General features: G+C 66.5%; 49 protein-coding genes, 1 tRNA gene and 1 pseudogene (1 of these 51 running past the window's edge). 35 read left to right on the top strand and 16 right to left on the bottom strand.

All coding sequences use genetic code 11. The annotated features are described in order from the left end of the window. Positions 1-915, bottom strand: partial view of a LysR substrate-binding domain-containing protein gene (locus ACL03I_RS31945; protein WP_412807695.1) — the 5' portion only. Its footprint begins 30 nt before the window's first position; 915 of the gene's 945 nt are visible here — the first part of the coding sequence; its start codon is at positions 913-915; its stop codon lies beyond the left edge, outside the window. A gap of 82 nt (positions 916-997) precedes the next feature. On the opposite strand from ACL03I_RS31945, the gene ACL03I_RS31940 reads away from it, so the two are divergent. From ACL03I_RS31940 to ACL03I_RS31915, 6 genes and pseudogenes are all read left to right on the top strand, one after another. Then, a complete protein-coding gene (locus ACL03I_RS31940) occupies positions 998-2188 on the top strand; it encodes a thiolase family protein (protein WP_412807694.1) in 1191 nt (396 codons plus the stop codon). After that, the gene (locus ACL03I_RS31935; RefSeq protein ID WP_412807693.1) at positions 2188-2844 is read left to right on the top strand and encodes a 3-oxoacid CoA-transferase subunit A; all 657 of its coding nucleotides are present in this window, start codon (positions 2188-2190) and stop codon (positions 2842-2844) included. The genes ACL03I_RS31940 and ACL03I_RS31935 overlap by 1 nt, the downstream gene beginning before the upstream one ends. Continuing rightward, on the top strand, positions 2841-3494 hold the full coding sequence (locus tag ACL03I_RS31930; RefSeq protein WP_412807692.1) for a 3-oxoacid CoA-transferase subunit B: 654 nt from the start codon (positions 2841-2843) through the stop codon (positions 3492-3494). Before ACL03I_RS31935 ends, ACL03I_RS31930 begins: the two co-directional genes overlap by 4 nt. A 206-nt stretch (positions 3495-3700) precedes the next feature. Beyond that, a pseudogene (locus ACL03I_RS31925) lies at positions 3701-3907 on the top strand (response regulator transcription factor); the annotation flags it as partial. Between the two features lie 740 nt (positions 3908-4647). Then, positions 4648-6207 (top strand): RNA-directed DNA polymerase, encoded by a 1560-nt coding sequence (locus ACL03I_RS31920; RefSeq protein WP_412807691.1) that lies wholly within the window; start codon positions 4648-4650, stop codon positions 6205-6207. Then, positions 6204-6803, top strand: coding sequence for a hypothetical protein (locus ACL03I_RS31915; RefSeq protein ID WP_412807690.1), 600 nt, complete (start codon positions 6204-6206; stop codon positions 6801-6803). The genes ACL03I_RS31920 and ACL03I_RS31915 overlap by 4 nt, the downstream gene beginning before the upstream one ends. Positions 6804-7303: 500 nt before the next feature. Here the strand turns inward: ACL03I_RS31915 and ssb are convergent, their stop codons facing one another. Next, positions 7304-7714 carry a single-stranded DNA-binding protein gene (ssb, locus tag ACL03I_RS31910; protein WP_412807689.1) on the bottom strand — a complete coding sequence of 137 codons (411 nt, stop codon included), beginning with the start codon at positions 7712-7714 and terminating at the stop codon, positions 7304-7306. 202 nt (positions 7715-7916) lie between these two features. On the opposite strand from ssb, the gene trpS reads away from it, so the two are divergent. Next, positions 7917-8951: a tryptophan--tRNA ligase gene (gene trpS / locus ACL03I_RS31905; RefSeq protein ID WP_412807688.1), complete on the top strand. Its 1035-nt coding sequence runs from the start codon at positions 7917-7919 to the stop codon at positions 8949-8951. A gap of 733 nt (positions 8952-9684) precedes the next feature. Continuing rightward, complete coding sequence (locus ACL03I_RS31900; protein ID WP_412807687.1) at positions 9685-10089, top strand: DUF488 domain-containing protein; 405 nt, start codon at positions 9685-9687, stop codon at positions 10087-10089. Here the strand turns inward: ACL03I_RS31900 and ACL03I_RS31895 are convergent. Beyond that, positions 10070-11479, bottom strand: a complete 1410-nt coding sequence (locus ACL03I_RS31895) for an outer membrane protein assembly factor BamB family protein (protein WP_412807686.1) — start codon at positions 11477-11479, stop codon at positions 10070-10072. The two genes, ACL03I_RS31900 and ACL03I_RS31895, sit on opposite strands and share 20 nt — an antisense overlap. Positions 11480-12025: 546 nt before the next feature. Further along, entirely contained in the window at positions 12026-12202 is a 177-nt protein-coding gene (locus ACL03I_RS31890; RefSeq protein ID WP_412807720.1) for a Tn3 family transposase, read from the bottom strand. On the opposite strand from ACL03I_RS31890, the gene ACL03I_RS31885 reads away from it, so the two are divergent. Then, the gene (locus ACL03I_RS31885; protein ID WP_412807719.1) at positions 12153-12833 is read left to right on the top strand and encodes a tyrosine-type recombinase/integrase; all 681 of its coding nucleotides are present in this window, start codon (positions 12153-12155) and stop codon (positions 12831-12833) included. The genes ACL03I_RS31890 and ACL03I_RS31885 overlap by 50 nt on opposite strands. Positions 12834-12875: 42 nt before the next feature. Here ACL03I_RS31885 and ACL03I_RS31880 read toward each other — a convergent pair. The 6 genes from ACL03I_RS31880 to ACL03I_RS31855 all read right to left on the bottom strand — a co-directional run bounded on the left by ACL03I_RS31880 (position 12876) and on the right by ACL03I_RS31855 (position 18631). Further along, positions 12876-12949 (bottom strand) — tRNA-Pro (locus ACL03I_RS31880). 128 nt (positions 12950-13077) lie between these two features. Next, positions 13078-13881, bottom strand: a complete 804-nt coding sequence (locus tag ACL03I_RS31875) for an SDR family oxidoreductase (protein ID WP_412807685.1) — start codon at positions 13879-13881, stop codon at positions 13078-13080. Beyond that, a complete protein-coding gene (locus ACL03I_RS31870; protein WP_355076658.1) occupies positions 13878-14498 on the bottom strand; it encodes a TetR/AcrR family transcriptional regulator in 621 nt (206 codons plus the stop codon). The genes ACL03I_RS31875 and ACL03I_RS31870 overlap by 4 nt, the downstream gene beginning before the upstream one ends. A 101-nt stretch (positions 14499-14599) precedes the next feature. Next, complete coding sequence (locus ACL03I_RS31865) at positions 14600-15784, bottom strand: cytochrome P450 family protein (RefSeq protein ID WP_355076656.1); 1185 nt, start codon at positions 15782-15784, stop codon at positions 14600-14602. 533 nt (positions 15785-16317) lie between these two features. Continuing rightward, positions 16318-17055: a GNAT family N-acetyltransferase gene (locus tag ACL03I_RS31860; protein ID WP_412807684.1), complete on the bottom strand. Its 738-nt coding sequence runs from the start codon at positions 17053-17055 to the stop codon at positions 16318-16320. Between the two features lie 118 nt (positions 17056-17173). Then, on the bottom strand, positions 17174-18631 hold the full coding sequence (locus tag ACL03I_RS31855) for an MFS transporter (protein WP_412807683.1): 1458 nt from the start codon (positions 18629-18631) through the stop codon (positions 17174-17176). Positions 18632-18837: 206 nt separating this feature from the next. Here ACL03I_RS31855 and ACL03I_RS31850 point away from each other — a divergent pair, with 206 nt between their 5' ends. From ACL03I_RS31850 to ACL03I_RS31840, 3 genes are all read left to right on the top strand, one after another. Next, positions 18838-19413 (top strand): TetR/AcrR family transcriptional regulator, encoded by a 576-nt coding sequence (locus ACL03I_RS31850; RefSeq protein ID WP_412807682.1) that lies wholly within the window; start codon positions 18838-18840, stop codon positions 19411-19413. A 74-nt stretch (positions 19414-19487) separates the two neighbouring features. Then, entirely contained in the window at positions 19488-20276 is a 789-nt protein-coding gene (locus tag ACL03I_RS31845) for an oxidoreductase (protein WP_412807681.1), read from the top strand. Positions 20277-20435: 159 nt separating this feature from the next. Beyond that, positions 20436-21260, top strand: a complete 825-nt coding sequence (locus ACL03I_RS31840) for an MBL fold metallo-hydrolase (protein ID WP_355076647.1) — start codon at positions 20436-20438, stop codon at positions 21258-21260. A gap of 78 nt (positions 21261-21338) precedes the next feature. On the opposite strand, the gene ACL03I_RS31835 is transcribed toward ACL03I_RS31840, so the two are convergent. Beyond that, the gene (locus tag ACL03I_RS31835) at positions 21339-22370 is read right to left on the bottom strand and encodes an amidohydrolase family protein (protein WP_355076645.1); all 1032 of its coding nucleotides are present in this window, start codon (positions 22368-22370) and stop codon (positions 21339-21341) included. A 174-nt stretch (positions 22371-22544) separates the two neighbouring features. On the opposite strand from ACL03I_RS31835, the gene ACL03I_RS31830 reads away from it, so the two are divergent. From ACL03I_RS31830 to ACL03I_RS31815, 4 genes are all read left to right on the top strand, one after another. Further along, positions 22545-23408 (top strand): alpha/beta hydrolase, encoded by an 864-nt coding sequence (locus ACL03I_RS31830; RefSeq protein WP_355076643.1) that lies wholly within the window; start codon positions 22545-22547, stop codon positions 23406-23408. Further along, positions 23408-24436, top strand: coding sequence for a VOC family protein (locus ACL03I_RS31825; RefSeq protein WP_412807680.1), 1029 nt, complete (start codon positions 23408-23410; stop codon positions 24434-24436). Before ACL03I_RS31830 ends, ACL03I_RS31825 begins: the two co-directional genes overlap by 1 nt. After that, on the top strand, positions 24433-26151 hold the full coding sequence (gene mhpA / locus ACL03I_RS31820; RefSeq protein WP_412807679.1) for a bifunctional 3-(3-hydroxy-phenyl)propionate/3-hydroxycinnamic acid hydroxylase MhpA: 1719 nt from the start codon (positions 24433-24435) through the stop codon (positions 26149-26151). Before ACL03I_RS31825 ends, mhpA begins: the two co-directional genes overlap by 4 nt. 360 nt (positions 26152-26511) lie before the next feature. After that, positions 26512-27417 carry a class I SAM-dependent methyltransferase gene (locus tag ACL03I_RS31815; protein ID WP_355076637.1) on the top strand — a complete coding sequence of 302 codons (906 nt, stop codon included), beginning with the start codon at positions 26512-26514 and terminating at the stop codon, positions 27415-27417. A 33-nt stretch (positions 27418-27450) separates the two neighbouring features. Here ACL03I_RS31815 and ACL03I_RS31810 read toward each other — a convergent pair whose 3' ends face one another. Together ACL03I_RS31810 and ACL03I_RS31805 are read right to left on the bottom strand one after the other, a co-directional pair. Further along, on the bottom strand, positions 27451-28698 hold the full coding sequence (locus ACL03I_RS31810) for an alkane 1-monooxygenase (protein WP_412807678.1): 1248 nt from the start codon (positions 28696-28698) through the stop codon (positions 27451-27453). A gap of 738 nt (positions 28699-29436) precedes the next feature. Next, positions 29437-30759: a lipase family protein gene (locus ACL03I_RS31805; RefSeq protein WP_412807677.1), complete on the bottom strand. Its 1323-nt coding sequence runs from the start codon at positions 30757-30759 to the stop codon at positions 29437-29439. Positions 30760-30928: 169 nt separating this feature from the next. Between ACL03I_RS31805 and ACL03I_RS31800 the strand changes: the two genes are divergently transcribed. The 3 genes from ACL03I_RS31800 to ACL03I_RS31790 all read left to right on the top strand — a co-directional run bounded on the left by ACL03I_RS31800 (position 30929) and on the right by ACL03I_RS31790 (position 32627). Continuing rightward, positions 30929-31468 (top strand): TetR/AcrR family transcriptional regulator, encoded by a 540-nt coding sequence (locus ACL03I_RS31800; RefSeq protein WP_412807676.1) that lies wholly within the window; start codon positions 30929-30931, stop codon positions 31466-31468. Positions 31469-31569: 101 nt separating this feature from the next. Further along, positions 31570-32226 (top strand): SRPBCC family protein, encoded by a 657-nt coding sequence (locus ACL03I_RS31795; protein WP_412807675.1) that lies wholly within the window; start codon positions 31570-31572, stop codon positions 32224-32226. Next, complete coding sequence (locus ACL03I_RS31790; RefSeq protein WP_412807674.1) at positions 32226-32627, top strand: ArsR/SmtB family transcription factor; 402 nt, start codon at positions 32226-32228, stop codon at positions 32625-32627. The genes ACL03I_RS31795 and ACL03I_RS31790 overlap by 1 nt, the downstream gene beginning before the upstream one ends. Positions 32628-32655: 28 nt before the next feature. Here the strand turns inward: ACL03I_RS31790 and ACL03I_RS31785 are convergent, their stop codons facing one another. Further along, the gene (locus ACL03I_RS31785) at positions 32656-33915 is read right to left on the bottom strand and encodes a KasA/KasB family beta-ketoacyl-ACP synthase (RefSeq protein ID WP_355076626.1); all 1260 of its coding nucleotides are present in this window, start codon (positions 33913-33915) and stop codon (positions 32656-32658) included. Positions 33916-34021: 106 nt separating this feature from the next. On the opposite strand from ACL03I_RS31785, the gene ACL03I_RS31780 reads away from it, so the two are divergent. Continuing rightward, a complete protein-coding gene (locus tag ACL03I_RS31780; RefSeq protein ID WP_412807673.1) occupies positions 34022-34990 on the top strand; it encodes a GlxA family transcriptional regulator in 969 nt (322 codons plus the stop codon). Here the strand turns inward: ACL03I_RS31780 and ACL03I_RS31775 are convergent. Continuing rightward, a complete protein-coding gene (locus ACL03I_RS31775; protein WP_412807672.1) occupies positions 34987-35685 on the bottom strand; it encodes an HAD family hydrolase in 699 nt (232 codons plus the stop codon). The two genes, ACL03I_RS31780 and ACL03I_RS31775, sit on opposite strands and share 4 nt — an antisense overlap. Next, positions 35682-36953 carry a cation:proton antiporter gene (locus ACL03I_RS31770; RefSeq protein WP_355076621.1) on the bottom strand — a complete coding sequence of 424 codons (1272 nt, stop codon included), beginning with the start codon at positions 36951-36953 and terminating at the stop codon, positions 35682-35684. Before ACL03I_RS31770 ends, ACL03I_RS31775 begins: the two co-directional genes overlap by 4 nt. Positions 36954-37260: 307 nt before the next feature. Here ACL03I_RS31770 and ACL03I_RS31765 point away from each other — a divergent pair, with 307 nt between their 5' ends. The 15 genes from ACL03I_RS31765 to ACL03I_RS31695 all read left to right on the top strand — a co-directional run bounded on the left by ACL03I_RS31765 (position 37261) and on the right by ACL03I_RS31695 (position 57437). Then, on the top strand, positions 37261-38076 hold the full coding sequence (locus tag ACL03I_RS31765) for an SDR family oxidoreductase (RefSeq protein WP_364435732.1): 816 nt from the start codon (positions 37261-37263) through the stop codon (positions 38074-38076). Positions 38077-38086: 10 nt separating this feature from the next. Then, positions 38087-39265, top strand: a complete 1179-nt coding sequence (locus ACL03I_RS31760) for an acyl-CoA dehydrogenase family protein (RefSeq protein WP_412807671.1) — start codon at positions 38087-38089, stop codon at positions 39263-39265. A gap of 5 nt (positions 39266-39270) precedes the next feature. Then, positions 39271-40416 carry an acyltransferase family protein gene (locus tag ACL03I_RS31755; RefSeq protein WP_356965413.1) on the top strand — a complete coding sequence of 382 codons (1146 nt, stop codon included), beginning with the start codon at positions 39271-39273 and terminating at the stop codon, positions 40414-40416. Between the two features lie 382 nt (positions 40417-40798). After that, entirely contained in the window at positions 40799-41827 is a 1029-nt protein-coding gene (locus ACL03I_RS31750; RefSeq protein ID WP_412807670.1) for an L-tyrosine/L-tryptophan isonitrile synthase family protein, read from the top strand. A gap of 14 nt (positions 41828-41841) precedes the next feature. Further along, entirely contained in the window at positions 41842-42645 is an 804-nt protein-coding gene (locus tag ACL03I_RS31745) for a TauD/TfdA dioxygenase family protein (protein ID WP_355076612.1), read from the top strand. A 27-nt stretch (positions 42646-42672) separates the two neighbouring features. Then, complete coding sequence (locus ACL03I_RS31740; RefSeq protein ID WP_412807669.1) at positions 42673-44469, top strand: NAD(P)/FAD-dependent oxidoreductase; 1797 nt, start codon at positions 42673-42675, stop codon at positions 44467-44469. Between the two features lie 9 nt (positions 44470-44478). Beyond that, complete coding sequence (locus tag ACL03I_RS31735; RefSeq protein ID WP_355076609.1) at positions 44479-45420, top strand: GlxA family transcriptional regulator; 942 nt, start codon at positions 44479-44481, stop codon at positions 45418-45420. Between the two features lie 222 nt (positions 45421-45642). Further along, entirely contained in the window at positions 45643-47319 is a 1677-nt protein-coding gene (locus ACL03I_RS31730; protein ID WP_412807668.1) for a S8 family peptidase, read from the top strand. A gap of 4 nt (positions 47320-47323) precedes the next feature. Next, a complete protein-coding gene (locus ACL03I_RS31725; RefSeq protein ID WP_355076605.1) occupies positions 47324-47731 on the top strand; it encodes a PIN domain-containing protein in 408 nt (135 codons plus the stop codon). A gap of 89 nt (positions 47732-47820) precedes the next feature. Continuing rightward, a complete protein-coding gene (locus tag ACL03I_RS31720) occupies positions 47821-48171 on the top strand; it encodes a hypothetical protein (RefSeq protein ID WP_355076603.1) in 351 nt (116 codons plus the stop codon). A 521-nt stretch (positions 48172-48692) separates the two neighbouring features. Then, complete coding sequence (locus ACL03I_RS31715) at positions 48693-50336, top strand: fatty acyl-AMP ligase (protein ID WP_412807667.1); 1644 nt, start codon at positions 48693-48695, stop codon at positions 50334-50336. 30 nt (positions 50337-50366) lie between these two features. Continuing rightward, entirely contained in the window at positions 50367-50633 is a 267-nt protein-coding gene (locus tag ACL03I_RS31710; protein WP_356965404.1) for an acyl carrier protein, read from the top strand. Beyond that, the gene (locus ACL03I_RS31705; RefSeq protein WP_412807666.1) at positions 50630-54916 is read left to right on the top strand and encodes a type I polyketide synthase; all 4287 of its coding nucleotides are present in this window, start codon (positions 50630-50632) and stop codon (positions 54914-54916) included. Before ACL03I_RS31710 ends, ACL03I_RS31705 begins: the two co-directional genes overlap by 4 nt. A gap of 430 nt (positions 54917-55346) precedes the next feature. Further along, positions 55347-56954 carry a carboxylesterase/lipase family protein gene (locus ACL03I_RS31700; RefSeq protein WP_412807665.1) on the top strand — a complete coding sequence of 536 codons (1608 nt, stop codon included), beginning with the start codon at positions 55347-55349 and terminating at the stop codon, positions 56952-56954. A 231-nt stretch (positions 56955-57185) separates the two neighbouring features. Then, positions 57186-57437 (top strand): S1 RNA-binding domain-containing protein, encoded by a 252-nt coding sequence (locus ACL03I_RS31695; protein ID WP_355076594.1) that lies wholly within the window; start codon positions 57186-57188, stop codon positions 57435-57437. Positions 57438-57671: the final 234 nt, after the last annotated feature.

Below are 57671 nucleotides of genomic sequence, written 5' to 3'. Positions count from 1 at the left end.
CGCCGCGACAGTTGCCACGCCGGGCGAGTTTTCCGATTCCCGTCGGGCCAGTATGAGGTCGACGGTTTCCGGCTGCCGGAGTGGTCGGTAGGTGACGCCGTCGAGTCCTAGGCTGCGGACGGGTTCGGGGGCGAGGGCGACGCCGAGGCCGGCGGCTACGGAGACGGCGAGGGTGGCGGTTTCGCTGACTTCCAGGACGGGGGGCCGGAATCCGGCGCGGGCGCATGCGTCGAGTACCAGGTGGTGCATGGTGGATCGGTCGCCGGAGGGGTGGGTGATGAAGGTTTCGCCGTCCAGGGCGGCGAGATCGACCGGATCGGTGTGGGCGAGTGGGTGGTTGACGGGGAGGACGGCGAGAAGGTGTTCGGTGCGCAGTGTTTCGAGCACGATGTTCGGCGCGTCGAGGCTCGGTGCGAGGAGGCGGTGGAGTCCTCGGGCTGATCCCGGTTCAGAGCCTGGTTGCGGCCGGACCAGTGCCAGGTCGTATTCGCCGGTGGCCAGGCCGTCGAGCAGTTGCGGGGACAGCAGTTCGCCGCGCACTCGCAGGTCGATGTCGGGGAGTTCGGTGCGGACCATCCGGGTCAGGCGGGGAAGGACGTCGTAGGTGGCGGTGCCGATGAAGCCGACCGAGACGCGGCCTGCGCTGCCGCGGGCGAATGCCGCCATGTCGTCGGTGGCGCGTGCGCATGCCGCCTCGATCCGCCGGGCGTGTTCGGTGAAGCGTTCGCCCGCGGGGGTGATCTCGACGCGGCGGGTCGAGCGGTCGAACAGCTGAACCCCGAGTTGGGTTTCGAGCTGTTTGATCTGCTGGGACAGGGCGGGTTGGGCGATGTGGACGCGAGCTGCGGCTCGGCCGAAATGACGCTCGTCGGCGAGGGCGAGGAAATAGCGCAGGGTCCGCAGGTCGAAGTCCACACAGCCATCCTATCGCCGCTACTTATCAATGCGCGTTAAATGAGTATTGGACTGCATCAATCGTGGTGTTTAGCGTCGAGGCGTGACCGATTCCTTCGTCTATGCCGCGGCGCGTACGCCGTTCGGGCGTTTCGGGGGTGCGCTGGCCGATCAGCGCTCCGATGATTTGGCCGCTGCGGCCCTGTCCGGTGTGCTCGCCAAAGCACCGCACCTGTCTCCTGATGCGGTGGGGGATGTGATCTGGGGGTGTGCGAATCAGGCCGGTGAGGACAATCGCAACGTCGGCCGGATGGCGGTGCTGCTGGCCGGGCTGCCGACCGGGGTGCCGGCGACCACGATGAACCGGCTGTGCGGCTCATCGCTGGATGCGGTGATGAGCGCCTCGCGGATCATCGAGGCCGGTGACGCGGAGGTGGTGGTGGCCGGGGGTGTGGAGTCGATGACGCGGGCACCGTGGGTGCTGCCGAAGCCTGTGCGGGCCTTTCCCGCCGGACACGTCACCGCAGTCTCGACCACGCTGGGCTGGCGGCTGGTCAACGACAAGATGCCCGCGGAGTGGACGGTCTCGCTGGGTGAGTGCAACGAACAACTCGCGCAGCGGTTCGGGGTATCCCGTGACCGCCAGGACGAGTTCGCCGCTCGCTCACACCGGTTGGCGGACGCGGCATGGGAGGCGGGCTTCTACGACGACCTCGTGGTCGCGTTCGGTGGCCTGACCCGCGACGAGGGCATCCGTCCCGACTCCACCGCCGAGAAGCTGGCCGGATTGAAACCGGCGTTCCGGACCGACGGGTCGATCACTGCCGGGAACGCTTCCCCGCTCAACGACGGCGCGGCCGCAGTCCTGCTCGCAAGCGAGACAGCCGATTTGGGTGTCGATCCGCTGGCTCGCATCGCGGGCCGGGGGACCTACGCGCTGGATCCGCAGGACTTCGGCTACGCACCGGTGGAGGCAGCCAACCGGGCGCTGGCTCGCGCGGGGATCGGCTGGGCTGATGTGTCCGCGGTGGAACTCAACGAGGCTTTCGCGGTGCAGTCGCTGGCTTGTGTCGATGCCTGGCTCGCGCAGGGACTGGCCGATCCGGAGATCGTCAATGCCAAGGGCGGCGCCATCGCGATCGGCCATCCTCTGGGTGCTTCGGGCGCGCGGATCGTGGGGACTTTGGCGCACCGTCTCGTCGAGTCCGGGCAGCGGTGGGGTGTCGCCGCGATCTGCATCGGCGTCGGTCAGGGACTGGCGGTCGTGCTCGAGAACATGCGGGAGGTGTGGTGATGGTGGACATCTGCGAGACCACCGCGGCGGCGGTCGCCGGGATCACCGACGGCAGCACCGTTCTGATCGGCGGTTTCGGCATGGCGGGCATGCCCGTGCAGCTCATCGAAGCTCTCATCGACCAGGGCGCCACCGATCTGACGGTGGTGTCGAACAACGCGGGCAACGGCGACACCGGCCTTGCCGCCCTGCTGGCCGCCAAACGGGTTCGCAAGGTGATCTGCTCGTTTCCGCGCCAGTCCGACTCGTGGGTCTTCGACCGCCTCTACCGGGCTGGACAGATCGAGCTCGAGGTGGTGCCGCAGGGTAACCTCGCCGAACGCATTCGTGCGGCGGGCGCGGGGATCGGCGCGTTCTTCTGCCCCACCGGCGTCGGCACCCAACTCGCCGCAGGTAAGGAGACCCGCGAGATCGACGGCCGCACTTACGTTCTGGAGTATCCCCTGAGCGGGGACGTCGCTCTCATCGGCGCCTACCGATCGGATCGAATGGGCAACCTGGTCTACCGCAAGACCGCTCGTAACTTCGGCCCGGTCATGGCGACCGCCGCCACCACAACCATCGTCCAAGTCCAAGAGATCGTCGAAACCGGCGCCCTGGATCCCGAAGCGGTCGTCACCCCCAGCATCTACGTCGACAAGGTGGTCGCGGTATGAACACCGGCCCGCTCAGCAAACATCAGATCGCGGCCCTGATCGCCGAGGACATCCCGCCCGGCGCGTATGTCAACCTCGGCATCGGCCAACCCACCACCGTCGCCGACCATCTCTCAGCAGGCTCCAGGGTGGTACTGCACACCGAGAACGGCATGCTGAACATGGGCCCCGCAGCGGTGGGTGACGAGATCGATCCCGACCTCACCAACGCGGGCAAGATCCCCGTCACCGAGCTCCCCGGAAGCGCCTACTTCCACCACGCCGACTCCTTCGCCATGATGCGCGGCGGGCATTTGGATGTGTGCGTGCTCGGCGCCTTCCAGGTCTCCGCGACCGGTGATCTGGCGAACTGGCACACCGGCGCACCCGACGCCATCCCCGCGGTGGGCGGCGCGATGGATCTGGCCATCGGAGCCAAACAGATCTTCGTGATGATGACGCTGTTCACCAAAGACGGCACCCCGAAACTGGTTCCGGCCTGCACCTACCCCCTCACCGGAGTCTGCTGCGTATCCCGGGTCTACACCGACCTCGCGGTCTTCGACATCGAACCCGACGCAGTCGTCGTGCGCGACACCTTCGGCATCACACTCGAGGAGCTGGCGCGCCGCTTGGACGTGCCCCTGCGAGGCCGACGAGTAACGGCCTGACCGGAGTCACGTCCGGTCTTCCGGCTTCCCGAGTTGTGACCGCCGCAAGACAGCGTGTCACCGGTCGCCGGCCGACCACGCGCGCGGTCCTGGAACGAACGGTCGCATCAGCGTTCACCAGGCACCAGCTTCCGGTGGACCGTTCAGCACCGGGAAAGAGGTCAAGTCCGAATGCGTGGTTTAGCGGATGGTGGTCCGCGTCAGGGCCAGGCGTGGCACTGACCAGACGTGAACGCCAGGTCGCAGAGCTTATCGCCCAAGGCGGCACCAACAAACAGATCGCCGCCGAACTGGTGATCTCTCAACGCACCGCCCAGGGCCACGTCGAGCACATCCTCACCAAGCTCGGATTCACCTCCCGCGCTCAGATCGCGGCGTGGATCGCAGAAGGCACCGATCGACAAAATCAGTGAGCGCCTCGACCAGTTGTCGGTGTGCCGTACCTAAAGCAAGGTCGATACTCGGACACGCCCCACGCTAGGGACGTGTTGAGCGCTAGTGTTCCGCGCCTGAAATCCGTTGATTGATTCTAGGATTGCCGCGATCGCGGTCCGCCACGGCGAACACCTCGTGCGGGTGCATGCCGGTGCCGGTCCATCGGGACGTCCTGGAACGCTGGGCCCGCGGCGACGAGGGCGAAAGTATGAGATTTTGACTGGCTCGGGTCGAATCCGGCCCCATGCCGATGAACGAGAAAACCCCTTCCGACGCTGGTCGAAAGGGGTTTCCTGTGTCGGGCTGACAGGATTTGAACCTGCGACCACTTGACCCCCAGGAATGGCGATCCGTCATCTGTGCACGGCGTGCACGTCGTACACGTGCGCTAAACCCACTTGGTTCCCGTGGATTCGGCCCGCATGTAGGGCGTGTGGTCCCCAGTTGGTCCCCACCCTGCCAAGCACAGGCGAGATGCGTGTCCAGCGCGAATCCAAGGATGGTTCGGTGTGGCTCGTCGCTGCTGCGGACTAGTTGCGGAGTGCGAGCCTTCATACTGATCCAGATCACCTCGCGTCGGCGTGACCATCGGACCTCCCAGAGATCTGTACGAGGACGCGGGCTACGTCCTAGGCGGGCGAGATGCAGCTAGATCGTGGGCTGATGTTATGGACGCAAAGCTTTGTGCAATTGAGCGATGCACGATAGATTTCCAACCGTGCGTCCAATCACAACTGAGGTGCTGAACAAGCTGCAAATCGCGGAGTCGCTTGTGCGTGTCGCGCATACCCAACGCAACCTTGTTCCCTCGGAACCCGGCTGGGAACAGCTGACAGCCAACAATGCCACGATTACGCGTGTCGAACGGTACATCAAATCCCTTTGTCGCGGCGGCATGGAAGTTGCAACAGAGCGTGAACTAACCGCGCGAAAACCAGGTCATGGAGTGCGGCCAGTGGCCTTCTGGGGGATCAAGGAACAGGTACTATATGATGCGCTCACCGCTGCCGCGTTGCACACTCTTCCTGTCGTAGACCGAAGTGTGGCTAAATATATCGAGTTCATTGAATCGCCAGTTTCGTACGCTCAAGAAATTCAGCCCGACAAGGAGACTCCCGATGTAGAAAAGGTGCTGTTCTTTGTATTCCAGTCCAAGGTAAAGTATGTCGTCAAGTCCGATCTGACGTCTTTTTATCAGTTCATAGATCACTCAATACTTGCCGATGAACTCATATCTCAGGGTGCCGATTTTGATATAGTCTCCCACCTTATCGAGCTGATTTCTGAAGTCACTGGGCGACCACTGGGACTGCCACAGCTGTATCATGCATCTGACCGACTTTCGGAGGTCTATATCGACCAAGTTGAGCGAGCCCTTCTCCGTAAAGGCTTCGCCGTTTGGCGCTTTAATGACGACTTCAGAATCGCATGTAAGAGCTTTTCTGAAGCGATCGCAGCAATCGAGGCACTCGACAGTGCGGCCAGATCGGTGGGCCTCGCAATAAACGAGTTAAAAACTTTCACTTATCAATTCTCAACATACCTCTTGAGTACCTACGATATGGATAAGTTGCCCGAGGGTGGGATCATCTCACTGGATGATGTTGAGGCTGCCGCTGGTGACTACACTGACGATTTCAGTCAAGATCCGGACTCTGCTCTCGATTTCATTCAATCGACCAACGTTACCGGAAAAAATGACGGCCTAGATCTGAAGAGCGCGGATCGCGACGACGTTCGCCGCATCCGGCGTGCTCTGGATTCATTGGCGAAGGACCAGAACGCAGCGGCGTTCGACTCCATTGAACTTCTGATCAGCTTCGTTCCCTCGCTAACTCCAGATCTGATCAAGTACATGATGGCCGCTGGCTCTGGAGATCATCGAATACGGGCGGGTGAGATTCTTGATTCGATAATTGAATCAGTATCACTAAATAGTTGGCAACAGGTGTGGCTGATCGAGGCATTTCGGGCTCTTGACCTTCTGTCTGACGCGGCCCCGAGTTCTATAGCGAGTCGTCTGGCATGGGTTCAGAAGTGTTTCGCTACTGGTAAAGAGCCATTGAGGGGGGCCGCGTTCTGGGCATTGGCGGCCTCCTCACACCTGGAAGTAGTAGAAACAGTGGAAGAAGCTATGGACGCCCCCGAAGCCGTGAAGTCTTTATACCTGGCCGGTGTACGGGACCGTTTACCAATAAACCCAACGATGCAAGAAGGGAAATCAGTTTCAGGGCTGCGCGGCACTGATGAAATTACCCGGGCTCTCCTGGCTTTATGACATCATTACGCAAAGTTCCTTGGGATGTTACCGAGGAAGCGATGAGACTCCTGAACCTTACGGTCGCTGACTTTGCGTCTCTTCCGCCTGTCAAGAGCGGCCGCTGGTACGGCGCATCAGGTGCGGCGAAGTGGGCGAGATTTGATCCGCGTCAGATTCGATTTCAGAGTCAGTATCTGCGTATGGTTAGTATCGTCGAAGCCTACGTCGATACAGTGTCCGAGGCATTGTTCGATCGTCAGGTTGAATCTCTTGACTCATTCTTCAAGAACTTGACTGCGGCCATCCAGGATATATCGTCAGCCAGCTGGAATGAGCGTAAGAATTGCTTTAAGGCTCATCACGGATTCAGCCTCCAGAATTGCTCTGGATGGAGCGAGTTCGATCGATCCATCGACGTTCGAAACTCTATTGCACACGGCCTTGGTGTGGTAACAAAGAAGCAATTGGCCTCGAATAAGGATAAAAAGATACGTTTGGCAAAAGTTAAGATCGTAGACGGGAGAATTGAAGTGACTAAAGATTCGTTACAAGTATGTTCAACTGCTTGCGCAATGCTAATAAAATCCATTGACGACAATCTGCCACACCCATGAGCGGGCAGGATCAAAACGCAACCATAGCCAGGGTCCCCGCCCCAAAACTGCGTGGCGTCGTGTGATTATGCTGCGGGAGGTAGGTCGGGTACGGCACACGGCGTGCCCAGCACTGTTCGGCAATCCGAAAGGTGACCATCGCCGGCGGAGTGACCCGCGGTAGGCCCTGGGATGGGTGGGCATGCGAGGAGGGGGCAGGCTTCCCTGCCTGCCCCGTAGGGCCTGCCCTTCGCGCGTAGAGGCTCCAGGGTCAAGGGTGGGCGGAGCCCATCAGCGGAGCTGACGCCGGTAGGCGCCCTTGACGCTGGAGGGGCGCGCGGACACACTGCAGGCCGATCCATTCCAGGGCCGCGCGGCCGAAGGACGCGGAAGCACTTGCTACAGAAAGGTTCTAGCCCGTGCCGTCTTAATCTAAGTAATAGGCGAATTCGGCAGTCGGTCGTGGTGGCCGGGTTCGGTGACCGGACCTGGTTGTAGCTGGCCCGGTCACCGTGTGCGGATCAGAACGGCGGTTCGGTGGCGTCGGCGCTGTTGGTGCCGTTGCGGGTCCAGCGGGTGATCTGTGCGGTCTGGCCTTTCAGGTCGACGGCGACGGTGTCGGCGGTGAGTTCGAGGGCGGCGCGGGGCTTGGCGTCCTTGCCGAGGTAGGGGTCGGCGGTCAGGCGGTGGCCGGTGACGGTGACGCGGCATCCCTTGGTCAGGCTGTCTCCGGCGAGTTGGGCCAGGTCGCCCCAGCAGTTGATCCGGATGACGGTCTTGGCGGCGTCGACCCATTCGTTGCGGTCGCGGTCGTAGCGGCGGTCGTTGGAGATGACGGTGAAGTTGGTGACGAGTTTGCCGGTGGTCGTGACGCGGGGTTCGGGGTTGTCGGCGAGGTGGCCGGTGATGGTGACGGTGACGTTGCTGGCCATGACGGCTTCCTCCTGGCGGGGGTTCGGGGCTCGGTCGGCTCCCGGTGGTTGGTGGGACGGAGGACGCGGTGGCGGGTCATGCACGGTCACGTCAAGGCTCGGCGTGGGTGCTGTGGGGCTGGCCGGTGGGGCTCGCGACCGGCGGGATGTCTGTCGCTGGGTTGGTGCTGTGGCAGCGTCAGTGCCCGGAAATGTTCGACCGGTGGGCGACCCGATGACCGTCAGCGGCGCCCGCGTCATGGACAACCCGCACCGCTACCGGGTGCTGACCGGCGATCGACCGACCGGCCACCTGCACATCGGCCACTATTTCGGCACCTTGCAGAACCGCGTGCGGCTCGCCGAGGCCGGAGTGGAACTCTTCGTGGTCGTCGCCGACTACCAGGTAATCACCGACCGCCGCGTCGGCGCCGACATCACCCGCACCGTCAACGATCTCGTCCTGGACTACCTCGCGTGCGGACTCGACTCGGCCGCCACCATCTTCACCCACAGCTCGATCGCGGAACTGAACCAACTCCTGCTGCCGTTCCTCAGCCTCGTGAGTGTCGCCGAACTCGAGCGCAACCCGACGGTCAAGAGCGAGATCGAGGCCATGCAGCGCCCCGTGGTCAACGGGTTGATGTTTACCTATCCGGTGCACCAAGCCGCCGACATCCTCTCGATGCGCGCCAATCTTGTTCCTGTGGGCAAGGACCAACTGCCGCACGTCGAGATCTGCCGCACCATCGCCCGCCGCTTCAACGACCAGTACAGCCACGGCCGCCCCTACCTGCCCGTACCGCAGGCCCTACTGGGCGACGCACCGAATGTCCTCGGGCTGGACGGACGGAAGATGAGCAAGAGCTTGGGGAACTCGATCAGCATCTCCGCGACGCCCGACCAGACCAGAGATCTGATCCGTCAGGCCAGAACCGACAACGACCGGCAGATCACCTTCGACCCGGACAACCGACCCACCGTGTCCAACCTGCTGCTGGTCGCGGGCCTGTGCCAGAACCGCACCCCGGATAGCATCGCGGCCGAGATCGGTGACGGTGGCGGAGCCGAACTGAAACGAGTGGTCGCTGAAAGCGTCAACGAATACTTCCGGCCGATCCGGCGACGACGCGCGGAACTGGCCGAGGACAACCACATCGTTCGCGACACCCTCGCCAAAGGCAACGAAACCGCCCGCCAAGTCGCCGCCGTAACCCTCGACGACGTGAAGTCCCTGATGGGCATGCTCTACACCTAGCCTTGGCTATGCACGAGCGTGCGGTCGCGCTGGCAATGCGAACCCCTCGACGTCCCCGGTGTATCCACACCAGGTCGAGTTGGACTAGTTCGTCAAGATAACGTTGGTAGCGTTCGAGGGTGGCAGGCGCGGCGGAGGGCGCTGAACCGCGTATCGGTCGTGGCACCTCTATTTGACCGCATGCGGCGATTGCCGACAGAAGCCAGTGGAGCCGCTCGCGGCGTCGGAGTTTTGCGGTTACGCCTTCCCGCGACGAATCCCCGCTTCCATCAGCGGTTCCGTCGCAGCAGGATTCGAAGAACTTCCACTGCGGTTCTTCGGTGTTCACGGTCACGATGGAACACGGCACCCACAGTGGCCACCAACACGGCGGCGGAGGCGGGAACACCAAGCAGAAGGGACAACAGACCAGCTGTAATCGCGCTACTCATGGATTCGACACTGAAGTTATCCCGTCCGGCAGGCAAGCCACCCCTCGTTCGGACTGGAAGATGGGGGTTGCAGTGCTGTGGATCCGCTGGTCAGACAGGCTAAATATCCAGATTGTGATCCGATCACTTTGGTGGATGTTCGGTCGGAGTGGGCTGGCTGCTTAGACACTTCTCCACCGTCACCGCGCGACTCAGCGGCCGCGCGGCTGGTCGGACTCGGCCTGAGCTGTGGTCGTGATTCTGTCGCGCGTTTCAGGGTCTGTCGCACTGCATCGCGGTGGTTTGATGCACCATAGGAACCCATGGGAACCTCTGGCACTGCCGCCGAGTATGCCGGCGCCGAAGGAACCCTTGTCAGCATCGGCTACGAGGGGAAGACCGTCGGCGATCTCGTCGCCCAGCTCGTCGAACAAGGCGTCGAGGTACTCGTCGATGTGCGTTTGACTCCGCTGAGCCGCAAACCTGGGTTGTCGAAGACGAGGCTCGCCGAGTCCCTGGCTGCGGTGGGTATCGGTTACGTTCACCATCGCGCACTCGGTAATCCGAAGAGCAATCGGGACGGCTTCCGTGCCGGTGAGCCGGAGTCCCGTGCTCGGTATCACGACTTACTCGACAGTGCCGCTGCGACTGACGCTCTTGCGCACGTATGCGAGCCGATGAAGGCTGCCGCCGATCGTTCGAGTCACATTATGCAGCGTATCCGGTGAATTCATGGGCGGTCACGGTGACCATGCGACCGCCCATCGCCCGCACCTGCGAGTGGACTCTGGGATCGCCGCTGGGCGGCAACAGCATCGACCACACCGGAGTTCCGTCGACGCCATCGATCGCCTGCACGGTGACACCGTCGGTCAGGATGAGATGGGTTGCGTCGGTGATGCCGTCATAGCTTGTGAATTTCGTGGCGTGTTCGAACGGCGAGGGCCGCTGCCAGATTCGATGCCCGTCGGTGAGGGCGAGCCCGGAAAGCGTTGTGCCATCGAGTGATCGGATGATCACGGTATCTCGCACCACACCCTCGATCGCGTCCTTGCGCCCGGCTGTGTCGTCGATGCCGATCTCGGGATTGGTCCACAGGATCGCACCGGTGGTGCGGTCGTAGGCGCTTTCGCCGGTCAGGATCGGCAGTGGCGACGCGGTGGCGACCGGGTACCACTCGAGCATGAAGCTGGCATTGGCGACCTCGGTGATGCGGTGTCCGTCGCGGCCGAGCAACGCGACCTGTCCCGCGGTGCCGCTGCGATCGATCACCTGCGAGGCGATCATGCCGCCGTCGAAGACATAGCCGACCGGTCCGGTGAAAAGTGGTTCGCCAGTGTGCAAATCGTAGACATGGATGTTGCCGTGGCGCCCGTTCCGGAAGTAGTCCGGTGCGCTGATGACGGGTCTGACCGGTTCTCCGGGTACCACTGTCGGAAACGTCTTACGCCAGCTCGCGGCGATATCTGAGACGGTTCCTCGCGTGAAGACAGCGGTCTGCCAATCCGCGGTTCGCCCCGCCACCGTGACGACACCGTCGCGAGCATCGACCTGCTCCACCTCGAAATCGGTGATGTGGTCGGTGAGCACCGTGCCCGTCGCGCTGTCGACGATCAGGACCCGATGGGTGTCCCAACAGCTCAGCAGGCCCTGAAACACCTGTTCGGCGCAGCTGGCGATCGCGCCGACATCGATTGTCCAGTGCGGCTTTCCGGTATCGGGGTCGATACCGTGCAGTCGCACCCCGCTGACCGGCTGCCCGGCCCCGCCACCCGCGCTGTCCGGCACCGCGGTGGCCGCCACGATCGTGGTCCCGGCATCCATCGGCGTGCCGTTTCCGTAGTAGACGTTCAGACTGTGCGGAGCGGACAGTAGAACAGCGCCGGGGTCAGTGGACAGATCGGCGGCGCGCACCGTCCAGCGAGGAGTGGGTGCGGAGCCTAGAGTGGGTTCGATACGAAACTTGCCGCCCACCACCGGCGTTGCCTGCTGGAACTGCCGTGGTGATCGGTCCGCCCATACGACCGCAGCGACACCCACCACGACGGCCACGACCAGCACCGCGATCCAACTTCGACGCCTGTTCGGACCGGTGAACCACTGTGCAGCCGTGTTCATGCGGAGAGGTCTCCTTCATACATCTATCTGGACCAGGCACTGGCCGACTGTGCGAATTCTGCAAGGTATCAGCCATCGTCGAAGGGTGGCGATCGCGAGGACGACCCATCGCTGGTGATTTCCCCTAGCTCGAAGATCGAGCTCTCGGCGCGGTGGGATTCGCCGACCTGGAGATGCCGCGTCCGAGGCAGCAACGAGCTTCAGATGGTGACGCCGCAGTCGATCTCGACCATGATCGGGACGATGTAACAGACCCCAGCGGGTGGTGGCCATCAAGAACCCTTCTTCGAAGTGACACGCTGCCGCGTCTGGCGCGGCGCGGGGGCGGCCGCGGTAGTGTCGCCGGGGGAACAGCGCCCCCGGCACCCGTCCAGCGTGGTGACCAGCACCGCGTCCGGTGGGACAGATCCAGCACCCAGTCGCAGAACCGGCGGATGGTGTGGGTGATGTACGGGGAGATCGTGGCCAGATCATCGGTGTCGATCGGGTGCCCGTCGGAAGCCAGCGCGTTCGCTCCGGCGGTGATTTCGCAGGCGTTGGAGTAGATCAGCAGTTCGCGAGCAGCTCGTTGAACTCGATGATCTTCTCCTGGTAGTCCGGGTCGTTGCGCCCGATCGCCTCGCCGCCGAAACGCAGCCACGCGGAGAAGCCGTGGAACGCCTCGGCCTTGTTGGTGATCGCGGTGATCTGCTCCCGCAGCTGCGCGTCGGCGAGGAACCACAGCAGGGTGACGGCGTTGGTGACGCTGGCTGATGCCCTGGTGGCTCGTTCGGCGGATCGGTATCAGGGCTGGGGTGATGTGGTGATCTTCGCTGCGTGCACCGCGTCCCGTATCGGCGAGGTCTCTGGCTGTCGGGTCGGTGACATCGACACCGATACCTGGACTTGGCGGGTGCGGCGGCAGACCACACCGGGACCGGGCGGCATGGAGGACAAGGGAACCAAGGGTAACCGGGTGCGCTACGTCCCGCTGATCGAAGAAGTTCGGCAACTGGTCACCCAGCGCATCACGATCGTCGGGAGCGACAACCCCGATGCCCGGCTGTTCCGTGGCCCGCGCGGAGGGCGGATCGCTACCGGCGTGCTCCGGGATGCCACCCACTGGGATGAGGTCGTGACCAAGCTCGGGTACGAGCATCTTCGGCGACACGATCTGCGGCACACCGGACTGACGTGGATGGCCGATGCCGGGGTGAGCCTGCACGTGCTCCAGAAGATCGCCGGACATGCCGACAGCCGGACCACGGAGCGGTATCTCCACCCGGACCGCCGGGAGATCACCGGGGCCGGTGACAAGCTTTCCGAGCACTTGCGGTCCCGTTCTGGTCCCGCTCTGCGGGTGGTCGGCGAATGAGAAAAGCCCCTCCGACGCTGGTCAGAGGGGCTTTCTCGTCTGTCGGGCTGACAGGATTTGAACCTGCGACCACTTGACCCCCAGTCAAGTGCGCTACCAAACTGCGCCACAGCCCGTTGCGTCCGCTGTGCGGGCGCTCGAAGAGATTACCGCACGAGGCTGGAGGGGTGCTAATCGGCTGGTCAGAGGGGGTTGGAGGGTTGGGCTGGCCGGGGTGGATCGCCGGTCGGGGAGGAGTGGGCGGTCAGCGGTAGTCGTCCACGTGGTCTACGGCCCATTGGGCGAAGGTGCGGGCGGGTATGCCGGTGACCGACTCGGAAGTGGGGCCGACCGGGCTCGGTTCCGAGCCGGCCTTCGCCCACATGTCGAGGACGGGGCGGTAGTAGACGTCGGCTGCTTCCTCATAGGTCAGTTCGATCAGTTGGACCGGCTCGCCCAGGGCGGCGGCGATGGCGGCGACCTGCTGGTGGTGCGACAGGGATTCGGGGCCGGTGAGCGGGTAGGTCTTGCCCGCGTGGGAGGAGTCGTCGAGCGCCGCGATGGCCGCGTCGGCGATATCGGCCTCGTGGATGGGGGTCAGGTGCAGGTCGGGGAAGGGGACGCGGACGACGCGCTCGGCCTTGATGGTGGGAAACCAGGTGCGGGCGTTGGCGGCGAAGGCTCCCGGCCGCAGGACGGTCAGCGGCAGGCCGGATGCGCGCAGCGGGTTCTCGACCGCGAGATGCCTTGCGCCGATAGGATTCTGGTCGTTCTCGGCCGCGATGGACGACAGCAGCACGACGTGGGCGACACCAGCGGCCTCGGCGGCGTCGATGAAGTTGCCGATGCCTTCCGCGGCGGCGTAGCAGAAGACCTTGTCCACGCCCGCGAGCGCGGCGGTGACCGATTCCGGGTCGGTCAGGTCGAGTCCGACGAGTTCGACATCGTCCGGCACGGTGGTCTCGGCGGGACGAGAGCTGGCCGCGCGCACCGGTTTTCCGGCCGCGCGCAGCTGGTCGACGACGGTCCGGCCGACGATGCCGCGAACGCCGGTGACGAGGTAGGTCATGAAATATCTCCTTCGGAACGGGAATCGGTGAGATGGGCGAGAATGCGGCGCAACTGTTCGCCGTAGCGCTGCTCGAATTCGGCGGTCCGGGCCTCCACGCCGAACAGTTCGCGAACCTGGACCGGCAGCAGCAGTGGGGCGATGACCATCCCCATCACCGCGAGCTGGAACGCGGCCGGGTCGAGGTCGGCGGCGACCTCGCCGCGCTCTTGCCGGCGCCTGGTCTCGGCGATGTCGGTCTCGGAGATCGGGTGCGTACCGGTCGGCGCGGCATCGGACAATCCCCGCCACATGAGCAAGCGGATGCCGCGGGGGTCGCGCAGACCATCGCGGAGATAGTTCGTGACCACCTCCGCCAACGGCAGCGCCGGATCGCTGAAGGCGGCCTCACGCTCCAGCCAGTTCTGCTGGAGCGCCCGGTAGAGACCTTCCTTGCCGCCGAAGTAGTAGGTGATCAACTGCTTGTTGACACCGGCCCGCTGGGCGATGTCACCCACCCGGGCACCGGCGTAGCCCTTGGCGGCGAACTCCTCCAAAGCCGCCTCGAGCAGGCAGCGTTTGGTGCGTTCGGCGTCGCGGACGCGGTGAGCGGGATCAGGTGTGCGGTGTGTCGCCACATACCCAGATTAGGCCAGTATTTTACAACTGGCTAATTGTTTTAGACGCTCGGTGGATAGTCGAGGTGCGTTGCCTCGCACCGCGACCCGCCCCATCGCTGTCAAACGAACGCCAGGGGCGGAGACGCCGGAAAGGTCACCGGAACGGCCGCCGGTGCGCGGTGGAAGGAGCTCGGCAGCCACTCCAGTTCGTCGGCGGGGACCGACAGCCGGATCTCCGGAAGGGCGTCCAGCAGTTGGTCGAGCGCTTCCTGGACGATGACCATGGCGACCGACTGGGCAGGACAGGTGTGTGGCCCGGCGCCCCAGGCCAGGTGCGACCGGTTGCCCTGGCGCTCGCCTGCCACCGCCGCGGGATCGTTGTTGCACGCCGCCAAACCGATCAACACCGGTTGGTGCTGGGGCAGCCACACATTCCCGACGATCTGCGGCTGGTTCGGGTATCGCACGCAGGAATTCGCAGTGGGAGGATCGGTGAACAGCACCTCGTCGATGGCGTCCCGGGTGGACAGCGCTCCGCCGAGCAGTTCGCCGCCGAATCGTTCATCGGTCACCAGCAACAGCACGGTGACCGCGATGAGGTTCCACGTCGGTTCGGCGCCCGTGGTGTACAACGAGGCCATCTGCTGCACGAGTTCGGTTTCGCTCAACCGAGCCGGATGCTGTACCAGCCAGGACGCCACATCCGCCGCGGGCGCCGCGCGTTTGGCCGAGATCACCTCGAGCATCGCCGCGGCGAGCGTTCGATGGCTCGCCTCCGCCGAGGCCGCGTCGGCGGCGTCGCGCAGGCTCATCATCGCCGTGTAGGCGTTCTGCCGGACCTCCGGCGGGAATCCCAATACCTCTTCCAGCACCCTGACGGTGAGCGGGATCGCGTACTGGCTGAGCAGATCCGCCGAACCGGCCACGCAGAAACCGTTGATCAGCGACAGCGCGGTGCGTTCCACGGTGTCGCGCAGCGTGTGCAGGTCGATGCGATCGAGGCTGCCGGTGACGGCGTTCCGGTAGCGAGCATGCTCCTCTCCCGCTGTCCGCGACGCGTCCGGCCGCCAGCGCATCGCCCACGGCACCGGACATCCTTCCGGCACGTTCTGTTCCCATACGCTGGGATCGGCCGAGAAATGCACGGCGTCGGTGAGCACGTCCAATGCCGTGCGGTAATCGATGATCAATGTCGCGGGCACCTCCGGCGCTACTTCGACCGGGACGAGCGGGCCGTGATCGCTGCGCATCCGCCGGTATGCGGCGTGCGGGTCGGCCGCGAACTCGTTCGAATACAGCTTCACCCTCGCGCACCGTGGCGATCGAAGGGCAGCGCAAGAGACGAGGGATCAGTCAAGACAGGCTCCTGGAACGAAATGCACGATCGAGAGCGGAATCCGCACGACTTCTCTGGCGTACGCGAATCCGGCCCTGCGCGGAATGGCCGGGTCGGCTACCGAAGGAAAGCGTGTGCGAGAGAACGACGACACGCAGTGGGTGAAAATAGTCGCAGGCCTGCCGATCGGATCGTGAATCCTGGTGATCCGTATACCCGGTGCCACCTCGACACTTCTGAACTCCCCTGCTTACGCCGCCGGCATTCGGTGCCACGGCCGAACCCGGCCGTCATACCGACCGGTCCGCCAAAAGTGTTCGACCGCAGCGTAATTCGACTAACGAGGGGAGCATACCGAGGTCTGTCGTCCTTCGCAGCGCGAGCAATTCGAGACAATCATGCCCCGCGAGACATTCGCCTCCGCGACGTTCTGCCCGGACATGAATATTTGTAAACGCATCTCTAACAAAGCGTGAACTGATCACCCCCCGACGCGGTGCGTCAAACCATGACACTCGTGGGCGACGACTGCGCAGGGGCCTGCACGACAGTCAATTTCGAACGTTTGCGCAGCGTGAATCCCAGCGTCTCGTACAAATGGATCGCCGATGTATTGCCGGCGGAAGCGTGCAGAAACGGTGTCTCACCCCGCGCGCGGATGCCCGCGCCGACCGCGCGGACCAGGCGCGTAGCGAAGCCGCGGCCACGGAATCCGCCGTCGGTGCACACGGCGCTGATCTCGGTCCAGCCCGGCGGGTGCATGCGCTCCCCGGCCATCGCCACCAGTCTGCCGTCGACCCGCAGCCCCAGATAGGTGCCCATCTCGATGGTCCGCGGAGCGAATGGGCCGGGTTGGGTGCGAGCGATCAGCTCGAGGATCTCGGGCACGGCCGCCGCGGTGAGCCGTTCCAGTTCCGGGTCGTGGGCGACGCGCAGGGCGGTGCCGTCCATCTGTACCGAGTCCATGTGGTTCAGGACCGTCCAGCCGTCGGGCGGCACGTGGCCGTAGCCGCGCAACGCGGTGCTGCCGCCCGGCCCGAGAAGTGTGGCCAGGTCGGCCCAGTCTCGTTCGTCCAGCACCGGCGGGTGGCCGACGAACCTGGCGACCTCCGGGTCGTAGCGGCCGATCCGGCCCACCCAGCCGGCGAACCGGCGGTGTTCGCCACGCAGCGACGCCCGCACCGGGTCGTCGAGCGGGTGTCGCGAGGTATCGACGTCGACAATCGAATCAGTGGTCACCGCGTACTCCTCCACAACAGCGTCCGACGAGAGAACGTTAGCGAGGCGCACGATCACCCGACACTGGTTGCGCTCACCGCGATTCCGATGCATCGACCCGCGTGGAGGCGCGGGCGAGTCATCGCGCGTGTGTCGAAACCATCGATGTCTGCGGCGTATTCGCGCCGGTGCGGAAGTCGGGCGCGAACGCCGCCACTGTCGCCAGGGCCGAGGCCGCGAAGCACAGCAGCACCGCCCAGCCAAGTGACGCCGACGACGCGGTTCCACCGAATGCCAGTAGTACGCCGGTGGTCATGGCGATGCAGAACGTGGCCGACAGCCGCTGCGTCAACTGTAGGAAGGACGCGGCCACCCCGTGCAACGACGAGGGTGAGAACGCCAGTGTCACCGCCCGCAGCGGCGGCTCCACCACGCCGCTGGTGAGACCGCAGGCGACTTGGATCGCGGCCAGCACGAGGAACAGAATCCACCCGTCCAGGAACAGTGTCGTGGCGGCGGTCGCCGCCATGCAGGCGGTTTGGACGACGAGCCCGTAGGCTACGACCACGGACCCGTGCACCGCGAAAAGCCGTTGCCCCCAACGCGCCGCGAAGATCCGGGCCAGCGCGGAGGGAATCAGTGCCAGCGCGACCACCAGTGCGGGGATCTTGTGGACCTGGAGGAAGTACACCGTCTTCACCGTGGTGAACGCGAGCATCGATCCGAACCACAGCAGCGCCACCACATTTCCCGTGACGTAGCCCCGGGAACGCATCAACGGTGGCGCGAACAGCGGCAGACGGCCGCGGCGGGCGTATACGCGCTCCCAGAGGGCCAGTCCGATGACGAGAAGGCCGCTCGCGACGACGATGGCGGCGACCGCTGGGGCGGGGAGACCTGGATCGATGACGGGGATCGTGACGATGACGACGAGCAGCCCGAGCGCCGCGATCCCTGGGAGGTCCAGATCGGTCGAGCGGCGCCCACGGACGTCGCGAGGGAGCCCGCGGAGGCCGAGCGCGACCGTCGCGAGCGTGAACGGCACGGGCAGCACCAGTACGGCGCGCCAGCCCAGATCCGGCGGCAGCATCCAGAGTGCCGTTCCGGCGAGGACCGGCCCGGCGATCGCGGCCAGCGCGCCCGCGGTGGTGTACGCAGCGAGAGCGCGCAGGCGGGCGGCTCCGGTGAAGACGTCCTGGATGACGCCGAGCACCTGCGCGCTGATCACCCCCGCGCCGAAGCCCTGCACCAACCGGCCCGCGATCAGCGGCCACGCGCCGGGGGCGAACGCGGAGACGACGGCGCCCACGAGGAAAAGCCCGAGTCCGGCGACGAACAGGTTGCGGCGGCCGTACGCGTCGCCGAGCCGCCCGGCGGGGGCGAGCCCGAGGCCGAAGGTCAGCGAGTACGACGCCAGGTACCACTGCACGTCCGAGTTCGCCAGACCGAGCGTCGACCGCACGTCCGGCGCCGTGAAAGCGACCGCCGCGGAGTCGAGCAGCGTCGCGAAGCCCGCCCCCAGGCAGCACCAGAGAGCGGCAGCCCGATCGCGGATGACCGGTGGGCGGGTGACCGAGGATTGCGGTGAGTGCCTCAACTCGGCGCCTGTCCCGCACCACCGTGCGGCCTGATCCGGCCGCCGGTGGTCGTCGCATGCATGCCGGAAGTATCGAGCCGCGACGAATCGATCGGAAGCTTTAGGATCGCCCCGATCTCATGGCCGATGCCCGGCAGGCGGGCCGGAGAGGCGCCGAATCACACGCTTTCTTGACCTGCCGGTCGAAAACTATTACGGTTCAAATCATGGGCAGGCCGCGCAACTTCGATCCGGACACGGTGGTGGAGCGGGCCATGGAGGCGTTCTGGACCCATGGGTACGCCAACACCTCGCCCGCGCAGCTGGCCGAGGCCACCGGGGTCGGCAAGGGGAGTCTCTACCACGCTTTCGGTAGCAAACGCGCGTTGTTCGACCAGGCTTTGGATCGCTACGACCGGCTCGGTGCCGAGTTGGCCGCCGAGATCCTGTCCCGCCCGGGTTCCACTCGCGACTGTCTGGCCACGTTCCTGTGCGGTCTGGTGGATTCCGACCTGGCCCAGCCGGTTCGGCGCGGCTGCTTGGCGGTGAACACCGCCATGGAACTGGGCGGACACGACCCGGAGATCACCCGCGCGGTCCGCGCCATGCAGGACCGTGTGATCGGAGCGTTGGAGGCTCGCATCGATCAGGGGCGGCGCGACGGTGACGTGCGCGCCGGGGCCGACCCTCGGGCGGCGGCCGAATTCTTGATGAACACCATCGTCGGCCTGCGAGTGATGGCCAAGACCTACGATGCGTCCACGTTGCATCGCGTCATCGATACCGCTTTGACCAGCCTCTGAATTCCGATGCCCGACCGTCGGCCCGCTTGCTGCCCACATTGTTGACCTGTAGTTCAAGAAAGAAAGGTTCCCTCATGGATCTCGAACTGTCCGGCAAGACCGCCGTCGTCACCGGCGCCAGTCGCGGCATCGGCCTTGCGGTGGCGGAGGCGTTGACCGCCGAAGGTGTCCGGGTGGTCGGCGCCGCGCGCACCATCACCCCCGAGCTCGAAAAGGCCAGTGTCGCGGCCGTTCCCGTCGACCTCTCCACTTCCGAGGGCGCGACTCGGTTGATCGATGCCGCCCTCGAAGAACTGGGCGGCGTCGATATCGTGATCAACAACGTCGGCGCGGTGAACGCCGCGCGCCTGGAGTTGGGCGGATTCCTCGAGGTCGATGACGCGCAGTGGCGCGAGCTGTTCGACCTGAATCTGTTCAGCGCGATCTGGGTCACCCGTGCGGCCCTGCCCAGCCTGCTGGAACGGCGCGGCTCGATCGTCACCATCTCATCGATCAACAAGCATCTGCCCGCCGCGGGCCCGGTCGGTTACAGCGAGGCCAAGGCCGCGTTGACCGCGCTCACCAAGCGGCTCAGCGAGGAGTTCGGGCCGCGCGGAGTGCGGGTCAACACCGTCTCTCCCGGCGTGGTCGGCACGCCGCTGTGGCGTGGACCCGACGGCGTCGGCGCCAAGTTCGCTGCTGCCCAGGGGCTTTCGCAGGAGGAACTGCTCGCGGCCGTGCCCGAGCAGTTCGGCATCGCCTCCGGCCGGATCAGCGAGCCGGAGGAGGTCGCCGCTCTCGTCGCCTTCCTCGCGTCACCGAAAGCCGCGAATATCGTCGGTGCGGACTACGTCATCGACGGAGGCACCTTGAAGATCGCCTGACGAGGTCCGCGGCGGGAGTGCTCTCGTGCTCCCGCCGCGTGGTCTCCCGGGTCGAATGCGTTCGCGCACTTGGTATCACGAGCTCCGCCGGTATTTGTCGCGTCCGGAAGCGTCAGCATGTAGCGTGGCTGGTCGGACGGCGCGGATAGGAGCGGACTGGTGCGTGTCCATCATCTGGATGCCGGGGGAACTCGTCCCTTCGGAGGCCGTTTGTTCGACGGCCGGCCGGGGTTTCGGCGTACGGCTGCCGGAGCTTGCCACTGTTTGTTGATCGAGCACTCCGCTGGATTGGTCCTGGTCGACACGGGTTACGGCGAGCAGGCGCTGTCGCGGCCGGATGCCTGGGTGGGGCGTCAACTCATCCGGCAATCGAATCCGGTTCTGGACCAGCCGATCGCACGGCAGATCGAGGCGCTGGGCTTCTCCCGCGACGATGTCCGCGACGTCATCGTCACGCACCTCGATCTCGATCACGCCGGTGGCCTCGCCGATTTCCCGCAGGCCACCGTGCATGTGCACCGGGCGGAACTCGATGCCGTCGCGGGCCCCTTCGGCAGGCGCGAGAAGTTGCGGTATCGGCCGGTGCAATTCGAGCACGGACCCGAGTGGTCGGTGTACGACGAAACCGACAGCGACGCGGAGCGCTGGTTCGGGTTCCAGGCGGTGCGTGAACTGCGGGGGCTGCCGCCGGAAATCCTCATGGTTCCGCTGGCCGGACACACGCGCGGTCATGTCGGCGTCGCGGTCGACACCGGAAACGGCTGGCTGTTGCACGCCGGTGACGCATACACCTATCACGGGCAGATGCGTGCGAAGCCGTCGATGCCGTTGGGCGCGCGAATCTTCCAGTGGTACGTGGACACTCGGCGACAGTCCCGCATCGAGAATCAGCAGCGGCTACGGGAACTCGTCCACGACAACGGCGACGCGGTGACGGTCTTCTCCGCCCACTGTGCGACGGAGTTCGAACGACTTCGCGGTTGACACCCGACGCCCGGAGCGGCACGCGCCTATGATCCGACACCGAAGGATCGGTGCGACGGCCGGCGCCGAAGGCCGGGTTCAGCGCCGGGCGATCGCCCGCGCCACGCTGCGAAAGAGTTTGCGCCGAAGGCTCGTCCGTGCCCTGGCGAGCAGCGGTGGCTCCGGCGCCGGTGCGGTCGCACCGAAGCGGGGGAAGAGCGCGATGGCATTGTCGCGCTGAATGTTTCGTCGCGTGCTGTCGTCACATCCGGGAAAAGTGTCGAGCCCGGCGTTGAAATAGTGGACCGCGGGTTCGGGCGCGAAGGGCCAGTCGCTGCCGTAGAGCACGTGCCCGGGTTCGGCGAACGCGAGCAGGGACGGCAGTGCCGCCGCGCTCGCCGACAACGCGGTATCGAAATAGAACCCGGCGAAGTCGTCCAGGATGTCCAGCGGGCTGCGCCCGGTGTCGTTGAAGATGGCCAGTGCCATGCGGTGTGCGGCGTAGGGGACGAACCCGCCTGCGTGGGCGAGGACGAAGCGGATGTTGGGATACCGCCGCCGAATGCCATTGCGTACGAGCAGGTACGCCGCGCGGGTGGTGTCGAGCAGGAAATCCGCGGCGAATGGCGCGACGCCCGGCACGGCGGGCGCGGGCAGGTCCGCCGGGTGGACGAACGCGACAGCTGATCGCCGGTCCAGCACCCGGAAGAGGTCGTCCTGCCCGTCCTCGCCGAGATAGGTCCCCGCCGCGTTGCCGAGCAGCACGACGCCGTCGGCGCGCAGGTCGTCGAGGGCGCGTCGAGCCTCGTCGGCGGCAGCGGTGACGTCGGGCATGGCGAGGGTGGCGAAGAACCCGAACCGGCCGGGTTCGGCCTGTGCCAGCGCGGCGGTGTAGTCGTTGACCGAACGGGCGAGTGCGGCCGCCTGTGCCGGCTCGGCCAGGAAGGTGGTGCCGGGCGTCGACACCGACAGCACCGCCGAGGCGATCCCGGCCCGCGCCATCGACGCACGCGCCGCCTCGGGACTCCACTCGGGCAGTGCACGCCCGCCCGGGGCGGTCACACCGTGCGCCCGCAGCGCTTGGGCATAGTCCGGCGGGATCACGTGCTGATGCACGTCGATGCGATTCATGGGGTTCCAGCAGTCCTTTCTCCGGGCGCACCGGGCTCGAAGAGGTCCGGACCCTCACTCTGGCGCACTCCCGGGGCGTTGCGCAAGCAATTCTGATGATTTCATCATTTTTGCTTGACAGACTATTTCTACATAACTGATGATTACATCAGATAGACGATCTGGGAGGTAGTGATGACAACCGGCAGTGCCGCCGAGACCGGGCGGATGATCCGGGTCGGCAATCGAGACATCTTCTACAGCGAAGCCGGCGCGGGCGCCGCCGTGGTGCTCTTGCACGGGGGCGGACCTGGAGCCAGCGGCAGGTCGAACTACTCCCGCAACATCGAGGCGCTGGCCCGGCGTTTCCGAGTGATCGTTCCGGACATGCCCGGCTACGGGCGCTCGACCAAGCGCATCGACCAGTCCGATCCGTTCGGCGACTTGGCCGCGGCGGTCGGTGGGTTGCTCGACGCCCTCGATATCGACTCGGCACACCTGATCGGCAACTCCTACGGGGGAGCGGCGGCGTTGCGGTTGGCCATGGACCGACCCGAGAAGGTGCGGAAACTGATCCTCATGGGCCCCGGTGGGGTGGGCACCACGCGCGCGTTGCCGACCAAAGGCTTGCAGTCGCTGCTGTCCTATTACGGCGGTGACGGCCCGAGCCGGGCCAAGCTGGCCGAGTTCATCCGCGAGTATCTGGTTCACGATGCCGGCGGTGTCACCGAGGAGATCATCGACGACCGTTATCGGGCCAGTCTCGATCCCGACGTGCTCGCCGATCCGCCCTTGCGGCGTCCCTCGGGACCGTCGGCATTGCGAACGCTGTGGCGGATGGACTTCACCCGCGACGCCCGGTTGCCGGGCGTGCGCAATCCGACGCTGGTGATCTGGGGCGCCGAGGACAAGGTGAACCGGCCCGGCGGTGGGCGCATGCTCGCCGAGCGGATGCCCAACTGCGATCTTTACCTGGCGGCGGAGACCGGCCACTGGGTGCAGTGGGAGCGCGCGGAGCTGTTCAACGCGCTGGCCGTCGCGTTCCTGGGAGCGGCGTGATGAGCGAGCGCACGGGCCGGGCAACCGGTGGGTCGGTGTTCGGCGCGGTGCATCTGGGCTATGTCGTCGTGCATTCGCGGCGACTGGCCGACTGGCGTCGGTTCGGCGGATTGGCCATCGGGATGCACGTCGACGAACTGGACACCGACGTGTTGCGCTTCCGTCTGGACGACCACGCCTGCCGCTTCCTCATCCGGCACGGCACGGCAGAGGACGTCACCGCGCTGGGCTGGCAGGTGGACGACCACGAGACCTTCGACCGCATCCTTGCCCGGGTGAGCGACCGCGGCGTGCCGATCGAGGAAGGCACCGCCGAGCAGGCGGCCGCGCGCGGCGTGCAGCGCCTGTGGCGCTTCCCCGGCCCCAAGGGCGTCGCCACCGAAATCTTCACAACGCCGGTGACCAGTCCGGAACCCTTGCGGATGCTCAGTTCCGGCTGGGTCACCGGCGAGGCGGGGATGGGCCACGTGGCGATCGTCTCCCGTGAACCGGAGTCGATGCGCGGCTACTACGACACGGTGTTCGACGCGCGGTTGACGGACTACATCGACGAGAACATCTCCGGCTTGACGATGAAGATCCGGTTCTTGCGAGTGAACGAGCGTCACCATTCGATCGCGATCGCGAACCTGCGCGGGATGAAGATCGATCCGCTGCGAACTCGGGTGCAGCACATCAATATCCAGTCCGCGAGCCTGGAGGACATGCTGGCCGCGTTCGGCCGGGTCACCGATCTGGGTTTCCGGATGGCGTGGTCGGTCGGCCAGCACACCAACGATCGCGAATTGTCGTTCTATTGCGTGACGCCGTCCGGTTTCGAGCTGGAGGTCGGCTGGAATCCGGTGGTGATCGGCCCGGAACTGGAATCGACCTGGGAACCGAGCACCTATCAGGGCATCAGCATCTGGGGCCACACCACGGTGGGGGAGACGGTGCTGGACAAGTTCGCCCAGTTCCGGCAAGCCCTGCGGACCATCAGGACTCCGGAACCCACTGTCGCCGAACTGACGGGAGGACTGCCGCGATGAACGACTTCGATGTCGATGTGGTGGTGGTCGGCCTCGGCCCGACCGGTTTGACCCTGGCCAACCTGCTGGGACGGCGAGGGGTGCGAGTGCTGGTGCTGGAACGGGAGCCGGAGTACTACGGGATGGCCCGCGCGGTGTACACCGATGACGAAGGCATGCGGGTCTTCCAGACCGCCGGGGCCGCGGACGAATTGGCGGCGGACATGAACGTCGATTCGACCGTGCAGTGGGTGCGCGGGGACGGCTCGGTGCTGGCGCAGTTCCATCAGACCGACCGGCCGCTGGGCTGGCCCGTGGTCAACTTCCTGTACCAGCCGTATCTGGAGAACACGCTCGAACGGGCACTCGACCGCTATCCGCACGTCACGGTGCGGCGCGGTCGCGAGGCGGTCGACTTCGACCAGGATGCCGACGGCGTGCACGTCGAGCACGCCGAATGCCGGGGTACGGGCTACGGCAAGCGTCCGGCGGACACCGATCCGCGCACGGCCGAACGGGTGCGGGCGAAGTTCCTGGTCGGCTGCGACGGCGGCCGGAGCGTGGTGCGCACCAAGCTCGGTATCGAGATGTCCGGCACCAGTTTTCCGGAACGGTGGCTGGTCGTCGATCTGAGAGCCCGTGAGGGTGTCGATGCGTTCCGGCATCTGCCGTATTTCAACTTCGTGTGCGACCCGGAACTGCCGATCGTGTCCTGCCCGCAGCCGGACCGGCATCACCGGTTCGAGTTCATGCTGTCGGAATCCCAGACCAACGAGGAGATGGAGGACCCGGAGACCGTACGCCGCTACATCGCACGCTTCGTCGACCCGGACGAAGTGGAGGTGCTGCGCAAACTCGTCTACACCTTCAACGCGGTTGTCGCCGATCGCTGGCGCGACGGGCGGATCCTCGTCGCGGGCGACGCCGCGCACATGACCCCGCAGTTCATCGGTCAAGGCATGAATTCCGGAGTGCGCGATGCGGACAACCTGTCCTGGAAGCTGACCGCGATCATCGAACACGGTGCGGCGCTGGACATCCTGGACAGCTACGAGTCCGAGCGGAGGCCGCACGCGAAGGCGATGATCGATCTGTCGGTATTGAACAAGCAGATCGTCTCGCTCGACAACAAGCTGCTCGCGGCGGCCAGGGACATCGGGCTCACCACCGCGCTGCGGGTGCCGGGGCTCGGCGGCTGGATCCGCGGCGCGAAAATGAAACCGCGGCCGCGCTTCCGTCGCGGCGCCTATCTCGGTCTGCCCCGGCGCGTGCTGCGTGGTATCGAGGGAACCCTTGCCCCGCAACCGGACATCCGCGACTACAACGGACGTCACCGGCGCTTGGACGAGGCGTTGGGCATCGGATTCGCGGTCCTGGGCTACGGCACCGATCCGCGCCGGGCCTTCGGGCCGGAGCAATTGGCATTCCTGCGTGGTCTCGACGCCGCCTTCGTCACCGTGTATCCGCTCGGTGGACGCCCGCAGGGCAAACCGGGCGACGGCCGCGACGACGTCACCGACATCGAAGACCACACCGGCACTCTGACCCGCTGGTTCGGCAAGGCCGGACTGCGCCCCGGCGGCGTCCTCGTGCTGCGCCCCGACCGATTCGTCTTCGGCGCCGCCGCGGCCGGGCACGGCGCGTCATTGGTCACCGAACTCGCACGGCAACTGGGCATCTTTCCGATGTCGCGAGTGGAACAGCACGACACCCGCGCGCAGTACGAGCAGGCCTGACAACCTCGCGCGGCATGTTCCCAGCTGCGGCCGGGGTGGCAGCGGCCCGGACGCACCGGCATCCGCATCGGGCTGCCGGTCCGAGGCCCGCGCGCTGCCTTGCCGCCCGATCCGGCCTCAGGGAGTCGGGCGAGTCGCGATTGGCCTCGAGTTTGCCGAGATGGACCGTTCTAGGACGTGCTCTCGTGGAGCGAGGTAGCGTGAAGATGTGTCGGCCGAGGCCGGCCACGGGAAACAGCGTGGTCGTCCCCGTCGGCAGCGCGTGGTCGGTGCGTTCACATCGTGGTCCGTACCCGGCAGGAAGCCGCCCGGCGGCTTCCGCTGAACAGCAGTGCCGGTTCGTGCGAAAGATCCGCCATCATGAGTGTTCACGCCCCCCTTTACCACGAGGTGCTCTCCCGCGAGGAGTTGCCGGACGAGTTCTTCGGGCTCTTCCTCGACCCGACCCGCACCTACAGCTGTGCTTTCTGGTCCCACCCTGACGACACCCTGGAAAAAGCCCAGACGGCGAAGATCGACCTGGCCTTGGCCAAGTGCGATCTGCAGCCGGGAATGGCCCTGCTGGACGTCGGTTGTGGCTGGGGCTCCACCATGCTGCGCGCCATGGACACCTACGGGGTGAACACGATCGGGCTGACCCGCAGCCGTAACCAGTACCGATACGTGCGGGACATGCTCGTCGACCGGCTGATCCGGGGCCGTCCGTACGGTGGGGTGCGCGTGCAGGGCTGGGAGGACTTCGACCGGCGCGCCGACCGGATCGTCTGCATCGGAGCGCTGGAACACCTGCCGGTGGACCGCTACGGAGAGTTCTTCGATTTCGCCTACCGGATCATGCCCTCCGACGGGGTGCTGCTGTTGCAGACCGTGGTCAGCTACAGCCGCGAACATCTGCGGGCACACGGTACCCAGATCACCAGCGACGACTTCGCGTTCTTGCGATTTCTGCGCGAGACCATCTTCCCCGGCGGCGAGCTTCCGCTGCCGACCGGTCATCATCCCAAAGGGGTCACCGAATACGCCGAGGACGCCGGATTCACCGTCGCCGACATCCAGGCACTGGGACCGCACTACACCACGACACTGGACTGCTGGGCCGACGCCCTCCACGAAAACCGGGACCGGGCTATCGAGCTCGCCGGGCGGGACACCTATAACGCCTATATGCGGTATCTGACCGGTTCCGCCGAGTACTTCCGCCGCGGGCATACCGACGTCATGCAGTTCACCTGTCTCAAACCCGACGCTCGGCGCCCGCCGCACTGAATCCGTACCCTCGCCTGCCGGGCGGCGGCCGCATCAGCGATTCGCCTCCGTGGGGAACAGGTCGTCGTCGCCGGTCGACGGGCTCATGCCGTGCGTGCCGGGGTCCGCGGCCCATCGCACGTCATCGCGCGGGTACCGGATGGGCAGCGGTAGCCTGCGTCTGCGGAGCTTGAGGTTGATGAGCGTCATGTCGCCGTTGTAGTGGGCGAGGACGCGGGGGTCCATGACCGCACGCCACAACGGGGGGATCGCGGCGAGCACGACCATGGTGGCGTAGCCGGCGGGCAGTTGCGGCGCCACGTCGCAGCTGCGCAGGGTCTGATAGCGGCGGCCGGGGTTGGCGTGGTGGTCGCTGTGGCGCTGGAGGTGGAACAGGAAGATGTTGGTGACCAGGCGGTCGCTGTTCCAGCTGTCGCGCGGCGAGCAGCGAGCGTAACGCCCGTCGGGTCGGCGGGTACGCAGCAGTCCGTAGTGTTCGACGTAGTTGACGGTTTCCAGCAGGCCCGCGCCGATGAGCGCCTGAATGGCGAGGTACGGCGTGACAACGGGGCCGAAGGTCATGATCAGGCCGCCGAACAGCACCGCGCTCATCGCCCAGGCCTGCAACAAATGGTTACCGGGACTGAACCAACGTTTGCCGTTACGGGCCAGGCGCGTGCGTTCCAGCGCCAGTGCCGACCGGAACCCGCCCATCATGGTGCGCGGCAGGAACTGCCACAGCGATTCGCCGAAGCGGGCGCTGGCCGGGTCCTCGGGTGTGGCGACGCGGACGTGGTGGCCGCGGTTGTGCTCGACGAAGAAATGTCCGTACCCGGACTGCGCGAGCGCGATCTTGGCCAGCCACCGTTCGAGATGTTCGGCGCGGTGGCCGAGTTCGTGGGCGGCGTTGATACCGATGCCCGAGACGAAGCCGAGAGTGACCGCCAAGCCGAGCTTGTCGGCGAGGCTCAGCTCATGGCTGGCCCACATATAGCCGGCGATGAGCAGGCCGATGAATTGCATCGGCAGGAACAGAAAGGTGCACCACCGGTAATAACGATCGTTGGACAGCGCTTCGTAGTCTTCGTCGCGCGGGTTGCTTCCGTCGTCGCCGATGAACCAGTCCAGCAACGGGATCACCACCAGCACGATGATCGGGCCGATCCACCAGAACAGTTCCAGTCCGGTGTGTGCCACCAACGTGGAAGGCAGCAGTGCGCAACCCGGGGCGATCAAGCCGAGAATCCAGAGGTACCGCTTGGGGTCGCGGGCTCGCGTGTGCTCGAAGATCGTCATAGTCATCTCGCCGATCCGTGAGGACGACACTCAACCGACAGTTCCGACTGCGGACAACACCTGAACCATGCGCGCCAATCCAGGATAACTGGAAGTTCGCCAGGTGGTGGTGAACCGTGGAAAGCGCTGCCTGAGCGGGCAATCCTCATTATGCGCACACGGTCCGACACCCGATCGGTGGGGAGGTCTTCGGGACCCGTCTCGCGTGTGTCGCCTGTTCGGTTCGGCGTGGCGTGGACGGGATCGGCAACGGTGTGCTTGTTCGCCGCTGTGACGTCGACTGTCTGGAAGCGCTGCGGATTTCGACAGCCGAGGTTCGACAGCCGGCCTTCGGACGGTCGAAGTTGCCGGATCCGACGCGGGTCGATTCGTGCCAGATGTCCGAGTGTCACCGTTGCGCACACCTGAGTGGCTCAGGTCGGCGGGGGTGAGCCAACTCCGACATCCGCACCTTTCCGTCCCGATTTCGACCCAGCTAGCGAAGATCAACAGCAAATTTTCTGCAAATCAATGCACCGGCTCCGAGGCATCGGGAGACCGTGGGGTGCGGCTCCGCCTGCCGCACGGCCGCCTGTGCTCCTCCGGGCAGGCAGTCGGCCGCGGCTCGGTCGTGAAAACCGAACCGCGGCCGACCATGGTGCACGAAGTTCGCGGCACTACGAGCAGAACTTCTGTGCGCGGCGCGGCGCACCGAATCTCCGATTCAGATACTGACGGTATCCGAGTTGGTCGTGCTTTCGCAAATCAGGGCAGCGCTCCGCAGTTGGTCGGCGCGGGCTGGCCCGCGAGCCGTTCGGTCATCCAGTCCTGCGAGGCCCCCAGCGACGGGAAGAACGCCAGTACGTGGGTAACCCGCAACCCGGTGATGACGCTGGGTAGTTCGGCATTCGCATTCAGCTGGACGGGTGCGCCACCGCCGCACCATCCGGCGGCCAGTTCGCGCACGGGCACGTACGGCGCGCCCTCGTCGGCCTGGTTCGAGGCGATGAGGACGGGCACTCCCGGGGTCATCGTGCCGACCCGCTGGTCGTTGAACGCCGCCTTCAACACCGGCGACTGATCGATCACCGCCGTCAGTGGTTGCCCGCTGGTGGTCCACTGTGAGGTATTCGGGAACTGCTGGGCCAGTCCCAGCGGCACGGCGCACTTGTCCATCGACTCGCGCATGATCGCCTTACCGGTGTCGTTGAGTTCGGCGTCGAGCACCGGCCGGGTCTCGGGGTAATTGGCGGCGATGCCGTTGAGGATCCACGCGAAGGCGGGTCCGAGCGGGGCTCGTCCGTCGTTGAAGGCGATGAAGTACTCGTCATCTACCACCGGCCCGCCGACGTAGGCGCCCCGCACGTTCAGATCGGGGGCGTAGCTCGGCTGCAGTTCGGCCGCGCCCGCGGAGGCCATGCCGCCCTGGGAGTATCCGTACAGAATGACCGGCGATCCGGGATTCAGGCTGGTGCCCGGCAATTGCAGCGCCGCGCGCGCGGCGTCGAGGACCGCGTAGGCCTGAGATTTGCGGTTGAGGTAGTCGTGCACATCCGGTGTGCCCAGACCGTGGTAGTCGGTCACCATCACCGACATACCGCGGGCCAGCAGCGTGTAGATCGCCAGTACGTCGTATTCGACGATTACGTCGAACGGGGGCTGGTATTGGACGAATTGCGCCAGCAATTTCGACGGCGCGCACTGATCGCCTTGCCCCTTGGTGCCGACCGCGTAGGAGATCAGCGGTCGTTCGCCCGGACCGGTCCACGGCTGGGACGGTTCCAGATAGGTTCCCGTCACCGCTGTGCGGGCACCGTGGGTATCGCTGCTGGTGTACATGATGCGCGTCGACGTCGCGGGGACCTGCCCTGGGACGCCGGGGACCGAGATCGCCAGCCGCGACCCTTCGGTGCGGATGATGGAGCCCGGTGCGCCCGCCGGTGCCGCAGGCGGGATGTAGAAATCGTCGCCGGCGACGGTTTCCGCCGCAGGTTCCGTCCATGCGTGTGGGGCGGCGACGGCCCCACCCCCGACCACGAGGAGGGTTCCCGTCAAAGCTGTGGCCAATCTGAGTATTCGGCTCCTCACGATGCGATCCTTCCTGCGATTGGGATACCCCTGGCATCTAGAATCGGATACTGAGAGTATCTGTAAGGGGTCGAAATTGTCCGGGAATAGCGATGAGTGTCGGCGGCTCGCGGGGGCGGGGCGTTCCCGGCCGACCCGGGCGCAGAGCCAGGCGCGGACGCGCGCTGTTTTGATCGCGACCGCCGAGCGGCTTTTTCTGGAGGACGGTTTTCAGGCCACGACTCTGGACAAGGTCGCGAAAGCCGCCGGTTTCACCAAAGGGGCGGTGTATTCGAACTTCCGCACCAAAGACGAGTTGTGTCTGGCGGTGCTCGACGAAATTCACGCTGAGCGGGCGGCGGAGGTCGCCGAGATCATCGCCGCGCCGACGGCCGCGCAGCGACTGCTCCGGATGACGGAATGGGCCGAACGGGTGGTCGGCGAGCCCGACTGGACGCGTCTCGAACTGGAGTTCAGCGTGCACGCTCGGCGCGACGAGCACCTGCGCGCCGAGCTGGCGACCCGGCTCGACAACATCGTGGGCATGGTCGGCGCTGCCTTGCGCGCGACGGACGATCTCGACACCCCGATGCCCCGGGCCGAAGCCGCCGTCGCCGTGCTGGCCCTCGGCGTGGGGCTGGGTCTGTTCCGGTCGATCGATCCCGGCATCCCGGTCGCGGGAATGATCTCCGCGCTGCGCGCGATCGCGGGGTTGTCTCCAGGCGACTGATCGGGGCGGCGCGCGTCCGGTCCCTCGGGGTGGCGCCGCACCGGTCTTGCGGTCACGCCGCGCGCCGCTAATATAAGTCAAAACTTATCAAGGAGGTTGTCATGGCGTTGCTCACCGATCCCGCCGCCATCGCCGGGCTCGTGACCCGTGAGGTCCGCACCGGATCCCGCGACGGCGTACCCACCCGAATAGCTGTCGCCCGTCGGAACTACCCGACCGATCGAGCGGATCTCTGGGACGCGCTCACCGATGCCGAGCGGATTCCGCGCTGGTTCCTGCCGATCAGCGGTGATCTGCGGGTCGGCGGGCGCTATCAGCTCGAAGGCAACGCCAACGGCGTCGTCGAACAGTGCGACGCGCCGGAGCGGTTCGCCGTGACCTGGGAGATGGGACCGCAGATCTCCTGGCTCACCGTCGTTCTCACGCCGACCGCGGACGGCACCGAACTGGAGTTGCTGCACGAGGCGCCGGTCGCCCCCGAGTTCTGGGCGCAATACGGGCCGGGCGCGGTGGGCGTCGGCTGGGATCTCGCCCTCATGGGTCTCGGGCTGCACTTGTCGAGCGGAGATCCGGTGGACCCGGCCGAGGGGCTGGCCTTCCCGACCACACCCGAGGGCCTGACGTTCGTCCGGACGGCGGCTCTCGGCTGGGCGGAGGCGGCCGTAAGTGACGGTGACGATCCAGACGCCGCGAACTCGGCGGCGCGGCGGACGATCTACTTCTATACGGTCGTCCCGGAGGACGGCGCCGAGTCCTGATGGATCGATCGCCGGCGAAGATCTTCGAGGCGCTCGGCGACCCCGTCCGCCGGTTTCTTCTCGAAATGGTGGCGGCCGAAGAGCAGCCCGCGGGCGCGCTGGTCGCCGCCGTGCAGCAGCGCACGCGGATCTCCCAGCCCGGCGTCTCCCAGCACCTCAAGGTGCTCCGCGACGCCGGGCTGGTACACGTCCGCGCCGAGGGCACACGACGGCTGTACGCCCTCGACCCCGCCGGTATCGAGGCCGCGCGGGCTTGGCTGACCGGGCTGGCGGACCCGATGCGCCATTTCGCTCAACCGCTCGACGCGCTCGCGACGGAGATCGCCCGTGGAAAACGCACGCGCCGCGGGGCCGGTCGAACCGGCGGCGAGGATTCCGGCAGGCGAACTCGCCACGCATGAGTGGCGGGCGCACCGGGCGTCGCCGCGGTCAGCAGCGGCCGAACACCACGGCCGCGTTGTGGCCGCCGAATCCGTACGAGTTGTTCAGCGCGTACTCGATGTTCTGGGTGCGCGCGCTGCCGTGCACGATATCGAGATCGATCTCGGGATCCTGGTTGTCGAGGTTCAAGGTGGGTGGCACCACACCGTCGCGCACGCTGAGCACGGTCAAGGCGGCTTCGACCGCGCCCACCGCGCCTACGGAGTGCCCCAGCGCGGATTTGGGGGCGTAGACCGAGGGGTGGTCGCCCACGGCCGCCCGGATCCCCTTGGCCTCCGCCAGGTCGCCGAACGAGGTGGCCGTCGCATGGGCGTTGACGTGGTCGATGTCTTTACCGCTCACGCCTGCCGTTTCCAGCGCGCGGCGCATCGCGCGAATGTTTCCGGCGCCCTCCGGATGCGGGAGCACCATGTGGTAGCCGTCCGCGGTCAGGCCCGCCCCCATCAGGCGAGCCAGGGGCTTCGCGCCTCGCGCCCGCGCGTGATCTTCGGACTCCAGCACGAACAACGCGGCGGCTTCGCCGAAGACGAAACCGTCGCGGTCACGGTCGAACGGGCGCGACGCGCGCTCGGGCTCGTCGATCCGGGTGCTCAATGCCCGCATCATCGCGAATCCGGCCACCGCCAGCGGGTTGATGCGGCCTTCCACACCGCCCGCCACGATCATGTCGGCTTCCCCCAGGATGATCGAGCGCCACGCGTGGACCAGCGCCTCGCATCCCGAAGCGCACGCCGAGACGGGTGTGATCACGCTGGCTCGCGCACCGAGCTCCAGCCCGACCACCGCGGCGGCGCCGTTCGGCATGGCCATGGGCACCGCGAAAGGGGACACCTTGCGGTAGCCCGATTCCCGCATCAGGTCGTTGGACTCGATGATCGTGTCGGCGCCACCGAGACCGGTGCCGATGCAGACGCCGAGTCGATCGGGATCGACCTCCGGGCGGCCCGCGGTGTCCCAGATCCGTTTGCCCATGACATAGGCGACCTGCTGGACATAGGACATGCGGCGCTTCTGGACGCGGCTGAGCTCTTCGGTCGGATCGAGCTTGAACTGGCCGCCGATGTCGACGGGCACCTGGAAACGCTCGAAGTCGGGGTCCTGCACCTTGGCGATTCCGGTCTCTCCGGCGAGCAGTCCCTTCCATGTCGCATCGGTGCCGGTGCCGACGGCGGTCGACATCTCGACAGCGGTCACGACGACGCTCCGGAACCCTCCGTTGCTGGTCGAGAAGTCCGTCAAATCGGACATCAAACCCCTTCTTTCGGCTTGTCGGCTCGCATACTCGAGCGAGGCTATGTGCGCGCCGGAAGACCGGGGTAGTAGCCCGAGTGCCGTTCACCGCTACGATCGGGCCATGCAACCGGATGGGGGAGAGCGTCGGGTCACGGTGGTCATTCCCGACGAAGTAGTGCTTCTGGACGCCGCGATCCCGATCGACGTGTTCGGATCCGACCCGAACTACCGGCTCGAGGTGTGCGCGGTCTCGCGGACGGCGGCGACCTCGGTTCCGGGGCTGTCGTGTGTGACGGTGGCCGGGCTGGAGGCGCTGCGTGACGCGGAGACGGTGGTGGTGCCCGGGTACGCGTCCTTCGCGACGCCGCCGCCGGAACCGGTGCTGCGAGCGCTTCGCGCGGCCCACGGCCGCGGCGCGCGAATGCTGTCGATCTGTACCGGGGCTTTCGCGCTGGCCGCCGCGGGGTTGCTGTCGCACCGGCCCGCCACGACGCATTGGCGGGCCGCTCCGTTGCTCCAGAGCGAATACCCCGACGTCGAGGTGCACGCGGATCGGCTGTTCGTGGACGACGGCGATGTGCTGACCTCCGCCGGAGTGACCAGCGGTATCGATCTCTGCCTGCACGTGGTGCGCAAAGACATCGGCGCTGCGGCCGCCAACGAACGGGCTCGCGATCTGGTGGCGCCCCCGGTGCGCGAGGGCGGCCAAGCCCAGTACACCCGGCAGTTCGCCAAGCAGACCTCCTCCGGCGCGCTCGCCGAGACACGGGCGTGGATTCTGGCGAACCTCGACCGCAGGCACTCGCTCGAGGATCTCGCCAAGCGTTCGAATCTCTCACGCCGCAGCTTCATACGGCGATTCCGGCAAGAGACCGGAACCTCCACGCACGTTTGGATCACCAGCGCGCGCCTGAACCAGGCACGGGAACTGCTCGAGACGACCGAACTCCCGATCGACCAGATCGGCTACCGCGTCGGCCTCGGGAACCCGGCGAACACCAGGGCTCTGTTCAAGCGCCATCTCGGTGTCAGCCCGGGGCAGTATCGGCACATGTTCACGATCAGCAACGGAAGGCAGCAGGGAAGCTAGCCGGGCAGCCGTTCCGCGGGATAGCCGTGCAGCCGCCGGTCGGTGTCGCCGACGACGACCGGGTGGCCGACCAGGTCGAACATCGCGATATCGGAGTGGTGATCGCCGAACGCCGTGCAGGACGACAGGTCCACGGCCGTTCGCTCGGCGTAACGCAGCAGCGCCGCGGACTTGTCGGCGCCGACCATCGTCGCGGGCACCGCACCGGTGTATCTGCCGCCCGCGGTCTCCAGCGTCGTGCACAAGACCGACGTGGCGCCGACGGCTTCGGCGATCGGGTGGAGTGCGGGGACGAACGAGCCGGACACCAGGACGATGCGAGTCCCGGCGCGGCGCAACTCGTCCAACCGGCGCCGCACCGCGACATTGAAGAACGCCGAATCCGCGGCACGGGACGCGAACCAGTCACGGCCGGTGCGCGACACCTCGGCGACTTCGCGGCCGGCCCAGTGCCGATAGAACCACCGATGGGATTCGCCGCGGCTCATCCCCGCCGCGCGCAGCGCGCGGAACTTTTCGAGCACGGCGTCGGCTTCCTCGCCTCGAGCACGGCGTCGCGCGTCGAAGGCGAACAAGGACAGGAAGGTGACATCACGGACCAACGTTTCGTCGACGTCGACGAAAGCCGCTGGGACGTGGCGGTCGTCGACCGCAGGCGCGCCGGCGGGATCGGGAGCCGCGTGCGGTTGGTTCACGAGGCCGCGGCCTCCGTCTGAACAGCGGATTCCGCGCGTCGCTCGGTTTTCCCCGTGCCCTGGGGTGCGCCGTCGTCGCGCAGGGTGTGCGGGACACCGAAGAGTTTCAGCAACGGCGCCGTCATCGCCGTGGTGATCAACGCCATCATGACCAGCAGTGAGTACAGCCGCTGGTCGATGACGCCGATCGTGAGCCCGACATTCAGGATCACCAGTTCCGTCAACCCCCGGGTGTTCATGAGCGCGGCCAGCGCGGCGGATTCCGTCCGGCCGGTCCGGCCGAACCGAGCCGCCGAGTAGGTACCGCCGAGTTTCCCCGCGAGCGCGGCGAACATGATCGCCGCGAACTCGGCGATACTGGTGCGATCCAGTCCGCCCAGGTCGACCTGGAGGCCGGCCACCACGAAGAACGCGGGCAGGAAGATGCTGCTCAGCAGTTGCGCGCCGCTGTCGACGGCCGCGCGCAGCCGCCGGGGGAAGACGACCCCGAACAGGAACGCGCCGAAGATCAGGTGCAACCCGATCCATTCGGTGGTCGCTCCCAGCAGAAGGGCGCCGGAGACGCCGACGAAGACCATGTTGGACGGGTTCTTCTCGGATCCGGCGCCCGCGATGCGGTCCAGGGCGGGGCGCACCGCCCACCACAACACCACGACCAGCGGAACGAACAACAGCAACCGCCAGTGGTGACCGAGGCCGGGCCGGGCGATGCCGATGACCACCGCCAGGACGCACCAGGCGAGGACGTCGTCCAATGCCGCGCAGGTCATTGCCGTCTGGCCCAGCCGGGTGCCGAGCAGCTTGCGGTCGTGCAGGATGCGGGCCAGCACCGGAAACGCCGTGACGGCCAAGGCGCAGCCGATGAAGAGCGCGAAGTTCAGCCGGTTGCCGCCGTCGTGCCGGGCCAGCGCCCACACCGCGACGGCGGAGCCGAGCGCGAACGGTGTGAGGTAGGCCGACAGCGCGACCGCGGTGACCGATCGTCGCCGTCCCGCGACGGACCGCAGATCCATCTCGAGGCCCGCCGAGAACATGAAGATCATCACGCCGACGTTCGCGAATGCCGTGAGATACGAGCGAATATCGTGCGGGAAGACGGTCTCGGACAAGTGCGCCCCGAGCAACGTCGGGCCCGCGAGTACGCCTGCCACGATCTCGCCGATCACCGGAGGCTGGCCCAATCGCTCGGCCAGCCAACCCAGCACACGCGCCGCGGCCACGATCAGTACGAGATCCAACAACAAGAAGATCATTTGGTCGCTCGGCAACGCCTCGACTCCGTTCCGACATCGAGGGGAGGAGCGGATCCGATTCTCGCACGGGGTATTTCCGTGACGCGTCGACCGCAGTGTGAATCCCCCGAAACATGGACTGCCTGCGCTCAGACGATATCGCACCGGCCCGACGAGCGAGAGTCGAGAGTGATCTACGACACATTCGCGAGGGTGTCGGCGCGGGCTGGCGCAAAGGTGTGCATGTCTGTCGCGAAAGGTACTGGCTGGTCGCTCTTTCCGTTCGGAATACTTCGATCCATGGCTTGCGCCGGTCGGAGGGCGCAGCCGAGGGGAGTCGACGTTGTTCGAAGGTAAGACAGTACTCGTAACCGGTGCGGCAACCATCATCGGCACCGAAGTCGCTCGCGTCTTCGCCGACTATTCGGCGAATGTCGTACTGGGTGACCTGGATACGGACGGGGGAGAGAAGGCGGCCGCCGAGATCGGCGAGCGCGCTCTCTTCGTACCCGTCGACCTGCGCAGCGATTCGTCGGTCAGGTCGTTCGTCGCGGACGCGGCCGACGCGCACGGACGCATCGACGCGCTGGTCAACATCGCCTGCGTCTACGGTGACGACGGGCCTGGCGCAGATGCGCGGGCCGAGTGGCTCGAGGTGCTGAACACCAATGTCGTCGGTACGGCGATGTTGTGCGAAGAGGCCCGAAACCGACTGCGGGACACGGCGGGGTCCATCGTCAACTTCACCTCGCCCAGCGGGCGAGTAGCTCAGGCCGGGCGCGTTCGATACCCGGTCAGCAAGGCGGGGTTGTTGCAGCTGACCCGCAGTCTCGCATTGGAATACGCGGGCGACGGGATCCGGGTGAACAGTGTCTCGCCGGGCTGGACCTGGTCTCGCGTGATGAACGAGATCACCGAAGGGGACCGAGCCCGCACCGATGCGGTGGCCTCCCGGTTCCACATGCTGGGCAGGGCGGGAGACGCACGCGAGATCGGCGAAGTCGCGGCGTTTCTCGCCTCGTCCAAGGCGAGCTTCGTCACCGGAGCCGAATGGACCGTGGACGGCGGTTACTCGGCCCTCGGTCCCGAGCAGACCACTTCGGCGATCGAACTGCTCCAGCGTGAGCGGCCGGGACCGCACGCAACTTCTCTGGCTTAGGAGTTCCGCAATGACTGCAGCAACAATTTCGGCGACATCCCTGCTGACCGCGGTGCGTTCGCTGGTTCCCGATCTGGCGGCACGTCGCAGCGAGATCGATGCGGAGCGCAGGCTTCCCTCCGACATCGTCGAGCGGCTGCGTGAGATCGGTGTGTACCGCATGTGTTTCAGTGCGGAGATCGGTGGCCCCGGCCTGACGTCGCTGGAGCAATTCGAGGTCGTCGAGGCGCTGTCCTACGGCGACACCGCCACCGGCTGGTGCGCCATGATCGGCGCCGCGACCGGCATCTACGCCGGCTATCTCGACGAGCGGGCCGTCGCGGAGCTGATGCCGACCCAGGATCTGATCACCGCGGGACTGATCTTCCCGGCCGGCCGCGCCGAGCGGGTGGCGAACGGTTATCGCTTGACGGGGCGTTGGAAGTTCGGCAGCGCCATCATGCACGCGGACCTGGTCATCGGCGGCGCTTTCGTGACATCGGGCGGTCGCATGGAAGAGACCGCGGAGGGCGCGCCGGTCGTCCGGCTCTTCTTCATGCCCCGCGATCAGGTCGCCGTGTTCGACACCTGGGACACCACGGGCTTGCGCGGCAGCGGCAGCAACGATTACGCGGTCGAGGGTCTCTTCGTCCCGGAGCACCATTCCTTCGCGTTCAGTGAACGGAAGAGCTGTCGCGGGAAGCTGTCCGAACCGGAGGCGCTGGCCCGCATCATGCCGGGTGTCCCGCTCGGCACGGCCCGTGCGGCCCTCGACTACGTCCGCGGCCTGGCGGAGGGGAAGACGGTGAACGCGACCGGTCAGAAGTGGGCGGACAACTACCGCGCCCAGTACCTGCTCGGTGAGTGCGAGATGGAGTACATCGTCGCGCGCGGCGCTGTCGTCAACACGGTGGAGGAGCTGTGGAACGCGTTGGACCACAGGCGTTTCGCGGACTTGCCGACCGATCTCCGGATCGCGACCGCCTTGGCAAGGACCAACGCGTTCCGCGCCGCGCAGCGCATCCTCACCCGGCTGTGCGAACTCGTCGGCACCGATTCGATCTACCGGCCGAATCCGCTGGACATCTGGCTGCGTGACACGAACACGATGGCGCGGCACATCATCGCGCACGACCAGGTGATCCAGTCCACCGGCGCCTTCGTGCTGGGCGGCAGGCCGGAATTCCCCTTCGTCGTGGGTCTGGGCTGATCGCGATGGAAGTCGATAATCGCAAACGGCTGCCGTCCCTGACCGGACTGCGGTTCTTCGCGGCGTTCTCGGTGTTCGTCTTCCATGTGATGCTGCCCGCCTCGCCGATACCGCCTTACAAACCGGTCAATCTGTTCGCCGACCCGGATATCGCCTACGACGCGGCATGGGTGGTCGGCAAGGCGGGTTTTCTCGGGGTGTCGTTCTTCTTCGTCTTGAGCGGCTTCGTGCTGACCTGGTCGTGGAAACCGGGATCGAGCAAATTGCAGTTCATTCGGCGGCGAGTGGTCAAGATATTTCCCAATCACTTGACGCTGTGGGTGGCCTCGATGGTGTTGTTCGCGGCGGCTATCACGCCGTGGAAGGCATGGCTGCCGAATTTATTCCTGATCCATGCCTGGTTCCCGCAGAATTACATCAACGCGGGGGTCAACACGCCGTCCTGGACATTGTCCTGTGAGCTCCTTTTCTATGTTCTGTTCCCGTTCTTGATACCGGTCGTACTGCGCATCGAGTCGAAATACCTGTGGTACTGCGCCGCCGCCATGGTGGCCGGCATCTGTGTGATCGTGCTGCTGACCGCATTCGTCATACCGAGTTCCGAGAAGTCGGAGCTCACACCCATACCCGTATTGCAGCTCTGGTTCGGCTATCTCTTTCCGCCGTCGCGGCTGTTCGAATTCTTCCTCGGCGTGTTCGTGGCACGGATAGTGCAAGAGGGGCGCTGGATACGGGTGCCGCTCTGGGCGTCTCTCGCAGCGGTGGTCGCGGGATACGTGGTGGCGATGTACACGCCGTTCTACGTCGGCTTCGTCCTGGCGACCGCGGTGCCCCTCGCGCTGTTGATCGGGTCCGCCGCCCAGTCCGACCTCGACGGCGCCTCGCGGTTCCTGTCCAGCAGGCTCATGGTGCGGCTCGGTGAGATCTCCTTCGCCTTCTACATCTGTCAAGGCGTGACGCTGTTCTACGTCCGCCGCACGATGGACGCCGCCACCTTCAGCGCGCCGGTCGCGGTATCGCTGATCGTCGCGTTGTTCTTCCTGAATATTCTCGCCGCATGGTCTTTGTTCACCTTTGTGGAATCTCCCGCGATGCGCCGCTTCGCCCGGCCGAAACGCGTCGCGGTTGTCGCGGAAAAGGTGGCGAGTTAGGCGCTTCGGTTTACTGTCGGCAACAATCGAATTACCTGTTCGGCGGTGCGTGGCGATGCCATGCACCGCCGAATTGCCTTCCCTGCGATGGAAAACAATATGGTTGCCGCCCTGTCCGGGCAGCGCTATCCTGGTGTTATAAACCACAGAACCGTTTAAAACATGGGGGGTGCTGGATCAATTGGGGTAGGTGATTCGGATCCGGCTGTGAGCATCGGGGCTCGCGGTTCTCGGGTATCGAATGAATTTCGGCACTGAATCCGTATCCCAGCACGACGTTCTGATCGCAAGCAGATGCCGACGGCTCGCTCCGCGCTGATCGCGGGAATTTTTCTGTGCCGTCCGGTTGCGTGCGCTCTTTTTGTGTGTCCGGAAGGTAGTGATGAGTACGACTGTCGACAACGGCTCCGAGCGACTCCAGGAGCTCGAGCGACCACAAGCCCACCCGAGACCCGACGACGACGTCGAGTCGGTTGCCACCCGGATCCTTCGCATGGTCTTCGCCCGTCGGCGCAGTGCCGAGGAGAAGTCGCTGTGCGATGTGGCTCCCTGTGCGGACTGCTTCGCGCCGCACCTGAGCAAAGTGATCCGATACATCGATGCCGGCGTGCCGGTCCATTTCATCATCCCCGCGTTCCCGGCGAAGTCGCGCAACCGCCGCAAGACGCTGGGGCGGCTGCCCGACATGGCGGAAACTCTGGCGATCGAGTCCCTGCAGGGATTCTGTGACCAGATCTCGGCCGTCTACCGGCCGGGCGCCATCGTCACCATCTGCTCCGACGGCCACGTGTTCAGTGACACGCTTGGCATCCCGGACGTTCACGTGGACGACTACGGTGACGAACTCCGCCGCGTCATCCGATCGACCGGCGGCGGCTCCGTCGGCCTGTACGGCCTGCGCGACGCCATGCCGGAGATGTCCTGGGACGATCGCAGGCGCCGCCTGCTCGCCGAGTACTCCGACGGCATCGACGCGCTGCGCGAGGCGATCCGGACGGAACCCGCGGCCCGGCGCATGTTCAACGGAATACACCGGTTCATGGTCGAGGACAACGCCGTGCTGTTGCCCGACCTGTCGGCCACGAAGCGGCGCAACCGATCGAAGGAGACCGCTTACGCGGTGGTGCAGCGCAGTCAGGCGTGGAGCCGTCTGATGGGAGAGATCTTCCCCGACGCGGTGCGGCTGTCGATCCATCCGCAGACGAATCACTCCGAGAAGATCGGCTTCCATCTGCTGCGGACCCAGGACAGCTGGCTGACTCCGTGGCACGGCGTGGTGCTCGACGACGGAACGAACTACTCGCTGGTCAAGCGGATGCACGCCGAGGAGCTTGGTGCTCGTCTGGTATGGCGCAACAGTCGCCCCAGTCATTTCGTCCTCGGACGGACACCAGAGATCGAAACACAGTGAACCTGAGGAGACACATGACGAAAAGCTTGAACGAGGTACTGCTCGAGGGGGAGCCGCTGCGGCCGTTCGGCCGCCTGGTGGAGTCCGGTTCGGAAGGACGAACCCTCGCCGATGTGCCGGTCGAGGAACTGCTCGCGCTGGCGCTGGATGCGAAAGTGGTCGTACTCCGCGGATTCGGCCTGCTCGGCAAGCAGGAACTCGAAAATTATTGCCGGGCAGCGGGAGAGATCCTGCAATGGAACTTCGGGTCGATCCTGGATCTGGTGGTCCGGGACACTCCCGACAACTATCTGTTCGACAAAGGCGATGTCCCGTTCCACTGGGACGGCGCGTTCGCCGAGCAGGTGCCTCGATTCTTCCTCTTCCAATGTCTGCGCGGCGAGGGCGCGGGCGGCGAGACCGTGTTCTGCGACAGCGTCCAAACCTATCGGGACGCGCCGGAAGACCTGAAAGAACTGTGGGCCCGCACCTCGATCACGTACCGCACCGACAAACTCGCGCACTACGGCGGCCTGGCCGAATGGCCCTTGCTCGGCACCCATCCGGCCACCGGCGAGACGACGATCAGATACGCCGAGCCCCTGGATCCCGCGCGCTACGCCAATCCGCTGTTCTTGACCGTCGACGGCATCTCGGCTGAGGACGGCGTGCGCGTCATGGAGGACCTGCGCGAGCGGCTGCACGACGCCCGCTACTGCTACGCCCACGAATGGCGGACCGGCGACATCGTCGTGGCCGAGAACCACGCTCTACTGCACGGCCGGAACTCGTTCACCGGGTCGGTCTCGCGGCACCTCCAGCGCATCCAGATCATCTGAGAAATCGGCCATCAGGGAGGAATATCAATGGCTAATTCAATCTCCGGACCAGCGGACGACTACGACGTCGTCATCATGGGTGGTGGGCCCGCCGGGTCCACGCTCGCCGCGATGCTCTGCCGCGACACCGATCTGCGTGTGGCGGTGTTCGACCGCGAGGTGTTCCCGCGCGAGCACATCGGCGAATCGGGTGCGCACCCGCTGGTCCCCGTTCTGCAAGCCAGCGGCGCGCTCGAGAAGGTGCTGGCGAGCGAGTGCTGGATCCAGAAGTTCGGCGGAATCTACCAGTGGGACACCGAGCGGCCGTTCGTCGGCTTCTTCGAGCACTCGGACTATCTGGTCGACGGTGTGTACCGCTGGTCGGTGCACATCAACCGCGCCGAATTCGACACCGTGCTGCTCGAGCACGCCGAGTCCTGCGGCGCGCACGTCTTCCAGGGCGTGCGGGTGGTGCGGTTCCTCGCCGACGCGGACCGGGCCACGGTCGTGCTGGAGGACGGAACCGAGGTCACGGCACGCTATTTCGTCGACGCTTCCGGCCGGGCGAATCAAGTGGCCGCCCGCGGGTCGCAGCGCGACAAGCAGTGGCTCTCGGACTACCGCAACGTAGCCGTGTGGTCGCACTACCGCAATTGCGTGCCCGCCCAGCGGGCGGCGGGGGACTGGAACGTGTTCCGTGCGAACGATCTGTCCCCGATCTACGCGGTTGCGTTCGAGCACGGATGGGTGTGGTATATCCCCACGCCCCGGCTGGTCGACGGCGTGCGGGAGACGGTGTGGTCGATCGGCGTCGTGACCAATCCGGAGTCGATCGCGCGGGTGGATCTGCGTGATCCGGACATTTTCCTGAAGACGATCAAGTCGATTCCGGTGCTCCAGGATCTGGTGGCGAACGCGGAGCCGATCCGTGACGAGATGCTGACGGCCACCAACTATTCCAGGGTCAGCGAATGCTTCGGCTCGTACGAGGATCGCTGGATGGCGGTGGGGGACGCGTCGTACTTCGTCGATCCGCTCTTCTCCTCCGGCATGTCCTTCGCCGTCACGCAAGCGTGGGCGGCCGCCTTGGTCCTGCGCAAGACGTTCGACCAGGAGTTGGACGAGCAGTCCAAGCGAGATCTGTGGCGGGACTACGACGTCGAGTGGCGCGGGATGGCGGAGACCTGGGCGCTGAGTATCGACCAGTGGTACCACGAGATCTCTCGCTCGCATCCGGACAGCCCCTACTGGAGCGCGGAAGGCAGGCGAGTCGAAGCCGACAACGCGACGGAGGGAACCTTCCAGGCGTTGCTGAACACCGCGCTGGTGCCCGACCTGCTGAACATCATGACCAAGGGCACCCGAGATCCGCGCGATCTCGCCAACGAAGGACCGTACTTGCGGGCCTTCACCGCGGCCGACGCGGTCGAACTGGCGCAGGACCACATCGTGGCGCTGTCTCCGGACGCACGCATTCGCACCGGCGTGGCGGCGGACATCCCCGGCTTCAAGGGGATGTCGCCGCCGTTCGAGATTCCGCAGGTGGTTCGCGACGGACTGGCCGCCTACTGGCGGGACCCCATCGCCAACAGCGACGCGGCGCCGTCGCCGCTCGCCGACGCCGTTGCCTGCCATCGGATCTACTCCGCGGCCGACCCGGACATCGAGGTGCGGTGCCTGGAGCGCGACGGTGGCGAGCAACTGTGGGAGACGCTGAACCGTGGTCCCGCCCGGTGGTCGGAGCTGGCGCCACAGTTGACGGTGCTGCAAGGGCGAGCCCTGAAGCGCTTGATCCGAGCCGGGTTGGTGGTGACGGGACCGGACTCGCAGCAGCGGGTCGACTAGGTCGAGGACATGAGGTCATTGGCTGTTCTGGCCGTCGACGACGTGATTCCGTTCGATCTCTCGGTTCCGCTCGAAATCTTCGGGCGGGCCATGCAGGAAGACGGCACCGCGGCGTACGAGGTTCAGGTCTGCGGGGTGCAGTCGGACGTTCCGTCGAAGTTCTTCGACATCTCATGTCTCGGGGGAATCGACTATCTCGAGGACGAGGCCGAAACCATCGTCGTGCCGGGAGCGATGAGTTATCGGTCGCAGATACCGGATCGGTTGCGAAAGGCGTTGGTGCGCGCCCATGAGCGCGGTGCGAGGGTGGCATCGATCTGCTTGGGCGCGTTCACCCTCGCCTCGGTGGGGTTGCTCGACGGAAAGCGCGCGACGACGCATTGGATGGCCGCTACCGAATTGTCGAGGAGCTATCCGCGCGTTCGAGTGGATCCCACGGTGCTCTACGTGGACAACGGGAGCATCCTGACTTCGGCCGGCGCCGCGGCCGGGTTGGATCTGTGCCTCCATATGGTGCGCACGGATTACGGGACCGCGGTGGCGGCGGATACCGCCAGGTTGTCGGTGATGCCGCTGACCCGCGACGGGGGACAAGCGCAATTCATCGTGGAACGTCCGCGCTCGGAGGCGGACAGCAAGTCCATCAATCCCACACTGGAGTGGGCGGAGATGATGCTCAGTGAGCAGATCACCGTGCTGGATCTCGCGGAACGAGCCGGAGTCAGCAAGCGCACGCTGATCCGGCGCTTCCACGAGCAGGTCCGGATGACGCCGAACGAGTGGCTCCAGACCGCCCGGGTGCGCAGGGCGCAGGTGTTGCTCGAGACGACCATTCTGACGATGGAGTGCATCACCGTTCGAACGGGATTTCCTTCGGTGGCCGCATTCCGGAAGGTCTTTCGCAAGACCGTGGGGGTGACGCCGCAGGAGTACCGGCGGGCCTTCCGCTGACCCGTCGCGCGGCTGCCCGCGTGACCCGTCGTCTCTCGCCGTGGATTCGCGTACCGGTCCGGATCCACGGCGAGAAGTCCCGGGCGCGACGTCTGCGGATTCCATGGGTCTGCCGAGGCGGGAGCCGCCGACACGAGAGTGTCGCTCTACTCCGTGTTTCCGCGGTGGCCGCAGTTTTGGTTCATAGTTGGTGCTTCGGTCCCCACGGCGAAGGAGATCATGGTGCCCACGGCGAATTTCGGTACGAAGGACGATCCTGGTTTCGAGCTGGCGCAGAGTCCCGATCTGATCGTGGTGCGCACGCACAGCGGTCGCGGGATCCGGCGGCAATCAGGGTCGGTGCGGACCCCGCTCGGCGCCGAACTCGACGACGCGACACTGGTGCAGGCCTACCCGGAGGCGGGGGTGGAGGTCTACCGGCTGCCCGCGGGATCGAGATCGGTGGAGCAGCGCAAGCCGGTGCTCGACGCCGCGCCGGAGGTGCGGTTCGCCGGGCACGTCCTGGTGGATCCTGGCACCGGGGAACCGGTGCTCTATACGGAGAACATCTTCGTGAAGTTCGTCGACCGCGTCGATCGGGAGCATTGTCTCGCTGTGCTCGAAGCTGCGAATCTTACTGTGAAGCAAGAGGTTTCGTACGCGAACAATGCGTACTTCACGGCGGCAACGGAGGGCACCGGCCAACAGGTGTTCGACATCGCCGCCGCGCTGCTGAATCGCGACGACGTCGAGTACTGCCATCCCGAGCTGATCCGCAGCCGCGCCAAGAAGACCATCTTTCCCCAGCAGTGGCATCTGAAGAAGACCACCATCGGCGGTGTCACGATCGACGCGCATGCCGGAGTGGAAGCCGCCCACGCGATCACCCGAGGGGCCGGGGTGACGATCGCGATCATCGATGACGGCATCGACATCGACCATCCCGAATTCGCCGGTGCCGCCAAGATCATCGCGCCACGGGACGTCACGGCGAAGACCGGCGATCCGCGCCCGAAGGACAGTTTCGGAACCGGCCCCGACAACGGTGACAATCACGGCACCGCGTGCGCGGGCGTGGCCTGCGCCAACGGCGCGGCCGGGGCATCCGGAGTAGCGCCGGAAGCCCGGCTGATGCCGATCCGGCTCGCCTCCGGGCTCGGTTCGCAAGCCGAGGCGGACGCCTTTCAGTGGGCCGCCGACCACGGCGCGGACGTCATCTCGTGCAGCTGGGGCCCGGCCGACGGCGCATGGTTCCAGCCGGGCGATCCGGCGCACAACCGGGTCGTGGCGCTGCCCGCGAGCACCAGGCTGGCAATCGAGCACGCCGTCACCAGCGGACGCGGCGGCAAGGGCTGTGTGGTGCTGTTCGCGGCGGGCAACGGCAACGAGTCCGTCGACAACGACGGCTATGCCGGTTTCGCGAAGGTCATCGCCGTCGCGGCCTGCAACGACACCGGTAAGCGCAGCGTGTACAGCGATTTCGGCAAAGCGGTGTGGTGTGCGTTCCCCAGCAGCGACATCGGGCACCGCCCGTTCGGGCATCCCGCCCCGCTCACGCCCGGAATCTGGACGGTGGACCGGCACGGTGCCGACGGCTACAACCCCGGCACGACGGCGTCGGGCGACGCGGCGGGCGACTACACCAACGACTTCGGTGGTACGTCCAGCGCTTGCCCGGGAGCAGCCGGGACAGTCGCCCTGATGCTGTCGGTGAATCCCGGGCTGTCCTGGGTCGAGGTGAAGAACCTGCTGAAAGGCGCCTGCGACAAGATCGATCCGCAGGGTGGCGGCTACGGGTCCGACGGCCACAGCGACAAGTACGGGTACGGCAGGATCAACGCCCTCGCCGCGGTGCGAGCGGCGCGGCCGGAGGGAGCCGAATCCGCCGCCGATGCGGTGCTCACCGTGGGAGGAGACTGAGGGGGTGACGGCGGAGGGCGTTCGGTTGATCGTGGTGGACGCCGCGAATGTCATCGGTTCACGACCCGACGGATGGTGGCGCGACCGCCCGGGTGCCGCTCGGCGACTGCTCGAGCGGATTGCCGGACTGCCGGAACGTCTGGCGGAACGCACCGAGGTGATCGTGGTGCTCGAGGGAGCGGCGAAGACCGCGGTCGATGCGGCGGACCCGGAGGTCGGCGGCGTGCGGGTGGTGCGGGCGGACGGTTCGGGCGACGACGCCATCGTCGGTGTGGTGGCCGCGGCTCGTGCGCAGGACGGCCGCCGTCCGATCACCGTGGTGACGGCGGACCGGGGACTGCGTGATCGCGTGGCGGTTCACAGCGCGGATGCGGTCGGTCCACGCTGGTTGCTCGACCGCGTCGGCTCCTGACGCGGTCAGCGCCGGGCGGTAGGTCTCGCATTGATGACGCCCGGCGTTTCACCCATCTGTCCAGTCCGTTTTGCGGCAGTCTGAGCGGTATGACCGCCTCCGACGTCGTGGGGATGCCGTTGCTCTACCTGGTCGAGATCTCCGAGCCAGGTTACTTCAATCGGCCGTGGTGGAAGATCGCCAGCACCGGCGCGCCCGGTCAGGTTCGCGCGGCGCTCGCCGAACTGGCCGTGCGGGTCGAGCGGGACGTCCAGCGCGCCGGCGGCGCGGGTCGGTGCTGGTACCGCTACGACGTGCGGTGGTCCGACGGCGCGATGCTCGAGTGTTTCCAGGGCGCGATCCGATCGATACTGATACCGGGGGAGTTGCGCTGCCTGGCCGTCGCCCTGACCTCTGCGACGACCGTCGATTTGCGCTCCGCCGAGCGTCCGCCCTGCTGAGTTGGCACTGGTGACAGACGCGTAGAGCCCCGAAGGCTTCGGGGCTCTACCCGTATCCGCGACTCAGTCCAGCAGAGCCGGTTGTTTGGCGTCCTGCTGTGCGGCACTCGCGTGTCCCGCCTCCGTGCGAGCCTCGGCGCAGCAGATCGCGGCCATCATCCGTCGCCCGGATCAGGCGGGCCCGCCCATGAGCCGTATCGGACGAGACTGCCATGGCCGCTCCAGACGAGATAAGTTGCTTGCGCTATGCAACTATAGAGTGATTGCTTGCGCTAAGCAACTAGTGTTGCGGCGGTCCTCGGCCGGTCACGGATATGTGCGGTCAGCAGATCGGCAGCTATCTACACGGCGGCGCGGGAATACCACCACCCCAGGGGTGTCACGATGCCACCCTGTGGGTTTGCCGGGCGCTCCCTGCGGTCCCTGGTTCTGCGGTTATGGCCAGCGCACAGTAGTAGCCGAACTCCCGATGCCGATCGCTACGAAGGAACCACGAGATGCAGCCGACTTTCGTTCACCACATGAGGCAACAGGTTGCCGAATATGGGGATGCCAGGTCATACACCTATCTTCGTGAGGCCGGGCTCGAGCTCAGCGAGGAGATCCGCACCTACCGTGAACTCGACCGTGACGCCAGAGCGTTCGCGGCTTGGCTCGCGGGCCGTCCGGAGTCGGTCGAGCCGGTCGTGCTGCTCTATCTCGACGGTATGGCCTTCTTACGGGCGTTTCTCGGGTGCCTGTACGCCGGGGTCGTGGCAGTTCCCGCGCCCGTGCCGCACGATGCGAACAGCACGCGACGGCTGGCAAGTGTGATCGCGGATTCCGGCGCCCGATTGGTACTCACGACCGCGCACTTCCAGCCGCTGGTCGAAGCGGCTGCGCCCGTGACCGTAGTCGCGGCCGACGGTCCGCTCGGTGAGCCCGACGCGTGGCGGATGCCCGCCATCGACGCCGCCACGATCGCCTTCCTGCAATATACGTCCGGCTCAACCGGCACACCCAAAGGCGTTGTCGTGACCCACGGCAATCTCATGCACAACGAGGCCGCCATCGCAGCGGGCGGGATGAACGATGCCGGCACCGGCGTCGGTTGGCTTCCGCACTTTCACGACATGGGTCTGATCGGGCTGCTGCTGGGGGCGGTATACGCCGGCGCGAACCTGGTGTTCATGGCGCCGACGACGTTCCTCAAGCGCCCGGTGCGCTGGCTGCGTGCCATCGACAAGTATCGCGGGACCTTCACCGCCGCACCCGATTTCGCCTACGACCTGATCGCGCGCCGGGTAACCGACGAGCAGTTGGCCGATCTCGATCTCAGCACGCTCGAGATCGCGCTCAGCGGCGCCGAACCGATCCGTGAGCGGACCATGACGGCGGTGCTCGAACGGTTCGCGCCCGTGGGTTGGCGGCCGACGACATTCCGGCCGGCCTACGGCCTGGCCGAGGTGACGCTGCTCGCCAGCGGCCGAACCGCCCCTTCGGCGCCGGTCTTCCTCGACATCGGCCACGAAACTCGGCTCGTCGGCTGCGGACACGCGGCCCGTGGTCTCGATATCCGGATCGTCGACCCGCACCGGCGGCAACAGCTGCCGGAGAACACCGTCGGCGAAATCTGGATTCGCGGCGGCAGTGTCGCCGTCGGTTACTGGAACCGCCCAGAGGAGACCCGCGAAACCTTCGAGGCTTACCTCGGCACCGAGGGGCCGTTTCTGCGCACCGGTGATCTCGGTCTGCTGAGTGACAACGAGTTGTTCGTCGCGGGCCGCCTGAAGGATCTGTTGATCGTCAACGGACGCAACGTCTATCCCCAGGATATCGAGGGGATGATCGGCGAGTTGCATCCGGCGTTCGCGGACAGTGCAGGCGTCGCCATATCCGTCGATGCGAGCGGCCGGGAGAGGCTTGTCGTGCTCCAGGGTGTCAAGACGGCGCTGCAAGGCGACACCACCCTCGCCCAACTCACCTCGACGATCAAGTCGGCGATCGCTCGCAGGTTCGACGTACCCGCGCCGAGTGTCGTTCTCGTCGCGCCCAGGTCGGTGCACCGCACTACCAGTGGGAAGGTCCGGCGCAGCTCGATGCGGAAGGCGTTTCTCCAGGGCCGCGTCGCGAATGTGCTGCACGAGGATCTCGAACCGGCGCTGAGCCGATCCATGACCGTCTGATTGATCGAAACCCGCCGAGGAGCCTGAAACATGTTCAGCGCCATCACTGTTCGCCCGAAGACGATCGAGGATTGGCTCGTGGAGCGCGTCGCGGATTACACCGAGCGCGCACCGCACGAGGTGGATCCGTCCGTCCCGCTCGCCGAGCTCGGCCTGGACTCCGTCTCGGCGGTGAACCTGTGCGGTGAGATCGAGGACCGATGGTCGCGCGAGGTCGACCCGATCCTGGTCTTCGAGTACCCGACCATCGCCGATATCGCCGCCTACCTCGCCGCCGAATTCACCCTCGCCGCATGACCGACATCGCCATCGTCGGCATCGACTGCCGATTCCCCCAAGCACCCGATCCGGCCGCGCTGTGGCGGCTGCTGATCGACGGACGTGACGCGATCTCCGAGGTCCCGGCGAGCCGCTGGAACGCCGCCGACTTCCACGACCCGGCCGGTGCGCCCGGCACCATCAACACTCGCGGCGGCGGCTTCCTCGACGACGCGGACGCGTTCGACGCCGAGTTCTTCGGCATCCCCCCGCGCGAAGCCGAGGCGATGGACCCGCAACAGCGATTGCTGCTGCAAGCCACCTGGCGGGCCTTCGAAGACGCCACACTCGACCCGCGCGGCCAGGCCGGTTCGCGGACCGGGGTGTTCGTCGGCGTGATGGCCAACGAATGGGCCAACCTGCAGATGAGCGACTACGCCGCGATCACGCCGCAGCACGGCTCCGGCAACGGCTACTTCATGACCGCCAACCGGCTGTCCTACCAGTTCGACCTGAGAGGAACGAGTGTCGCGGTCGACACGGCCTGCTCGTCGTCGCTGGTCGCGATCCACCTCGCCTGCGGCGCGCTGGCTTCCGGCGAGTGCGACCAGGCCGTCGCCGGTGGCGTCAACCTCGTGCTCACCCCCGCCGTCGGCGTCTTCTACACCCAGGCCGGTCTCTCCGCTCCTGATGCTCGGTGCAAGCCCTTCAGCGGCAGCGCCGACGGGATCGTGCGCGGCGAGGGCGTCGCGGTGCTCGTGCTCCGGCGGCTCGCCGACGCGCAGGCGGCCGGCCTGCCGATCTACGCGGTGATCAAGGGCAGCGCGGTCAATTCCGACGGGCGGAGCAACGGCATCACGGCGCCGAACCGGTGGGCGCAGCAGCAGGTGATCGGGGAGGCGTGCGAGCGTGCCGGGGTACGGCCCGAGCAGGTGGATTTCCTCGAGGCGCACGGCACCGGAACGGTGCTCGGCGACATGATCGAGGTCAAGGCGCTGGGGCAACTGCACGGGCGCAACCGGTCGCGGCCGTGCGGAATCGGTTCGATCAAGGGCAATCTCGGTCACACCGAGGGCGCGGCGGGCGTCGCGGGCCTGATCAAGGTGGCCCTCAGCCTGCGGCACGGTGTCGTTCCGCCGTCGCGGTTCGCAGATCAGGAGAATCCGCGGCTGCGGATGAGTCAGCAGGGTCTGCGTCTGCTCACCGACGCGATGCCGCTGGACGGTCCCGGCTACGGCGGAGTCAGCAGTTTCGGCCTCGGCGGCACGAACGCCCATGTCGTGCTGGGCAGCCCGCCCCTCACCGGAACGTCAGGGACGCCCGGTGGCGGAGTGCTCACCCTGTCGGCGACCGACGCGGAAGGCTTGCGGCGCAATGCCTATCGCCTTGCCGATGCCTTGGCGGCCATGCCACAGGACCAGTTCGCGCAAGTCTGCTGGACCAGCAACCGAATCAAGTCCTCCGGTCGCGCCAGGCTCGCTGTCGCCGCGGCCGATCGCGACGCCGCGATCGCCCGGCTGCGCGACGGTGCGGAGACCGGGGTGGTGCGGCCGGTCGGCGTCGGCTGGATGTGCACCGGCCAAGGTTCGCAATTCGCGGGCATGGCACGCGTGTTGGACGCGGCCGTCCCGCTGTTCCGGCACGCGCTGGAGCAGGTCGACCAGGTCATGGCGGCCCATCTCGGCCGGTCGGTGCGCGAGCTGATGCTCGACGAGCACACCGAGATCGACCGCACCGAACTGGCGCAACCGGCGATCTTCGCGATGGAGTACGCCTTGGCCGAGTCGCTCGCCCGCACCGGCGTCCGTCCGGCCTGGGTGATCGGACACAGCATCGGCGAGTTCGCGGCGGCGGCAGTGGCGGGCGTGTTCGACCTGGACGACGCCTGCCGTCTCGTCGTCGCACGAGGCGAGCTGATGCGGCAGCTCCCGGAGGGCGGCGCGATGCTCGCCGTGCGAGCGGACCCGGCGGAAGTCGCCGGAATGCTCTCCGGCCGAACGGACGTCGCGATCGCAGCCGTCAACGGTCCGGGGGAGATCGTGTTGTCCGGCGCCGCCCCGGCGATCGTCCGCATGCGGGAGGCGCTCGCGGCGCGTGGGGTCGGAACCAGGCCGCTCACCGTATCGCACGCCTTCCATAGCCCGCTGATGGAACCCATGGTGGAGCGGTTCGAGGCGGTCGCCCGCGAATGCGCCTATCGGACACCGGTTCTGCCGCTCTATTCGACAGTGCGCGGTCGCCTGCTCGACGCGAACGAGACGATGGACGCCACTTACTGGACCGAACACGTTCGCGCCACAGTGCGCTTCGGCGAGGCGGTCGAGGCCGCGCTCGGCACCGATCCGAGCCATGTGATCGAGATCGGGCCGCGCCGCGTCCTCGCCGCGCTGGTGGGCCGGATCCGTCCGGATCTGGCGCCGCGCTGCCTGACGCCGAGCCCCGGCCCCGGCGCGACCGGCGGCGAATTCGCAGACGTCGTCGCCGCGCTGTACCGCGACGGACTCGACCCCGACTGGGACCGGCTCTACGAACCCGCGCAGCGCGTGCGCCGGAGGCTGCCCGGCTACGAGTTCGCCACCGACCAGCGATTCTGGGTCGACCCATCCACCACGCCTTCCCGATCCACGCAAGCCGAGGAAACCTCCATGGACCAGTTGATCGCACTCTTCCGGGAACAGAACGCCGTCCTGGCGAGTCTCGTCGGCGCGCCCGGAGAGCAGCGGGCGGGCGCCGCGTCCCTGACGGAGCCGACGGTGCGGCAGCAGATCCCGGTGCCGACGACCACCGCGAAGCCGCCGCCCGCACCGGAAGCGGTCGCGGCCGTCGTTCGCGCGGAATGCGCGAGGGTCAGCGGATTCCCGGCCGATCGGCTCCGCGATGCCCAAACCCTCGGCGCCGACCTGGGATTCGACTCCCTCATGGTGACCGACCTGATCGCCGCGCTGGTTCGCAAACTACCCGCGGCGACCATCGACCCGGCTCGGTTCACGCCAACGACGACGCTCGGTGGCGTCGTCACCCATGTCACGACCTCGGCGGGTGCGACCATTCCGCCGCAGAGCGCGCAAGCCATGGCCGCCGAGTCGACCGAACCCCGGCACACGGTCGTCGAGCCGGAGTACCGGATCTCGGAATTCGGGGAGGTCAAGGCGATCGCCGACCGGTTCTCCGGCGTCGAAGCGCTCGGTCTGTCCAACCCCTACTTCCTGATCAACGACGGCATCACGCGGGACACCTCCGTCGTAGACGGCACGTCGGTGCTCAACTTCTCCAGCTACAACTATCTGGGGTTGTCCGGTCATCCGGCGGTCGTCGCCGCCGTGCAGGAAGCCGTGGCGCGCTACGGCAGTTCGTGCTCGGCCAGCCGGATCCTCTCCGGCGAGAAACCGGTGCACCGCGAACTCGAGACCGAAATCGCGGGCCTGCTCGGCACCGAGGACGCTATCGCGTTGGTCGGCGGCCACTCCACGAACGTCACGATCATCGGGCACCTGGTCGGCCCGGAGGACCTGGTGATCCACGACAGCCTCGCGCACGACAGCATCGTGCAGGGCTGCAAGCTGTCGGGCGCGACCCGCCGCCCGTTCCCGCACAACGACCACGCCGCCCTCGACGAACTGCTGACCGAGATCCGCGGCCGGTACCGGCGGGTGCTGATCCTGATCGAAGGCGTCTACAGCCAGGACGGCGACATTCCGGACCTGCCCGCGATCATCGCGGTCAAGAAGAAGCACAAGGCGCTGTTGATGATCGATGAGGCGCACAGCATCGGTGTGCTCGGCGCGGGCGGTGGGGGCATCGGCGAACACTTCGGCGTCGCCCGCGACGATGTCGAATTGTGGTCGGGAACGATGTCGAAGGCGCTCGCCGGATGCGGCGGGTACGTCGCGGGCAGCGCGGAGCTGATCCGATTCCTGAAATACACGACTCCGGGGTTCGTCTACAGCGTCGGCATGACGCCGATGAACGCCGCCGCCTCGGCCGCGGCGATCCTGCAGATGCGGTCCGACGGCGAACCGCTGGAACGCCTACGCCACAATTCCCGGCTGTTCCTGGGACTGGCCCGGGAGGCGGGCATCGACACCGGCGACAGCCATGACACACCGATCGTCCCGTGCATCGTCGGCGACTCGCTGAAGACGCTGAAACTGTCGAACGCGCTGCTGCGCCGCGGCGTCAACGTCAACCCGATCCTGTACCCGGCGGTGCCGGAGAATCTGGCGCGCCTGCGGTTCTTCGTCACCGCCTGCCATACCGAAGACCAGATCCGCGACACGCTCGAGATTCTTGCCGAGGAACTCGCGTTGCTCGCCGACAGCTGACGCGCGACTCGGCTGTCGCCGGTCGGACGCGTACCGACGGTGGCCACCGGTCCGCGGCGACCGGAACGGCTGCGTCTGTACCGCGACGCGCACCGGACCGCTGTAGCATCAGCCGGGTGCCATTGCCGCAGCTCAATCGGTAACGGCGACTTTCCGCGGGTTGGATGGACGATGAGGGCCGGGCACGGCGTCCGCTGTCGGGTGTTGTTCGAACGCCGTCGACGCAGTCGGCCAGGAGGGTTCACGGGCGCCGTACACGTGTGACTGCCAGGTGAAGGGTTCGAGCGGCGATTCGGTTCCCGCCGCGTGCGTCCGGTCGACTCCTGATCCGAGGGTGCACGCCGAGCCGATCGATGCCGGCTACCGCGGTGGACGAGGCCGCCTGCCTCGCCGCCGACCGTAGCGCTCGCATCGGAGGTAGGGCACAGCCATGATTCGCTCGATCGTGCGAACCGCGACCGCTCTGACGGTCGCCGCCGGTACGTGGTTCGCGGGTGCTCCGGCGCCCGTGGTCGCGTCGCCGCCGCTGGATGTGGTGGTGACCGGCGGCGCGATCTCCGGCCGCGCCGTCGACGGGATCACCGAATACTTCGGCATCCCGTTCGCCGCGCCCACCGGGGGCGAAGCGCGGTTCGCGCCGCCGCGCCCCGTGTCGCCGTGGCCCGGCGTGCGCCCTGCGCGCGACCACGGGCCGCAGTGTCCGCAGACGGGATACCTGCCCGGCATACCGTCGCTCGCGCCTACCGGCGAAGATTGCCTGACCATCGATGTCTACGCGCCGGACGGCGACCGCGACCGCGCGCGGCCGATCATGGTGTTCTTCCACGGTGGCGGCTATCTCGACGGCTCCAACACCGAATACGACGGTCCCACCCGGATGGCCGCGGATGGCGACGTCGTCGTGGCCATCCCCAACTACCGCCTCGGACCGTTCGGCTTCCTGGCACTGCCCGAGCTCGCGGCCGAATCCGGCGGCGCCACCGGTACGGTCGCCATCCAGGATCAGCAAGCCGCGTTGCGCTGGTTGCGCGACAACGCCCACGTCTTCGGCGGCGATCCGGACAACATCACGATCTTCGGGGAGTCGGCCGGCGCCGTCAGTGTCTGCACCCACTTCGCCGCACCCGGCTCCGACGCCCTGTTCGCCAAGGCGATCATCCAGAGCGGTCCCTGTGCCCAAGCGCCCCTGGCACCGAGCGATCGTGCCGACGCTTTCGCGCGCTCGCAGCGCTATGCGGACAGCGTCGGATGCGGCGACGCCGCGAGCCGGCTGGCCTGCCTGCGCGCACTGCCCGTATCGAGACTCCTGGACTCGCCGATCGCCCGATCCGAGGGGGAGAATCCCATTTGGTTTCCCGCCATCGACGGCGTCGTCATCACTCGGACACTCGACGAGGGCCTGGTGGGGGATCCGAGGAAAGCGCCGATCCTCATCGGGACCACCACCGCGGAAGGTGCGTTGATCGTCGCCGAAACCGACTATGCCCGCGGCCACATCCCGGACGCGGCGAGCTACGAGCGTTTCGTGCGCCGGTCCTTCGGCGCCGACGCGGACCGCGTCCTGGCCCGATATCCGCTGGACCGATTCCCGTCACCGGCAGCAGCCCAGGTCGCGGTGATCACCGACAGCGAGCTCGCCTGTCCCACCATGTCCACCAGCCGAACGGCGCGCGATGCCGGACATCCACTGTGGCAGTACGAATTCGATCAGGCGCCGCTCGGTGCCGCCAATCCGGTTCTGCCCGGCGCCTTTCACTCCGCCGAGCTCTACTATCTGTTGACCAGATTCATGGGCGTGCCGATTCCTTGGACCGGCGCGTCCGCCGCTTTCGCCGCGCAGATGCAGCGATGGTGGACCACCTTCGCCCACACCGGTGACCCGAACGCGCCGGGTTCCCCCGAATGGCAGCCCTGGCCGGCGTCGACGGGAAACGGCCCCGATGGATCCGCTCTGCTCATGCGGGCGACCGGCAGCGTGATGACGGACGATTTCGCCGCCAGGCACGACTGCGCGTTCTGGGCGGAAATCGACCGCTGATCTATTCGCCCAAAGTCCGTGATGGACTGTGCTTTTCGTTGTTCTCCGGCTCTTGATCTTGCCGTGCCGCTTCGCGCTGGGTTATGGTCGTCGCCATGACTGCCGGGTCGGCGACACGCCGCACACAGAACGGTTACCCGGCCGCGCTGTGATCATCAGGCGGGCCAGGGGCCCGCCGCCTTCTTCGCGAATCCCATGTCACTACAGGGACGCCGGAAGGAGGTGAAACACATGTCCCATTCGGAATCACCGCAGCGCGGATGGCCGGACTTCGTCGCCGCACACGCTCGGGGCGGAGTGCTGGAGGCCACTGTCGTGCAGATCGCGCCGTTCGGCGCGTTCCTGGAGGTCGCTCCAGGAATTCACGGATTGCTGCACCGCACCGAGTGGTCCACCGAACCGCAGGTCGGTGCCACTCTGACGGTGCGCATCCTCGATATCGATACCGAGAGGCAGCGGGTCGCTCTGGCGCACGCTGAATAAGGCTCGGCACGGGCGTGGGGGGGGGGGGGGGGGGGGGCGGGGGGCGGCCCGCCGCGGCGGGCCCGCCGGGAGGGGGCGGCGGGGGGCGGGGGGGGGGGGGGGGGGGGGGGGGGGCGGGGGGGGGGGGGGGGGGGGGCGGGGGGGGGGGGGGGGGGGGGGGGGGGGGGGGGGTGGGGGGGGGGGGGGGGGGGGGGGGGGGGGGGGGGGGGGGGGGGGGGGGGGGGGGGGGGGGGG

This window comes from Nocardia sichangensis (genome assembly GCF_047200615.1).
Classification (GTDB): domain Bacteria; phylum Actinomycetota; class Actinomycetes; order Mycobacteriales; family Mycobacteriaceae; genus Nocardia; species Nocardia sichangensis.
This window is presented reverse-complemented; position numbering and strand designations above follow the sequence as displayed.

Bases quoted from the DNA above. Each gene is read 5' to 3' on its own strand.
- ACL03I_RS31935 (WP_412807693.1), top strand. From the start codon at position 2,188: ATGGTGGACATCTGCGAGACCACCGCGGCGGCGGTCGCCGGGATCACC.
- ACL03I_RS31930 (WP_412807692.1), top strand. From the start codon at position 2,841: ATGAACACCGGCCCGCTCAGCAAACATCAGATCGCGGCCCTGATCGCC.
- ACL03I_RS31915 (WP_412807690.1), top strand. From the start codon at position 6,204: ATGACATCATTACGCAAAGTTCCTTGGGATGTTACCGAGGAAGCGATG.
- ssb (WP_412807689.1), bottom strand. From the start codon at position 7,714: ATGGCCAGCAACGTCACCGTCACCATCACCGGCCACCTCGCCGACAAC.
- ACL03I_RS31900 (WP_412807687.1), top strand. From the start codon at position 9,685: ATGGGAACCTCTGGCACTGCCGCCGAGTATGCCGGCGCCGAAGGAACC.
- ACL03I_RS31895 (WP_412807686.1), bottom strand. From the start codon at position 11,479: ATGAACACGGCTGCACAGTGGTTCACCGGTCCGAACAGGCGTCGAAGT.
- ACL03I_RS31875 (WP_412807685.1), bottom strand. From the start codon at position 13,881: ATGACCTACCTCGTCACCGGCGTTCGCGGCATCGTCGGCCGGACCGTC.
- ACL03I_RS31850 (WP_412807682.1), top strand. From the start codon at position 18,838: ATGGGCAGGCCGCGCAACTTCGATCCGGACACGGTGGTGGAGCGGGCC.
- ACL03I_RS31845 (WP_412807681.1), top strand. From the start codon at position 19,488: ATGGATCTCGAACTGTCCGGCAAGACCGCCGTCGTCACCGGCGCCAGT.
- ACL03I_RS31835 (WP_355076645.1), bottom strand. From the start codon at position 22,370: ATGAATCGCATCGACGTGCATCAGCACGTGATCCCGCCGGACTATGCC.
- ACL03I_RS31830 (WP_355076643.1), top strand. From the start codon at position 22,545: ATGACAACCGGCAGTGCCGCCGAGACCGGGCGGATGATCCGGGTCGGC.
- ACL03I_RS31825 (WP_412807680.1), top strand. From the start codon at position 23,408: ATGAGCGAGCGCACGGGCCGGGCAACCGGTGGGTCGGTGTTCGGCGCG.
- mhpA (WP_412807679.1), top strand. From the start codon at position 24,433: ATGAACGACTTCGATGTCGATGTGGTGGTGGTCGGCCTCGGCCCGACC.
- ACL03I_RS31815 (WP_355076637.1), top strand. From the start codon at position 26,512: ATGAGTGTTCACGCCCCCCTTTACCACGAGGTGCTCTCCCGCGAGGAG.
- ACL03I_RS31810 (WP_412807678.1), bottom strand. From the start codon at position 28,698: ATGACTATGACGATCTTCGAGCACACGCGAGCCCGCGACCCCAAGCGG.
- ACL03I_RS31795 (WP_412807675.1), top strand. From the start codon at position 31,570: ATGGCGTTGCTCACCGATCCCGCCGCCATCGCCGGGCTCGTGACCCGT.
- ACL03I_RS31790 (WP_412807674.1), top strand. From the start codon at position 32,226: ATGGATCGATCGCCGGCGAAGATCTTCGAGGCGCTCGGCGACCCCGTC.
- ACL03I_RS31785 (WP_355076626.1), bottom strand. From the start codon at position 33,915: ATGTCCGATTTGACGGACTTCTCGACCAGCAACGGAGGGTTCCGGAGC.
- ACL03I_RS31780 (WP_412807673.1), top strand. From the start codon at position 34,022: ATGCAACCGGATGGGGGAGAGCGTCGGGTCACGGTGGTCATTCCCGAC.
- ACL03I_RS31760 (WP_412807671.1), top strand. From the start codon at position 38,087: ATGACTGCAGCAACAATTTCGGCGACATCCCTGCTGACCGCGGTGCGT.
- ACL03I_RS31755 (WP_356965413.1), top strand. From the start codon at position 39,271: ATGGAAGTCGATAATCGCAAACGGCTGCCGTCCCTGACCGGACTGCGG.
- ACL03I_RS31750 (WP_412807670.1), top strand. From the start codon at position 40,799: ATGAGTACGACTGTCGACAACGGCTCCGAGCGACTCCAGGAGCTCGAG.
- ACL03I_RS31745 (WP_355076612.1), top strand. From the start codon at position 41,842: ATGACGAAAAGCTTGAACGAGGTACTGCTCGAGGGGGAGCCGCTGCGG.
- ACL03I_RS31740 (WP_412807669.1), top strand. From the start codon at position 42,673: ATGGCTAATTCAATCTCCGGACCAGCGGACGACTACGACGTCGTCATC.
- ACL03I_RS31735 (WP_355076609.1), top strand. From the start codon at position 44,479: ATGAGGTCATTGGCTGTTCTGGCCGTCGACGACGTGATTCCGTTCGAT.
- ACL03I_RS31720 (WP_355076603.1), top strand. From the start codon at position 47,821: ATGACCGCCTCCGACGTCGTGGGGATGCCGTTGCTCTACCTGGTCGAG.
- ACL03I_RS31715 (WP_412807667.1), top strand. From the start codon at position 48,693: ATGAGGCAACAGGTTGCCGAATATGGGGATGCCAGGTCATACACCTAT.
- ACL03I_RS31710 (WP_356965404.1), top strand. From the start codon at position 50,367: ATGTTCAGCGCCATCACTGTTCGCCCGAAGACGATCGAGGATTGGCTC.
- ACL03I_RS31705 (WP_412807666.1), top strand. From the start codon at position 50,630: ATGACCGACATCGCCATCGTCGGCATCGACTGCCGATTCCCCCAAGCA.
- ACL03I_RS31700 (WP_412807665.1), top strand. From the start codon at position 55,347: ATGATTCGCTCGATCGTGCGAACCGCGACCGCTCTGACGGTCGCCGCC.
- ACL03I_RS31695 (WP_355076594.1), top strand. From the start codon at position 57,186: ATGTCCCATTCGGAATCACCGCAGCGCGGATGGCCGGACTTCGTCGCC.